The organism is Ralstonia sp. VS2407, assembly GCF_052950655.1.
Genome location: NZ_JBRFVG010000002.1, coordinates 516122 through 573691, shown reverse-complemented (window position 1 = coordinate 573691; position 57570 = coordinate 516122). Strand labels below are relative to the sequence as shown.

Below are 57570 nucleotides of genomic sequence, written 5' to 3'. Positions count from 1 at the left end.
AACAGGACCGTGAAACGACTCCGCGCCGATGATAGTGCGGATTCCCGTGTGAAAGTAGGTCATCGCCAGGCTCTCCCATCCAACACCCCAGCTCCCTTCAAAGAGCTGGGGTGTTTGTCTTTGCGCGAACGCCTTGCACCCGGCTTCCTGCATCGATCTGCCAACTACTTCCCGGCAACACCCCCCCTCCCCTCGCACAAAAACAAAAGGCCTGAAGTGGCTCATAGAACGCTTTTTGTCGGGCATCCCCAGCAGTTTGGGCGAAGCCTACTTCAAAGTCCCTCCAAGCGGGTGCTTTGAGGTTTGCTATCGCTGCCTTGCAACGCACAAGCAAAACTAGATCGAGTTGAAGGAAAGTTGTGATACTGTATATTTATACAGTATCCGTTGGTTTGCGTTGGCGTTTCCATGTTTGCGTTGTCCCCGTCTCTTGTCATTGCCACAGATGTGGCGGAATGCTCCGTCCCCGCTGGATGCGCGGGGTCTGGGGAGCGTTCGCTCATGCCGAAAGCCTCGACGGTGCCATTACCGGAGGCGCTACATCCGGCTCTGTGGAGCGCTGGCCGCCTGGCGCGAGGCGATGGGCGTGTTCTGGCCACTGGATATGACTCGCTGAATGCCGAGTTGCCCGGTGGTGGTTGGCCCCTCGGCGGGCTGACCGAACTGCTGTGTCCACAATCCGGTATTGGTGAATGCCGGTTGCTGCGCCCGGCGTTGTCTACGCTGTGCGCGAGCGCGGGGCGCATCGCGCTGATTGCTCCGCCGCATTTGCCGAACGCAGTGAGGCTGGCGGGCTGGGATTTCTCTCCTGAACAAATCGTTTGGGTGCGCGCTGACAAGCCGGCTGATCTTCTGTGGGCAACCGAGCAGGTTCTGCGCAGCAAGGCTTTCGGTGGTGTGCTGATCTGGTTGAACCGGGCACGCTCAGGAGAGTTGCGCAGGCTGCAGGTGCTGGCCCAAGCAGGGGAGAGCGCCATTTGGGTGTTTAGGCCAGCACAGGCGCAGCGTGAGTCGTCACCAGCGGTGCTGCGGCTGGGGTTGGAGCCGGCGGGCGCCGATGCGCTGTCCATTCTTTTCCATAAGCGGCGCGGGCCGTTGCGTGAATCACCGTTGCTGCTACCGTTGGCCGACCCGCTTCGGGCCGGTCGCGCTTCTGTGCGTCCGTTGCCTGTACCGCCCGTCGAGCCGTTCATCATGGATCCGGCCACGGCGAATTTGCTCGCCGCGCTTTCATCTCCTTCGTCTTCTGTGACGTTCGACGCTTTGTCGGACGTTTCCGATCCAAACACTCTCGATCATGCCGTTCTGGATCGCGGTGCATCTGCCCCGTCTCCCACTCGACGCGCTTCGACCCCGGTGGTCTGACCCAGCCGCGCTGCCTTTGCCGGTGGTGGTGCTGGAGCAGGAGCGCGTGGTGTCGGTCAACCGTTTGGCGATGCGCGAAGGCGTACACGCAGGCCTGCGCCGGGCAGGTGCGCAGGCGTTGGTACCGCACGCTGTACAGCTTGACCGTGACGCGGCCGCCGAGGCGCGGTTGCTGCAATCGCTGGCGCTGGCGCTGCTGGCATTCACTCCGCATGTCACGTTGGACGTGGTGGATGAGGCGACTGTTTTGCTAGAGGTCGAGGCCAGCTTGCGGCTGTTCGGCGGGCATCGCGCGCTGTGTCGGGCGGTGAGGTATTGCGCGGTTCGGTTGGGCGCCATGCCGCAGCTTGGCACCGGGCCGACGGCACGCGGTGCGGCATGGCTTGCCAGTGCGCAACCGGCGCCGATGCGTGGCCGTCGTCGCACGGCAGCACGTCAAGGGCGCGCGCGGAGGGCAGTGCGGCAGGAGCGGTTGTCGGCGTTGCTTGATCAATTGCCGGTCGATGCGGTGGCGCGACTCACGCGGCCCGATTGGCTTGAAGGCCTCGGCTGCCGAACGCTGGGCGATTTGCGCGAGTTGCCGCGTAGCGGCCTGCGGCGGCGCTGCGGGCCGGTGCTGGTGGATACGCTCGACGCCGCTTATGGCAACGGGCACGAGAGCTTTACGTGGTTTACCGCGCCGTTGCGCTTTGATGTGTCGTTGGAATTGCCAGGACGCATCGATAACGCGGAAGGGGTGCTGGCAGCCTCGGAGCAATTGTTGTTGCAGCTGGTCGGCTGGTTGTCGGCGCTTCAATTGGGCGCCAAAACGTATCGACTCACGCTGGAGCACGAACGCCGGCGTGGCCGGGGCAGTAATGAGGCGGCCTCATCCACTCCGGTAGAGATCGCGCTGGCACAGCCGGTTCGCACGCTGGCGCACTTGTCGCGGGTACTGCATGAACGTGTGCATCGGCTCACGCTGATCGCTCCGGTGGTCGAACTGCGTTTGACGGTGACCGACGCCACGCCGCTCGCGCCGCCTACGGAATCGCTGTTTCCAGAGCCCGGTGGTCGCGCTGAAGATGCCGCACGCCTGATCGACACGCTGATCGCCCGGCTGGGTGCCGAGAACGTGCGTCACCCGCAGCCGTGTGCCGACCATCGCCCTGAGCGCGCCAACCACTGGGTCGAGGTAAATGCCGCAACCACCGCGCAGAGCCGTGCGACCGCGCGTCAGGCATTGGCGCAGTGGCATGCGCAGCAGCCGGAGCGCCCGCTGTGGCTGCTGGAGAAGCCGATCCCGCTGCTGACACGTCAGCACTATCCGTATTACCGCGGGCTGTTGCGGCTGGTGTCGATGCCCGAGCGCATTGAATCCGGCTGGTGGGACGACGACCTCATCAAGCGTGATTACTTCATCGCCGCCGGAGAAAAAGGCGAGCGTTACTGGGTGTATCGCGAGCGCGTTTCCGCAAGCAAAACCAATGCGGCAGACGAGGACGTTCGCTGGTATCTGCACGGCTTGTTCGGCTAAGCACGTCATGACTTCGGCCACGCCACTCTCCGTTCTGCCCGACTATGCCGAGCTGCATTGCATCAGCAACTTCACGTTCCTGACCGGCGCGTCGCATCCGCACGAGCTGGTGGAGCGCGCCAAGCTGTATGGTTATCAAGCGCTGGCGCTGACCGACGAATGCTCTGTGGCGGGCACGGCGCGAGCGCTTGTGGCTTCCAAGGAACACGAACTGAAGCTCATCATCGGCAGCCGCTTTACGGTGCGCAATGCCGATGGCGAACCCTGGCTGCGGCTGGTGCTGCTGGCGCAGAACATCGAGGGGTACGGCAACCTGAGCGAGATCATCACGCACGCGCGGCTGGCAGCGCCCAAGGGCGAATACCGCTTGCTGGCTGACGATTTGGCCGCGCCCCAAGGTGAACTCGCTCACCTGCGCGGCGTGCCCGACTGCCTTGCGATTCTGCTGCCCGATTACGATCCCGACCCGCAGCAATTGCTGGCGCAGGCGTGGTGGTGCCAACGCGTGTTCGCTGATCGGCTATCGATTGCGCTGGAGTTGCCGCTACGGCACGCGGATGACCGACATCGCGGCACGGTCGCGGCGGTGTCGGAACAGATCGATGTGCCCATGGTGGCGACCGGCGGGGTGCAGATGCACACGCGCCAACGCAAGCCGCTGCATGACGTGCTGACGGCCATCCGCCTGTCGAAGCCGCTTTCGGAGTGCGGATTGGAACTTGCACCCAGCGCTGAACAGGCGATGCGCACGCGCATGCAGCTCGCGTTTCTTTATCCAGACAAGCGTGGCGAGAAGATCCTGCGTCGGACAGTGGAACTGGCGGCGTTGTGCAATTTTTCTCTCGACGAGATCGAATACGAATATCCGAGCGAAGTCGTACCGGAAGGCATGACGCCGACCGAATACCTGCGCGCCGAAACGCTCGCTGGTGCCGCGCGACGCTATCCAAAAGGCGTGTCGAAGAAGGTGCGCGAGCAGATTCAAGAGGAACTCGGACTGATTGCCGAACTGGGTTACGAACCGTTCTTCCTGACCGTCTATGACGTGGTGAAGTTTGCGCGCAGCCAAGGAATTCTCTGCCAGGGACGGGGCTCGGCGGCCAACTCGGCGGTGTGCTATTGCCTGCAGATTACCGAGGTGAACCCGGACAGCGGCAACACGCTGTTCGCACGCTTTCTTTCGCGTGCGCGCAATGAGCCGCCCGACATCGACGTCGATTTCGAACATCAGCGCCGCGAAGAGGTCATCCAGTACATCTACAACAAGTACGGCGTGACCCGTACCGCGCTGGCGGCGGCGCTCATCACCTACCGCACGCGTAGCGCACTGCGTGACGTCGGCCGCGCGCTCGGCATCGATCTGGGGATCATCGAGCAGGTGGCCAAGGGGCAGGCGTGGTGGGATAGCCGTAAGGAATTTGCGCAGCGCGCAGGCCAGCAGGGGCTGGACCCGGAATCGCCGCTGGTGCTGCGCTGGGCGCAACTGGTGGATCAGTTGCGTGGTTTTCCGCGCCATCTGTCGCAGCACGTGGGCGGGTTCGTGATTGCGCAGGGCAAGCTTTCGCGCCTGGTGCCGATCGAGAACGCAGCGATGGACAACCGCCGAGTCATCCAGTGGGATAAAGACGATCTCGAATCGCTGCGCCTGCTGAAGGTCGACGTGCTGGCATTGGGCATGCTGACTGCCATTCGCCGCACGCTCGATATGGTGGATGCGTTGCCCGGACGGCGCGAGCACTACGGCGCGACGGCCAAGCTCGCCATGCAGAACCTGCCCGATGACGACAAGAAAACCTACGACATGATCTGCCGCGCCGAGACCATCGGCGTGTTCCAGATCGAATCGCGTGCGCAGCAATCGATGCTGCCGCGTCTGCGTCCGCGCGAGTATTACGACCTGGTGATCCAGGTGGCCATCGTTCGTCCGGGACCAATCCAGGGCGGCATGGTGCATCCGTATCTGCAGCGGCGTGAGGCAAAGCGCAATGGCAACACCGATTGTGTGACATACCCCGGTCCCGAGGTGAAAGCCGTGCTCGAACGCACGCTGGGTGTGCCGATCTTCCAGGAGCAGGTGATGGAGATCGCCATGAAGGCCGGCGATTTCACTCCAGATGACGCAGACCGCCTGCGCCGCGACATGGCTGCCTGGAAGCGCAAGGGCAATCTCACGCAGCATCAGGAGCGCCTGGTGCATGCGATGGTCGTCAAGAGGCGCTACGACCCCGCTTTTGTCGAAGCGCTGTGCAAGCAGATGGAAGGCTTTGCCGAATACGGCTTCCCCGAAAGCCACGCGGCAGGTTTTGCCAAGCTGGCCTATGTCAGCAGCTTCCTGAAATGCCACGAGCCGGCAGCGTTCTTTGCTGCGTTGCTCAACAGTCAGCCGATGGGGTTCTATTCACCGTCGCAACTGGTGCAGGAGGCGCGGCGCAACCATGTGCGCGTGCTGCCAGCAGACGTGACGGCCAGCGTTTGGGACAGCTCGCTGCATCTCCGCGCCGATGGCGAGGCCGGTGAAGATGGCTTGGTGCAGCCCGATATCCGCCTCGGCTTGAATCGCATTCGAGGCATGCGCAAGCCGGCTGCCGAGCGCATCGAAGCGGCTCGCGCCCAGGCGCCATTCACTAGCGTGGAGGATCTCGCCCATCGCGCCGCGCTCGACCGCCATGACCTGAACGTGCTGGCCGCAGCCAATGCCCTCAAGCCGCTGGCTGGCCACCGTCGTCAGGCGCTATGGCAAACGCTCGCCCTGCAGGAGCCCGGCCACGATCACGCGCTGCTGCGCCAGGCGCGTCCGGTGGAGGCGCCGCTCGAGCTACCCGCGCCTCCCATTGGTGAAGAGGTGATGGCGGATTACGGCAGCCTGGGGTTGTCATTGCAAAGCCATCCGGTAGGGCTGCTGCGCGGGCGGCTCGAACGCATGCGTTTTGCCACCGCCGCCACGCTGGCCGGCTATCGCAACGGGCAACTGGCACGCGCTTGCGGCATTGTCACGGTGCGGCAGCGGCCGGGCACGGCCAACGGCACCATCTTCGTTTCCATTGAAGACGAGACGGGCGCCATCAACGTCATCCTCTGGCCGCACTTGATCGAGCGTCAGCGACGTGAAGTGCTAAACGCCCAGTTGCTGGGCGTTTACGGCAAATGGCAATGTGAGCGAGAGACCCGACACCTTGTCGCTCAGCATCTGGTGGATTTGACCCCGCTTCTGGGGCGCCTCGCCACTTTCAGCCGCGACTTCCATTAATTCCTGTTCGACTGCCAACTGACCGCCGCGTCACCTTCGGCACGGCAATTGCGTGACGAGAGGCACGCGCAGTCGCCCCATCGTGATGCAGAGGGCTCAGGCGGTTCTCTCCCGCCGTGCACCCTCCAATTGGCGGATAGGGCAAGCGCGGATCGACGAAACGTAGTGCGGGTGCAAGGATTTGCGCTTGAGGCATCACAAAAACCGCCTGCCAAGCGAAGAAAACGGCATCTGTAAGGGAACTGACCCTCAAGGCGCCTTGTCACCATAAGCAGGGTTGATGAGATGCGCTTTCATCACGCGTCAATATTGGGTGCAGTCGAAATTACGTCTACTCTGTAGAAAACACATCACGGAGGCCGCCCCAAAAAGTGTGCAACGGCGTGCATAGATGAGAACCGCCACCGTTGCCGTGCTGTGTATGACCGCGGACGAAGGTGCAGCCACCCGACCCGCATATTTTCAGCCCATCGATCGGGTCCAGACCCGGCGGTGTTTCCCATCTCAGGTGCAGGAGCGAACAGATGGAACAGCCTTTCAAGCAGTTACACAGTCTGCGCAAGTCGCGCAAGCTCAAACAGGAAGATGTCGCCAAGATGGCCGGTATCTCTCGCGAAGCGTATTTGCGCGCGGAATCCGGTCGTGCCGATCCCCGCCTGTCGACGCTGATGGCCGTGGCCGGCGCGCTGGGACTGGAGGTCGTTCTGGCGCCGCGAGAAGCCGTTGCCGAGATTGAACGCGTGATTGCCAATCATCCGGCCCAACCAACGCAAGCGGGCGGTGGAGCGGAAGCTGGCCACGAGCGTTCGGAGCATGGCTCGATGGGCGGCACGGGCGGCGGTCATGGCCTGGCGGGCCAGTATCGCGGGCCGGAGCGCCATCCGCAGTCCGCCTATCACCCGGGTGCCTCGCACAGCCAAGCTGGCCAGCAAGGTGCCCCGCATGCGGGCGGCGGCGCCGAGGATCGCTCGCGCATGACGTCTTCGGACAGGCCGGGCGCCGGCGGTTCGTCGAGCGGCTCAGATCGCCCGGGCGGCGGTTCGGGTTCACGCGAGTCGTAAGCGGATCATTCTGGTATAGGCCGGGCACGCAAGGGCCCGGCTTGCGATTGAGCGCAGGAAGCAGTCGCACTACAATCGGCCGGGCAAACCTCGCCCGGTTGGTTTGTGCGCGTTTGCGCTAACGTTTCCTTCTCCTTTCCTATGCTCGGCGATCCGCCACGCACGCACATGGCGCAAGCCGTACCGCAACATCCGCCGTTCTGGCATCACCTCAAACAAGACGTTTTCTTCTGGTCGCTGTTGGCCATCTGCGGCGCCCTGACGCTTGCGGCGCCCAAGCGCATCGTTGAATATCCGGCGCTGATTGACTGGCACACCATTGCCGCATTGGCCGGTTTGCTCATCCTGACCAAGGCGGTAGAGGCCAGCGGCATGCTGCAGTTGCTCGGCCGGCGCCTGGTCGAAGTCGTCAGCAGCGAGCGTGTACTGGCGCTCAGCCTGGTAGCGGCTTCGGCGGCGCTGTCGACCATACTGACCAACGATGTGGCGTTGTTCGTGATCGTGCCGCTCACCGTCGGTTTGCGGCAGGTCGCCAACCTGCCGGTGGCGCGGCTGGTGATATTCGAGGCGCTGGCGGTCAACGCGGGTTCAGCGCTCACGCCGATCGGCAATCCGCAGAACCTTTTCCTGTGGCATCAATCCGGGCTGTCGTTTGGCGCATTTGTCTGGCAGATGACGCCGATGGTCGTGCTCCTGATGGCTTTGCTTCTGCTGGTGACGTGGCTGGCGTTTGCCTCGCACGAAATCCATCTGCATGCTGAAGCCACCGACGTGGAATTGCACAAGCGCCTGCTGGTGCCGGCGCTTGTCTTGTACGTGCCTTTTCTCGTGCTGACCGATCTGGGCCATCCGCTGGTCGCGGCTGCGGGGTTAATCGGGCTGTACCTGATCGGCGCACGTTATGTGCTGGCCCGGGTGGACTGGGGCCTCCTGCTTGTGTTCATGCTGATGTTCATTGACCTGCGGCTGGTGGCGCAGCTTGGCGTCGTGCGGCAGGCGCTGGACGCGTTGGCGTTGAGCAATCCAATGCATCTGTACTGGGCTGGCATTGGCGTGTCGCAGATCATCAGTAACGTGCCGGCGGCGATCCTGCTGGCCGAGTATTCGCATGACTGGCCGATGATTGCCTTTGCGGTCAGCGTAGGCGGATTTGGCACGCTGATTGGCTCGTTGGCCAACTTGATCGCGTTGCGCATGTTGGGTGACCGGCGCGCCTGGTGGGTGTTTCATGCGTACTCGATGCCGTTTCTACTGGCTGCGGCGGGTATCGTGTACGCGTGGCTGATGTGGCTGCGCTAGGCTTGCATGGCATCCCAATCGGGCGCGAAAGCTAGCCTAATGATGGCGCTCGGTACGGAAGCACCGCTGTGGCGTAGCGGTCAGCTGGCCGACTTGTTTTCCGATTGGCCGGACGAGCGCTTTGCGTTGTACGCGCTGTATCCGTCGCGTCGTTCCCTGCCGGCGAAGGTGCATGCGTTCATCGATTACTGCGTCGAGAACCTGCCTGCGGGCTAGCGTACAAAGCACTGCGGCCGCACTAGGCAGCCGCAGTGGATGACGCAAGAAACGTCAGACCTTCTTGGCCGATATCACCGCTTCGGACACATTGCGCGGGGCTTCGGCATAGTGCTTGAACTCCATCGTGTATGTCGCACGGCCTTGCGTGGCGGAACGCAGCGCGGTCGAGTACCCGAACATCTCGGCCAACGGCACTTCGGCCTTGACGATCTTGCCCCCGCCGCCCGCAATGTCTTCCGTACCCTGCACCATGCCGCGCCGTGAAGACAGGTCACCCATCACATTGCCCATGTAATCTTCGGGCGTTTCCACTTCCACGGCCATCATCGGTTCGAGCAGGATGGGGCCGGCCTTGCGCATGGCCTCTTTGAAGGCCATCGAGCCAGCCATGCGGAACGCGTTTTCATTTGAATCCACGTCGTGGTACGAGCCGAAGGTCAGGCGCACCTTGACGTCGACCACCGGGTAGCCCGCCAGCACGCCCGTGTTGAGCGTGTCACGAATGCCCTTGTCCACCGCCGGGATGAACTCGCGCGGAATCACACCGCCCTTGATCTCGTCGACGAACTCGTAGCCCTTGCCGTCGTTCGGCTCCAGCGTGATGACTGCGTGGCCGTACTGGCCGCGGCCGCCCGATTGCTTGACGAACTTGCCTTCGACGTCTTCCGCGGCCTTCTTGATGGTTTCGCGGTAGGCCACCTGCGGCTTGCCGACGGTCGCTTCCACGCCAAACTCGCGCTTCATGCGGTCGACCAGGATTTCGAGGTGCAACTCGCCCATGCCCGAAATGATGGTCTGGCCGGATTCCTCATCCGTCTTCACGCGGAACGACGGATCTTCCTGTGCCAGGCGGTTCAGGGCGATCCCCATCTTTTCCTGGTCGGCCTTGGTCTTGGGCTCGACAGCCTGGCTGATCACGGGCTCAGGGAACTCCATGCGCTCCAGCACGATGATGTGCTCCGGATCGCACAGCGTTTCGCCGGTCGTCACATCTTTCAGGCCCACCGCAGCGGCGATGTCGCCAGCCAGCACTTCCTTGATCTCTTCGCGCTGGTTGGCATGCATCTGCAGGATGCGGCCCAGGCGTTCCTTCTTCTGCTTGACCGAGTTGTAGACCGTATCGCCCGAATTGATCTTGCCCGAGTACACGCGAAAGAACGCGAGCTGGCCGACGAACGGATCGGTCATGATCTTGAAGGCGAGGGCGGCGAAGGGCTCGCTGTCGCTGGGATGGCGCTCAAGCGGCTCGTCCTTCTCGCCATGGCCTTCAATGGCGGGGATGTCCACCGGCGAAGGCAGGTAGTCGACCACCGCGTCCAGCATGGCCTGCACGCCCTTGTTCTTGAAAGCGGAGCCGCACAGCATCGGCTGGATTTCGCCGGCAATGGTGCGTTTGCGCAAGGCGCGCTTGATCTCTTCCTCGGTCAGCTCTTCGCCGCCGAGGTACTTGTTGAGCAGTTCTTCATCCGCTTCCGCCGCGGCTTCCACCATCTTTTCGCGCCATTCCTGCGCGATGGGCAGCAGCGCCGGGTCAATGTCGGTGTATTCGAACTTCACGCCCTGCGAGGCATCGTCCCACAAGATCTCTTTCATCTTGACGAGGTCGACCACGCCGCGGAAACCGTCTTCCGCGCCAACGGGAATCTGGATCGGCACCGGGTTGCCCTTCAGGCGTTCACGCATCTGGCGCTCCACACGGAAAAAATCCGCACCGATGCGGTCCATCTTGTTGACGAACGCAATGCGCGGCACCTTGTACTTGTTGGCCTGGCGCCAGACGGTTTCGGACTGCGGCTGCACGCCGCCCACGGAGTCGTAGACCATGCAGGCGCCGTCGAGCACGCGCATGGAGCGTTCCACCTCGATGGTGAAATCGACGTGGCCCGGGGTGTCGATGATGTTGATGCGGTGTTCCGGGTAGTTACCGGCCATGCCGCGCCACATGCAGTGCGTGGCCGCCGACGTGATGGTGATGCCGCGCTCTTGCTCCTGCTCCATCCAGTCCATCGTGGCCGCGCCGTCATGCACCTCGCCTATCTTGTGATTGACCCCTGTGTAGAACAGGATGCGCTCGGTCGTGGTGGTTTTGCCGGCGTCGATGTGCGCCGAGATGCCGATGTTGCGATAGCGCTCGATGGGGGTCTGGCGGGGCATGATGTTTCTCTTCCGTTGAAGGACACTCGCATCGCCGACTCCGCACCATGCGAAGGGCGAATGTGCGAGTGGGAACACATTATAGGATCGGTCCTAACCCATCGCATGTAGGGGTATTGGATGAGATTTCACCCCCTTGCTCCCTCATATGCGAGTTGGTGCAGGCGTGCAAAGTCGAGCAGTTCGATTTCTCCGTACGCCAGCCTGAGGATGCCGCGCGCCTGGAAATCCTTCAAAACCTGGTTCACGGTTTGGCGCGACAGTGCCAGCAATTGCGCAAGCTGTTCTTGTGGCACGTGCAGCACACGCCGCGTGCCCAGACGCAGGTCGCCATAGCCGTCGGCCATCAGTAGCAGGCGCCGCGCGACGCGCACGGGGGCCGGCAGCAGGGCAGTCTCTTCGAGCACGATAAAGGTCAGACGCAGCTTGTGGGTCAGCAGCAAGGCAAACGCATGCAGCAGCGGGGGTGAGCTATCCAGCAGGGCGATGAGCGCCGCTTGCGGCATGTGCAGCAACGTCGTATTGCCGTCGGCGCGGGCATCGTGCGTGCGCGGTTGGCGATCGAACACCCCGATCTCACCAAACCAGTTAACCGGTTCCAGCACGGCCAGCAAGGCTTCGCGGCCGTCCGCACTCGTCGCACCGATGCGGATCGTGCCCTCCACCACGCAGTACAGGCCGTCGGGTGCGTCGCCACGCTGGAAGAGGATCTCGCCAGCGCCCAGGCGACGCACCCCCGCAATGTCGATCAATGCGTCCTGCAAGGTCGCGTCCAACGTCCCGAACCAGCTGCTGGCGTGCAGGCGTTCGCGGTACGAGGCGGCGTCCAGCGTGCCGGATGTGGCGACGGGGTGGTCCATGAGGGGCGACTGAGGAGCGCTTCGGAAACGTGGAATTTGTCGGCTACGCGACAGAGCAGGGTGCCATCCACTGACTACGATGAAACGATCATAACGAGCGTGCGGCTGGAGCGTCCATGCTGCAAACGCACAAAATCCGGAGGCCCTCATGCGGACATTGTCTGACCATCTTTCCAACTACGCCGCCTACCACCTGGACGGCCGCAATATTGCCACGCACTTTGTCGGCGTCCCGGCGATTGTGCTGGCGGTCGCGGTGTTGCTGTCGCGGCCCGTGCTGGCAGACCTGTTAGGTGTGCCCGTGACGCCCGCGCTGATCGTGCTAGCGCTGACGACACTGTTCTACCTGCGCTTGGATGCGGTGTTCGGCGTAGTGATGTTTGCGCTGATCGGCGTCTGCGTATGGACCGGCAACCATGTGGCCGCGCATTCGACGGCAGCGTGGTTGTCAGTGGGCATTGGCCTGTTCGTGATTGGCTGGATCATCCAGTTTGTCGGTCACTACTACGAAGGACGCAAGCCGGCGTTTGTTGATGACCTGGCGGGCCTGGTGATCGGCCCGCTGTTCCTCGTGGCCGAGACGGCGTTTGCTCTGGGTTTGCGCGCGAAGTTGCACGACGAGGTGGTCAGCCGTTCGCACGCCATGCGCGCCTCGATGGGCGGCAAGCACGCTGCCGCCTGAGCTGCTCGCCCCGGGCTATTACCCTGCAAGCTTTGCGGCCGGCTGAAAGACCGGTGCGCGATTCTGCATGCCCGCCAGCACCGCCTCACGCTGATTGGCCGCACCGATCAGCCGGTCTTGCTCGATCGACTCCGCCAGCAGAATGGCGGCGGTGTCGCCATCTTCCACAACACGCATCAAGCGCTTGCCGGCGCGGATGGCGTCGGGGCTCTTCTGAGCAATGTCGCGCGCTGCCGCCAGCGCTGCAGCGTGCGGATCGTCCACGACGTGCGTCGCCAGCCCCAGGTCGCAGGCTTCTTCGCCAGTGACGACGCGGCCGCTGTAGATCAGCTCGCGCAGTCGATCCGGGCGGACCAGGCCGCGCGTGAGCGCCATGCCGCCCATGTCGGGCACCAGGCCCCATTTGATTTCCATGACCGACAGGCGCGTGTCGGCGGCTACGTAGCGCACGTCCGCGCCCAGCGCGATCTGCAGGCCGCCGCCATAAGCGACACCATGCACCGCGGCCAGCACCGGCACCGGCAGGTCGCGCCATACCGTGCAGGCGTATTGCGGCAGATTGGCCGCCCCATGCGTGCGCTTCGCAAGACGGCCGGCGCTGATGTCTGAACCCGCATCGCTGCGGCCCAGGCTCGCCATGCTGGCCATGTCCAGTCCGGCGCAAAAGGCCCGCCCCTCGCCCGAAAGCACCACGGCTCGTAGATCTGCCTCGTTCATCAGGCGCTCGCCAATGGTGACGAGCGCTTCGAACATGGCAGGGTCGATGGCGTTCATCTTCTCGGGACGGTTGAGCCGGACTTCGGCCACGCCAGCGTCGATGTTGAGCAGGATGCGTTCAGTCATGAAAAAGTGTCCTGTGCGAGGTAGGGGTCGAATCAGTCGGGAGCGATGTCCAATACATCGCGCTTGTCCTTCACTTGCGCCCAATGCGCATGATCGGGCAGCGGCGGTTGCACCTTGGTCAGGCGGGGCCAGTCGGCGCGACGAGAGAGTTGTGCGTTCAAGGCGATGAAGTCCTGCTGGTCCGCAGGCACCTCAGCCACCGGATAGATCGCGCCCACCGGGCACTCCGGTACGCAGATCGAGCAATCGATGCATTCATCCGGATCGATCACCAGAAAATTCGGGCCGGCGTGGAAGCAGTCCATCGGGCAGACGGCGACGCAGTCGGTGTATTTGCATTGAATGCAGGACTCGGTAACTACATATGGCATAACTACGCGGGGTGTTCAAAACTTGTTCAAAATTCGTTCAGAATTATGCGGCATCAGGCCTCACCCCGTGAGGGGCTCACTGCGTGGGTTTGCATACACGGGAGGGAGCAGGCGCTCGACGGGGCCGGTGTTTGTGTCCAGCCCTGAATACGCCGTCACACCCTCCGGTTCGCGCACGCGAGCGGTTAATCCAGTGAGATTAATCGGGTGGAGGCGTGAAGCTCGTGCCGGGTTTATTGCGCCTGACGCCCCCGTCCGAGCGATAGCTTTTCCAACAACAATTCAACGTTGACCGGCTTGGGCAGGTGGTCGTCGAATCCGGCGGCAATCGCGGCGTCCCGATCCTGCAGGGAGGCCAGGCCGGTGAGCGCCAACGCGTAGATACGTCGTCGCCCGCCTTCTTGTTGCCGAATGCTCCGCAGCAGCGCGTGGCCATCCGTTCCTGGCATCGCGAGATCGCTCACAAGAATGTCGAACGAACCAGCCCCGATGCACGTCAGTGCCTCTTTGGCCCCGGAGGCTGTCTGTACCTGCGCACCCAGACTGCGAAGCAGGTAGGTCAGGGCTTCCTGAGACTGCGTGTCATCGTCGACCAGCAGCACCGATAAACCATCCAGCCGTTCGGCTCCGTTCGCCGCGCGCCCAGCGAACGCATGCTCGTCAACCTGGGCCTGAATGAGCGGTAGGCGAACCGTCAGCCTAGTGCCTCGACCTTCGCCCTCGCTGCTTGCTGTCACGGTGCCCCCGTGCGCCGCAACCAGATGCTTGACGATCGACAGACCCAACCCGAGCCCGCCGTATTCACGTGTCCGACTGGTATCGGACTGCATGAAGCGGTCGAACAGCTTCGGCAGCAGTTCGGGTTTCACGCCGATGCCGTTGTCCGTGACGGAGAGTTCGACCAGCGTTCCGAGGCGCGTTAAGGCGACTTCGACCCGGCCACCCTCCGGCGTGAACTTCAAAGCATTGCCGATCAGATTGGACGCCACCTGTTGCAGACGGCGCGCATCGCCACTGACGACGGCCTTGGTTTGCAAGCCGGAGGTGATTAGCGTGATTTCCTTCTTGGCCGCTGCGGGTCGATGGCCTTCCACCACGGTACGGACGGCGGCTGCAAAGTCGATGGGCTTCACATCAAGCGAGAATCGGCCGGAAGAGATCCGGGACACATCCAGCAGGTCGTCGATCAATTCGGCCTGCAACTGACAATGGCGCAGGATCGTCTTGATGGCATGTTGATCCTTGTTCTCGCTGGTCGCCGGATTGCGCTCGCTGGCAGCCATGAGCACTGCCGCCCAAGTTGAGATTACGTTGAGTGGCGCCCGCAGTTCGTGCGAAACGAGGCCGAGAAAGTTGTCCTTGGCAGTGTTAGCGCGTTCGGCTTCGCACCGAGCGGCTTGCGCCGTGCTGACTGCCCGCTTGAGCTCGTCGATGTCCTGGAAGGCGAGAACTGCGCCGTCGATGCGATCATCGGCGGTACGGTAGGCGCGCACGTTGACCAGCCACCAGCGGCCCTCGCTGTCCTGGTACTCCTGCTCCAAGCCGGCCAGGCCTTGGACGGCGGACTGCACTATGTGCTCGACATCAGCGGCCGAGAAGAGGCGGTTCAACTGTGCCAACGGCCGCCCGACGCTGTCTTCGGGCAAGCCAAACAGCGTCTGGGCCTGCGGCGAGAAATGGCGCAGGCACAATTGCCGATCAAGTAGCAGGACGGGCAGCGGGATGCCTTCGACAAGATTGCTCAAGTCGTCATTCGCCCTGTCGAGTTGATCGTTGCGCGATTTCAGTTCGACGTTCAGGGAGCCCAGCTCCTGGTTGGCCGACTCCAGCTCTTGCTTTGCCAGCAATAACTCTTCATTGGCGCTCTGGAGTTCTTCGTTGGTGCTGAGCATCTCCTCGTTGGCAGTCCTGAGCTCCTCGTTGGCCGACTCGAATTCCGCAATCACTGTCTTGAGCTGCGCCTGTGCAGCTTCGAGTTCATCTGACAACGTGGTGACGGTACGCTCGAGTTCCTGAACGCGGGTGTGGGGTGAGCCTGGGTTGGTGCTCTGTACGGCGAGCGCGTCGTCTGGCAGGCGCTCCAGCGTGACCAAGAAATGCGGTACCAGGTCTTCGGCAACTAGCGGCAGCACGTCCAGCGCGAAGCGGGTGTCTCCAAGCGCCACGCGCTCTCGACGCACTGGCTGGCTTGTTCGCTTGGCTTCGATCAGCGCGGTGCGCACCGTCACGTTGAGTTCCGGCTGTAACAGGCGCGGCAGCGCCAGCGACGCTTCGCCGCTCGCGGGCGCGACGAAGCCCGACACATCGCCGCAAAAGTGCACTACGTTACCGTTCTCATCAACGATGAAGCCGGGTGGCGCATACCGTTCGAGAGCGACCCGATTGGCGGCCTCAATAACCGGGTCGACGGGCTGCACACGGCGCACCGGAGGTGTGCCGCCTTGGCTCGCCCATGGCCGCAGTGCATCGATCGGGAAGGTCGCCTGCTGCCGCTTTGCTACGGGCACCTTACGGTAGAGGTGCGGTGCGCCGGCATGCTCGAAGCCATCGACTCCCGATGCTGCCTCGGCCCGGCCAAGCAGCACGAAACCATCTGGCCGGCAGGCGTAGTGCAGCATCTCGAGCACATGCTGCTGTGCTTCTTTGCGCAAGTAGATAAGAAGATTGCGGCAACTGATGAGCCCCATGCCGGAGAAGGGCGCGTGGGTCAGCACGTTGTGCCGTGCGAAGACACACATATCCCGGATCGACTTGCGCACGACGTAGCCTCCGGACGTCGCTGCGAAGGTGCGCTCGCGAAACGCCTCCGGCACGTCGTCCACCGCGGCAATGCCATACCTACCTGCGCGCGCAATCTCGATGGACGCCTCGTTGATGTCGGTGCCGAAAATTTGAACGCGGCGGTGTGGCGCTTCCCGGTCCAGCGCATCTTTCAGCAGCGTGGCGATGGTGTAGACCTCCTCGCCTGTCGAGCAGGCAGGCACCCATACGCGGATCGGATCGTGCTTCAGTTCCAGAAGGGCTGGTATCACCGTTTGCCTGAGCACGTTGACGAACTCGACATCGCGGAAGAACGCGGTTACGCCAATGAGAATGTCATCTCGCAGTGCTTCGGCTTCCCGCGCATCCCCGCGCAGCAACTGCAGGTAGCCGCCTACGTCGCGGTCCTTCTGTAGCAGCACACGGCGCAAGAATCGACGACGCAGGTTGACGTCCTTGACGTAGCTGAGGTTGATACCGGTCTTTTGCTGCACGACGGCGAGCGCAGTGCCGAGGGCGTCGGCGTCGCCTGCCTGGGCGTTGGCGGTCTCGGGTTGGGGCGCTTCACCAAAGCGCCGGACCAGGCACTGGGCTATGTCTTCCGGTGGCAACACCTCGTCGACCAGACCGGTGTCGATTGCCGCGGCCGGCATGCTTTGTTGGCTGGCCGACTGCGGCTGCTGGGCGATGACGAAGCCGCCGGAGGCTTTAAGGTCGACAAGGCCGCTGGCTCCATCTTGACCAATGCCGGAAAGGATGACCGCTGCGCCGTTGACGTCGGGATCCTGGGCGAGCGACGCCAAGCAGGCATCGATCGGCAGGTGAAGGCCAGCCTGCCGGCGCGTGAGCCGGAAATGACCGTCAAGTGCAATCACACCGGCGTTCTCGGGCAGCACATAGAACCGGTCGTGTTCGATTTTGCGCAGATGAACGAGTCTTTCAACCGGCATGCGCGAATCCGCTTGGAGGATGCCGGCCAGTTGGCTCTCTTGGTTCGGGTCGAGATGCGTAATGACGAGTACCGCGAACCCAGGGTTTTCTGGCAGCGCGGCCGCAATCGTACGCAACGCATCCAGGCTACCTGCCGATCCTCCCAGCACCACCACCCGCAACAGCTCCGAAGGCATCGACGCCACGTCTGCACTCCTACCTTGTTGTAAAACGTCGGCGCAGTCTATCCCGGCCATTTACGCGCATCAACCATACGGGACGCTCCTCACGCCTATGCATGGTGCAGGTATCTCGGCGGTGACGTTGCGAGTGTTCGAGAGTGACGCTGAAGCCGTGTTCGCTTGCCAGATCGCTCCCCATGCCGCGCCGACGCCCGTGCCCGCGCAGTTGAGGATCAGCCACCGCCCGTGCGTGGGCGATGGCGCCGCTGGCCGATGTGAGCCGCCGGGAGAGGATGCGGGAAACGTCCCGATCTCTTCGGCGGGGCGGAGCGGGATACAGAGAAACTGAGGTGGTTGCGGGAGCGGGAACGGGCCCTGTAGGTCACTGGTGCGTGCACCCAGCCGTAACGGCGCTGCCCCGGGGTGCCGATCGGCGAAACTACGCGGAAACCATTGACTGGCCCGGGATAAATCCATCAATGATGGCTTCCGCCATCTTCGTTGCCGCCCGTCTGGCGATACCAATGCTCTCCCAATGATCAGCCTGCAGCGCGAAAATACGAGAATGCTCGGTACTGGGTGGCATCCCTTCCTGGCAAATCAACACGGAAGCACTGTAAGACCGATCGGGACGCCGCTCATGCCATTCACGAGGCGGGTCAAAGAGGTAGATCAGGGGGTAAACATCGAACCCCTTATAACGGCAAGTCGGATAGGCATCCACAGCAATCTCCGTTGAAAAGGGGTGGCCTCACTGTACGCTCTTTCCGCTTGCTCCATTGAACTATCCGCGAACGAGCGAATGCGGATTGCGCGGCCATTCATGCGCCCCGTGATCCCGCTGGCTTGAGGTCTCCTTGCCAAGGCTGCACGTGCATATCGAGGGTATGGTCACCTTGTGCGGTTTTCGCGTGGAGGCTGTCTCGGATAACTTGCGCGATGGCCAGGCGACACAAGCTTTCAATGCCGCCCATGGCTGCCGAGACTAGATCCGGCGCGCTTGCCAACACCCTGAAGGACCGCCTTCCTTCCCCCACGAAACTGGTGAATTGGACGCAGTTCGGCTCTCCATCGCGGACAAAGCCCACAGTGATGGAGTACGCCATGCCTTTTGCCGCTCCGGGGAGTGTGCAGAGAAAGCTGGTCTTGTCGGTCGCATGATTCATCTTGCTTCCTGGTTTGTCATGCGAGCAACGCGCCTCGCCAACGCAATATCAATACAGCAAGGGCTATAGAAAAACGTTGCACCCCTTACAGCGACGCCACCGATTCGCCGGGTACCAGGCCATTGATGACGTCCTCGCCGAACTTCAGCGCCCCCCGCCTCGCGGTGCCGACATTCTCCCAAACGGTGGGTGTCATTCGAAAAACGCGCGAGTGCTCGGCTCCTGGTTGATGACCTGCTAGGCAGATCACCACAGATGCGTTGAAGGTACGATCGGCACGCTTGCGCGGCCAAGACTGGGCCATCTCGGTCCTGTATACCAATGGATACAGGTCGAAACCCTTGTACGTGGCTGACGGGCTTGCATTCATGAATGGCTCCAACCGATGGTGGACGTGATCGATACCCGGCTGGATATCGACATTGACTGGCCACAGCAATCTGCTGATTGGCCGGGGCAGTTAGTTATGAGTCCGCCCCCAAATGATCGACGGTGATCACGAGCATCCGATCTCCACGGTCCGCTCGGGCATGCACGCCCAACTGCGCCCGTAGAAAACGGTCAAGCATGCGCTGCAACTGACCGAGGTCTTGCCGGTCTGCGTGCATCAACTGATTCATGGCATCGTGCGCAAACGCGATCGTGAGCGTCCTCACGTGCCAGATACGGCTATCGAACTGAGGCACTTGCCAGTTTGCGCCGAGCACACTCGGTTCGAAGAGCCAGGTCCGCACATCCTGCCCGGTAATTTCATCGAGCACCGGCTTGGTAAACGCGACAAGGTCGAGCATCACGGATCTCCATGACTTACATCGCGAGTCGGAGCATCAACGGGCAAGCGTCCGTGTGCGGAGCATGAGAATGGTGGGGCTCACTGTACTCCCATATATGCACGGCTGCGTGTCGGGGCTAGCGCCAGATGAGTGAGCGACGAAAAAAAAACCCGCGTAGCGAGGTTTTTTTATTGCGCGCGATAGCGATCAGTTCGCCGTAATCTTGGTCGCGACCGGGCCTTTTTGGCCGACGCCCGATACAAAGCTGACTTTCTGCCCCTCTTGAAGCGACTTGAACCCATTGCCCTGAACTTCAGAGAAATGAGCAAACAGATCATTGCCGCCTGCGTCAGGGGTGATGAAGCCGAAGCCCTTGGAGTCGTTGAACCACTTTACGATACCGGTTTCCATGTTGGATTCCTTAAATGTTCTGGTCGAGCCCATGCTCACCAGGCATGACAATCAAGGAAGGAACAATGAGAAAAAGGTGTCGCCTAGCGTGACAACCCAGAACATCGGAGTAACTGCTTGAAAAGCCTGCGACGCAAGGTGTACCGGCATCGCAAGGTTCTGTCAATTGAAAAGGAGGTAAACCCGGAAATAAGTCGTGAATGTGGATGGGGCCGCTCTTTGCAACCATTCCATGTTGTCCATACGCCGCCGCGTTCGGTTGTGAAGGTCGAGCAGTGGCCTTCCATTGCTATCCGCAACGCGAGCCATTGAGGGGCCCAGAGAGCGGTGATTGCGAGAAGCTGTTACTATGCGCAACCTTTACCCGTTCTTCGAATCGATCGGGCTGGGTGCCTGGCAAGAAGACTCATCAAACGCTGGGCACCCGTCGGGCGTACACCCGAATCATCTTGGGCCGCACGGCTCATCACCTACCTGACCGGCGGTTTGTCCGCTCCGTACGCAGCGCGCATGTACTAGGCGTGCCAGCCTACGCAAGTACGGTCACCTCGTTGCCAATCGCTTGCTCCGTGCATTTGTATGCATGACCCAAAGGCGTTGGCCCTACCCATCGTGGCGTAGCTCATCAGCAGGAACTGGTTTGCTCAGGCGCTTCATGCCTGCATCAGCGCTCGCCCGAAATCTAGCAGTGTATTGAACAAAATCGACTCCCCGTACACGTTGTCCGTGTACCCAATTGAACAAGAACCAGGCGTCTGGTTTGCCACCTACCTCATCAATGAGTACAGGGATGGCACGGAACGCATCCTCGCCAACGTCTCGATGCGTCACAACGTACACGGCACGGAAGCGCTCGCAAGGAATGCTGCACGGCTTGCAGGAAGGGCAGCCATCGCACGCTTGGCGCCCCATCACAAGAACTGAACCGCCAAAGCCGCCCCGCGCGGCTTTTCCGCTTGCGGCAAGAGCAGGCGCAACCGAGCTGTCAACCGGAAGGAAATCACCATGTCTGTTAGCGAAGAGTGGGAAGAGCTGCATCTGACGCCCGAGGGCTGGAAAGATGGCAGCTATCGACACGTACCGGGTGATGCCGTCATCGTCGCGCCACCGGCCAATGATGTACTGACGGTGCGCAGGCATGTTGCTGCCGTCTATGGTGGGCCGTCACGCGTGACAGAAGACAGAACACCGCGCACCGATGACATGAGTCAGATCGAGCAATTGCTGTTGAAGTACGGTGCTCCTGTCTTTGGCGTCTAGACGAAAGACGAAGCGTACGAATGCTCTTCGCGCTACATCGCGCCCACGTTATTTAAGAGAGGAATTGGCATGACACTCTGCCGCGCTTGCCTTGCGATTGAAGTCCACCGACTTGGTGCGTCTGGTCATGCCTTCTTACGAATCACCGATACCCAGAGAATCAAGGCGTCCAAGACCGCGGCGGTCACGGTGAGCACGTTCACATGCCGCACGTGCGGGGCGAGCTGGACGTATCGCGAAGGGAAAAGCGTGCCCAACCCGGGTTGGTCGCTCGAGCCGTAAGCGCCTTCATAGGTTCGCTAGCCGCCGGCGTCCTGGCCGAGGCTCTGAGAAACGCCTGGCAGCAAGTCAGCCAAATGACTCCTGGAGTGCAACACCGTGCATCGCCCATCCCAATTCGCTCAGCGCGCGCTACCTGTTCTCTTGAGGCTGTTTTCCTCGCTGCCATTACGCATCATCCACGGCATCGGGCGCGCGGGCGGGCGGCTTCTCTATGCCGTACCCGGCGGATATCGCCGTCATGTCCAGCGCAATGCTGCGCAGGCCGGATTCAATGCGCCCCGCTTTGCGCGGCAGGCAGCAGCAGAAACCGGTGCAATGATGAGCGAACTGCCGAGGGTTTGGTTTCGTAGCGATGCGTGCATGGCCCAGGTGATCTGCGAGGACTGGAACGTCATCCAGGAGGCATTGGCCGAGCGCAATGGGCTCATCATGCTCACCCCCCACCTGGGTTGTTTTGAGTTGGCCGCACGCTATGCGGCACAACGCATTCCACTAACAATCATGTTTCGCCCGCATCGCAAAGCCTTGCTGCGCGGCTTGCTGGATGCCGTGCGCGAGACTTCGAACTTGAAGGCAGTGCCAGCAACATCTGAAGGCGTGCGATCGTTCGTACGCGCATTGCGCCAGGGTGATGCGGTCGGCCTTCTTCCCGATCAAGCCCCAAAGGGCGACGGTGTGTGGGTTCCGTTCTTTGGCCGGCCGGCGTACACCATGACGCTGCCGGGCAAGCTCGCCAAGCAGACGAACGCAGCCCTCATTATTGCCGCCGGCGAGCGCCTGCCCGGCGGGCGCGGCTGGCGGATGCACGTGAAGCGCCTGACTGGCCCGCTTCCCGATGGCGCCGAAGCGCAGGCCGCATGGATCAATGCAGAAATGGAAGAGATGGTCAGGCGTTTTCCTCAGCAATACCTGTGGGGCTACAACCGATACAAGGTGCCTGCCGGTGCGCCATCGGCTCCTACGGCCACTGTATAGGCGCATGTGTCCTCTGCGCGCCCGCTCTCATGAAGCGCTTGACCCTGTGCTTAGTTCCTTTGGATAGTCCAGAAAGTGCCAGCTCTGCCGTATGGCCGTAAAGCACGCTGGCGAGCAGCGCTGCCAACATCGCTCAGAAGGGCAGTGTCGTGGTTGGTAAGGTCGTGAGCACTATGGCCGAAATCAGTGATGGTTCAAGCAAGATCGCTGACATCACCGGCATCATCGAAGGTATTGCATTCCAGACGAACATTCTTGCGCTCAATGCCGCCGTGGAGGCCGCCCGCGCGGGGGATCAAGGCCGCGGCTTTGCAGTGGTGGCAGGCGAAGTTCGTGCACTTGCGCAACGTTCGGCCACGGCTGCGAAGGAAATCAAAGATTTGATTACTGCCTCTGTCAGCAAGGTTGAAGATGGTGCCCAATTGGCGTCTGAGGCCGGGGCGACAATGTCTGAAGTGACATCGGCTATCGCACGGGTGACAGGCATCATGAGCGAGATCGCCGAAGCTTCAGTTGAACAGAGCAGAGGTATCGAGCAGATCAACCTTGCGATTGCCCAGATGGATGAGATGACGCAGCAGAATGCCGCGCTTGTGGAGCAGGCCGCGTCAGCGTCTGCTTCGTTAGAGGATCATGGGCGCCAGCTTCGCGATGCAGTCGCATTCTTCCGCTTGGACAGCAGCGGGCAGATGATTGCGGCGCCGGTCAGAACGGCCTGAGACGGAGGTTGGCGCGGTGAGAATGGCAAGACCAAGCGCTCAATACCGCGCGTTTCTTAACTTGGCGCGACCGAATACACAGCCGTATCAGCCCTGATGCCGAGGTCACGACGGAACGTTTCTGGATCGAACCCCTGCTGAATCTGCTGCGCCTCGATTGCGGATTTCGCGGTCTCCATCGCGTGGAGGCTGGCCCATTCGACGATGGACACCACGTTGAACTCGGTGGCGCCGGCTGTGTGCGTCAGCACTGAGCTTTTCAGGCAACCTGGTTGGGCCGCGAGCAGGGCCCTCGCTTGCTGGATGCGCTCCATGAAAGCCGGCATCGCGGCGGGAGGCACGGCGAAGCGGCCGATGCGGAAAACCGCCATGTGTGAGTCGTCGGAAGCTTGTGCGGATGTCATGCTGAACCTCGTTATTAGGCGTGGATAAAAGATACCGCCGTACTCTAAAATCTCAAGTAAGGTTGAGGTCAAGAGGTTCGCGCATGAAAAAACTTCCTTTGGAAGAAATGGGTATTCCGCTCACGTTGAGCGTGGGAGAGGTATCCCGCCGCAGTGGCGTACCCGTGTCGACACTGCATTTCTACGAGACCAAAGGACTCATCGAAAGTCACCGCACGACGGGCAACCAGCGCCGATATGCGCGCGACGTCCTGCGCCGCGTAGCGTTTGTGCGTGTAGCGCAGCGTGTCGGAATTTCTTTGGGTGAGATAGCGGCTGCGCTGGACAAACTGCCCAAGGGCAGCATTCCGGACCGCGAAGCGTGGTCGCGATTGTCGACGACATGGCGCAGTGATCTTGATGAGCGCATCGCTCAACTCAAGAAGCTGCGCGACACATTGGACGATTGCATTGGCTGTGGCTGCTTGTCGATTGACCGGTGCCGCCTGCGCAATCCGCTGGACAAGCTAGCCCAGGAGGGGGCTGGTCCGCGACGACTGATGGTCAAACTTCCGAAATCGTAATGACGGTAAGTCGCGGCGGTGCTCTGCAGACCTGCGCTCTTGCAGCTATGCAGGCAATCCGGCCAAGTTCAACGCATGGCCCAGTTTCGAGGCGAGCGCGGGCGCGCAGTCGACTCCGCTGAACTGTCGCTCGAAGCGGAAAGTCGGGTGCAATTCAAGCACGCGTGCCGCGGCGGTTCGAGCTTCGTCCAGCCGATTGAGGCCAACCAATGGCCCGATCAGGATGACGTAGTTGATGCTGTGCCCCGGGTTTGATTGCACCGCCAGATAGGCCGCCTTCGCTGCTGCTGGCAACTCGTCCTGAAGAAAGTGCCCTAATGCCTGCGAACCGAATGCAGCAAATGCCCAGGAGTCGAATGGGCTGAGGCGCAAGGCGCGCTCGCCCCATTCGATTGATCGATCTGCCACGGCTGCCCAGCTGTAGAGGACGCTGCCGAAGATGTGGGCCAGTGCGGTCGAAGGGCTGAGCGATAGCGCAGCCTCCAGCGCCGCAAAAGCCGCAGCGCGATCGTGCGCATCCATGCCGAGCGAGAAACCGGCGAAAGTCAGCGACAACGCATCGTCGCGGCCGTGCTCCAGCGCAAGGCGTGCGTGGTGTATTGATGCGGCGCGGTCCGCTTCCTGCAGGCCAGCTCGAAGAAAGCGGTTGTGATAGCACATTGCTGCAAGCGCGTAAGCAAGCGCGTACGTGGGGTCCAGCGCCATTGCGCGGTGCAGCAGCGGCAGGGCGTTTGCCGCGCGGTCGGGCATACCGGAATCAACGTCGGGTTGGGCGCGTAACACGAGCTCGTAGGCATCAAGGCTATCCGGCCGTTTGCGGCGGATCCGCTCCACCTCGGCACGACGCAAGCTCGGCTCGATCGCACCGACCACCGCCAACGCGATCTCGTCCTGCAAGGCGAACACATCACCGAGCTTGCGATCGTATCGATCTGCCCAGACATGCACACCGCTTTCCGCATCGACAAGCTGTGCGTGAATCCGCACGTGGTCTTCGCTTCTGCGCACGCTGCCTTCGAGCACGTAACGCACGCCAAGATCGCGGCGAACCTGCTTCACGTCGATGGAGCGATCTCGGTAGATGAAGCTGGAGCTGCGTGCGATCACGAACAGCCACTTGATGCGCGATAGGCCAGTGATGATGTCGTCGACCACCCCATCGGCAAACCATTCGGCATCACCTGTGTTCTCGAATGGCAGTACCGCGATCGATGGCTTTTCCAGCATCCGTCCTGCGGGCCACTGCGCCGTATAGCCCGCCCCTTGCTGAGCACGCGTGGCAGGCGGCCCAACATAGCGATAGCCATGGCGGGGCAACGTCTCGATCCAGCCTGCGCCGTTGTCTTGAGCGAGCACGCGGCGCAGCGCTGCGATCTGCACCGTGAGGTTGCTCTCCTCGACCACCAGCTTTGGCCACGCCGCTTCAATCAGCGCATCCTTGCTCACAGGCGCAGGGGCATGCTCAAGCAACAGGTGCAGCAAGGCAACCGCGCGCCGGCCGAGAAGCGTTGGCTCGCCACCGCGAAACAGGATCCCTGCCTCGGCATCGAGCGCGAACTGCTCAAACTTGTAAGTGCCTGACATGGTGACGGTGTCCGTAGCTTCGGCAAAATTTTGCAATAAATTCGGATGAGATTCACGACCTTTCGGCGGCACAGATGCAGAGTCAAGACACTCTTCCATACCCTGAACTCGTGGAGGTTCATCATGACTGCAGAAGCGATTATCCGAATGCCCGGAGAGGGCAGGCAGGTGCGGCTTGCCGGGCAACCCATGGCCTTCCTCGTCACCGCAGAGAGTACCCGCTACACGTCGATGTTCGAATGGACGATCCCGGTCGGCTTTTCCACCGGGATGCACGTGCATCGCGTCCAGGAGGAAACCTACTATGTGTTGGAGGGCGAGTGCGACTGGCAAGTTGGCGACCAGCGTGTGCGCGCGACGCCGGGTGCCTACCTCTTCCTGCCGCCCGGCGTCCCGCACAACATCGGCAATACTTCCGGCAAGCCGGTGCGTGTTCTGCTCACCGTGTCGCCGCCCGGGCACGAGCGCTATTTCGAGGAGATTGCCGACATCGTGGCGGGGGGTAATGGAGCGGACTCTGCAAGGATTGCCGAGCTTCGCGCCCGGTACGACACGGACCAGTTATCGTCGCTCGGTACGTAGATGTCGTCGTGAGTATCGACAGGCGCGGGAACGCCGGGAGGCAGATGCTTACAGCGTCTGCTTGCCCTGGCGTGAGGAGCGCAGCGTACCGCTTATGGCAGTTCCTCCGGCGGGCCGAGGGAGCGTGAAAAGGGCCGGCTCGCGGTCGTCTTTTCCGGCTTGCGGCCTATATTGGGTGTTACGGTCGGCATTGCTCGAGCGGAGGGCCCAATGAAACGCTTGTACACCTTCATCACGGTTTCAACGTTCGTGCTTACGGGACTAGTGCTCCAATCCTGCGTCGCATTGGGTGAAAAGCCGCTTGATGAGCAACTGGCCGGCGCCTGGACGTATGTCTCGGTCGATACTGTTCGCCCAGATGGCAGTCGCGCGCCCATGTATGGGCCGCATCCGCAGGGCCTCGTCATCTTTGACGGCCACGGTCACTACGCGCTGGTGAATTCACGCGCCGACCTGCCAAAGTACGTCGCCAACGACCGCATGAAGGGCAGTGCGGACGAGTATCGCGCGGTAGCGCAAGGTTCGATTGCGCACATTGGCAGGTACGTCGTAAATCAAGCGGACAGAACCATCACCTTCCGCATTGAGACGAGCACATTTCCGAACTGGAACGGGGTAGAGCAGCGCAGGCCGTTCGTTCTCTCGGGAGATGAATTGCGATGGACCACGCCTGCCGCCTCGGGAGGGGGCTCTGGAGAAATTGTGTTGAAGCGAGCCAGATGACGCTGGCGCGTAGCGCTTGAGTGCTTACCCGGGCTTCAAGGAATGCGCGCGGCGCAAATGGTCTGTTGACTTGCGCAGCTTGATCGCCCAAGCCACAACCGGCTCATTGGCATCGTCGACCTTCAGGACGATGAGCATGCCGGTGTAGCGGGCTTTCCGGTTTGGCCAGAACGGACGTCCCAAGCCCCGTCGAGCTCAAGACGGTATGATCGCCAGCAGTCTCGAGAATCGCTCGGGGACGACGCCAATGATGGCAAGGAGAACCGCATGATCAAGGTCACCGTGATGTACCCGTACACCGAAGGCGCGCGCTTCGACCACGACTACTATCGCGACCGGCACATGCCGATGGTGAAGGCGAGGTTGGGCAGTGCCTGCGCCTACTACACCGTCGAAAAAGGCTTGGCCGGTGGAGCGCCCGGTACACCGCCTGCCTTCGTGGCGATGTGCGCGTTGATCTGCGATTCGGCCGAAGGCTTCCAGGCTGCCATGCAAGAGCACGGCGCCGAGATCATGGGTGACATTGCCAACTACACCGACATCGCACCGGTGGTTCAGGTCAGCGAGGTCGTGGTCGAGCGGTCGGATCGTTGAGCGCATCCTCTGGCATCGTGCGGCAAGCACGTGGAAAGCCGTTTTCTCCAAAGCAGTCCATCCCATTACCAGCGGACAGTCCTGCCGCGATAGTCGAGATATTCGAGGCCCGGCCGCCCCAGTTTGTTCAGAATCACGTTCACGACGCCCGGAACGCTTTCCTCGATTGACAATCGGCCCTCGGGGCCGCCGAGGTCGGTGCGTACCCAACCGGGGGCGATCAGCAGCATGGCCAAGGGCGTGTGCGCCTGGCGCGCTGCGAAGCTGCGCATGAACTGGTTCAGCGCCGCCTTGCTGCCGCGATAGAGTTCGCGCTGGCCGGATTCGTTGCCGGCAATACTGCCTTGCCCCGACGACATGATCCCGATCAGGCCGGCCGGCGGAACAAGATCGGCCATGCGTTCGACCACGCGCATCGGGCTGAGCGCATTGGTGATCATCAGCGCCACGAAATCCTCCGTGGAGACCTCGCCGATGGTCTGCGTCGGATCCGGGTTGGTTGTCCCCGCGTTGACGAACAGAACGTCGAACATCCGGCCGGACAGGCGCTCACGCAAGGCCTGGATCTGCTCGGGCTGCGTGATATCCAGCGTTTCGATCGCGACCCGGTCCGGATGCGCAGTGGCGAGATCATGCAAGAGCGTTCGGCTGCTGCCGGCGCGGACCGTGCCCACGACATTCCATCCGTTTTTCAGGAATTCGGCGGCCATGGCGTAGCCAAGACCCCGTGAGGCGCCGATCAGCAAAACGGTAGGCGTGTGGATGGGAGCGTCGGGCAAGGCGTTCTCCGTTGTGCACAGGTGATGCAATGCATTGTCGACAGAACTCGCGTCTTGCACCAGACGCCTGGCTGGCAATCCACGATTGCACCGGACGCCATGGTTCGATGCGTTTTCGATTATTCTGGCCGCATGTCACGCGTTGATCTCAACCTCCTGCCCGCACTGGATGCATTGCTCAGCGAGCGTAGTGTTACCGGTGCGGCTCGGCGTCTGAATCTCAGCGTCTCGGCCATGAGCCGCACGCTTTCGCGCTTGCGCGTCGCGACGGGCGATCCCTTGCTGTTGCAGGCTGGCCGCGCGCTGGTGCTGACACCTTATGCCGAGCAACTGAGCCAGCGTATTCCTGCACTGGCCCGTGAAGCAGAGGCGGCGCTCAGTCGTGCTGAACATCGGTTCGACGTGGCCACCCTTGAGCAATGCTTCACCGTGCGCGCGGGTGAGGGCTTCGTCGATCTGCTTGGCGCGGCGTTGATGGATCGCCTCCAACGCGCCGCGCCCGGCGTGCAGGTCCGCTTCACGCCCAAGCCGGACTGGAACGCGCAGCCGCTGCGGGACGGAGCGATTGATCTGGAGATCGGTATTGTCCGGACGGCTGCTCCTGAGGTCCGTACCCGGCCGCTTTTCCACGATCGCTATGTGGGCGTGTGTCGCGCGGGCCATCCTCAGCTCGGCGCTGCGCCCATCAGCCTGGAACAATGGGCAGCATGTGGCCACGTCATGGTTTCGCGGACAGGCCAAACGGAAAATGCGATCGACGTGCCATTGGAGCCGCCAAACCTTCGGCGGAAGGTGGCAATCGTGGTGCCGTCTTATATGAGCGCGATGCAACTGGTGCGCCATTCGGACTTGTTCGCCGCCGTTCCACGTTCCTGCCTGGGGAATGCCTTTGTAACGGATTTCACGGCGGCCAATGGGTTGCAGTATTTCGAACTGCCGCTGGCCATACCCGCTTTCACCATTTCAGAGATTTGGCATCCGCGCCTTGATCACGATCCGGCGCATCAATGGTTTCGCACTGAAGTTCTAGAGCTGTGCCGTGCGGCATATCCGCAGAATCCGCTCAAGATACGCGCCGAAGGCAGGTAGGCCGTTATCGCTGGACAGAGAGCGTGGGAGCGCTCGGTGGCCGGTACCCAAGATAGGCGGACGTCCCGCCATGCATCGCCGAAACTTCGCGCCACGGGGGGATTGGGGGCAGGGCGCGTCGCTGGCGCTAGAGGTGTATTGCCGCCTTCTCAGGCAGTCGTGGAGAACAGGCTTCCCGAACGCTTGCCTTCCGCTTGCTGCGCCTGGGCAAGTTGGCCGATCGCAGTTTCAAGTGCCGCAGAGACCGAGCTTGCCTCCGTCGACAGCGCCTGAAGCCGGGCAGCCGCTTCCTTGTCGACAGTGGCTTGTTTCGATTCGGCTTCCATCTGGCGTTGCAATGCTGATAGCCGCTGCCGCAGCGCATTGATCTGTGCTTTCAACTGTTTGACCACAGGGCTGTCGCTGGACGTGCCCGCGTCGCTCGATGATGATGGATTCAGGCCAGTCGATGATTGCGCTTGGTCCGTGTTCGAAAGGATGTCGTTGCCTTTCAAGGTGGAAGGAGCCGCAGCTTCATTCGCTGCTGAGGCGCTGGATGGGCGGCTCGCCGCAGGCGGCACGGCGTTGGGCGTGAGTGAGGGATCGACTCGCATGGCTGATTCTTCTTGTTTGAATGTCGGCAAGCAGGTGATGTGCTTGCCGCTATACATCGGAATCTTTCTTCGGCATGTTCGCCTGGAACTTGAGGAAGACCGAAGAGGCTTCAGTGGGCGGAAGGCCGCGGATCATTTGCTTGACTCTTATATAAGATATAAGACATTTGACCGGGTGGGGTATTGCGATTAGAATCGCGCCCAAGCGGCGCCCGGACCAGCCTCGGGGTGCCCGAAAAGATTCCCCTGTAACGTCATCTCAGCAGGTCTCCCATGCTTGAAAACTTTCGCGCTCACGTGGCCGCCCGCGCCGCGCTCGGTATTCCTCCCCTGCCGCTGACGGCTCAGCAGACCGCCGAACTGGTCGAGCTGCTGACCAACCCGCCCGCCGGTGAAGAGCAGACGCTGCTCGACCTGATTACCCATCGCGTGCCCGCCGGCGTGGACGAAGCCGCCCGTGTGAAGGCCGGCTTCCTGGCCGCCGTGGCGAAGGGTGAAACCGCTTGCCCGCTGATTTCGCGTGCCCGCGCGACCGAACTGCTCGGCACGATGCTGGGCGGCTACAACATCCAGCCGCTGATCGAGCTGCTGTCCGACGACGCCGTCGCCGCCGTCGCTGCCGACGCACTGAAGAAAACCCTGCTGATGTTCGACCAGTTCCATGACGTGAAGGAACTCGCCGACAAGGGCAACGCGCATGCGAAGGCCGTGCTGCAGAGCTGGGCCGACGCCGAATGGTTCACGAGCCGTCCGGAAGTGCCGGAAAGCCTGACCATCACCGTGTTCAAGGTCACGGGCGAAACCAACACCGACGACCTGTCGCCGGCACCGGACGCCACCACCCGCCCGGACATCCCGATGCACGCGCTGGCGATGCTGAAGAACGCACGCCCTGGCATCACGCCGGAAGAAGACGGCAAGCGCGGTCCGGTCAAGTTCATCGAATCGCTGAAGGAAAAGGGTCACCTGGTCGCCTACGTCGGCGACGTGGTCGGCACCGGCTCCTCGCGCAAGTCGGCCACCAACTCGGTGCTGTGGTTCACGGGCGAAGACATCCCGTTCGTCCCCAACAAGCGCTTCGGCGGCGTGTGCCTCGGCGGCAAGATCGCCCCGATCTTCTACAACACGATGGAAGACGCCGGCGCGCTGCCGATCGAACTCGACGTGTCGCAAATGAATATGGGCGACGTGGTCGAACTGCGCCCGTACGAAGGCAAGGCGCTGAAGGACGGCAAGGTCATCGCCGAATTCCAGGTCAAGTCGGACGTGCTGTTCGACGAAGTGCGCGCCGGCGGCCGCATTCCGCTGATCATCGGCCGCGGCCTGACCGCCAAGGCGCGTGAAGCGCTGGGCCTCGCACCGTCGACGCTGTTCCGCCTGCCGCATCAGCCGGCCGACAGCGGCAAGGGCTTCTCGCTCGCGCAGAAGATGGTCGGTCGCGCGTGCGGCCTGCCGGAAGGCCAGGGCATCCGTCCGGGCACGTATTGCGAACCGAAGATGACCTCGGTCGGCTCGCAGGACACCACCGGCCCGATGACCCGCGACGAACTGAAGGACCTGGCGTGCCTGGGCTTCTCGGCCGACCTCGTGATGCAGTCGTTCTGCCACACCGCTGCGTATCCGAAGCCGGTGGACGTGAAGACGCATCAGACGCTGCCCAACTTCATCAGCACGCGTGGCGGTATCGCGCTGCGCCCGGGCGATGGCGTGATCCACTCGTGGCTGAACCGCATGCTGCTGCCCGACACCGTCGGCACCGGCGGCGACTCGCACACGCGCTTCCCCATCGGCATCAGCTTCCCGGCAGGCTCGGGCCTGGTCGCCTTCGCGGCTGCCACCGGCACGATGCCGCTGGACATGCCGGAATCGGTGCTGGTCCGCTTCAAGGGCAAGATGCAGCCGGGCGTCACGCTGCGTGACCTCGTCAACGCGATTCCGCTGTACGCGATCAAGCAAGGCATGTTGACGGTCGCCAAGCAAGGCAAGAAGAACATCTTCTCGGGCCGCATCCTCGAAATCGAAGGCCTGCCCGACCTGAAGGTCGAGCAAGCGTTCGAGCTGTCGGACGCCTCTGCCGAGCGTTCGGCCGCCGGTTGCACGGTGCACCTGAACAAGGAACCGATCATCGAGTACCTGAACAGCAACATCACGCTGCTCAAGTGGATGATCGCGCAGGGCTACCAAGACCCGCGCAGCCTGCAACGCCGCATCAAGGCGATGGAAGCATGGCTGGCCGATCCGCAACTGCTGCAGCCGGATGCTGACGCCGAGTACGCCGCTGTCATCGAGATCGACCTGGCTGACATCCACGAGCCGATCGTGGCCTGCCCGAACGATCCGGACGACGTGAAGACGCTGTCCGACGTGGCCGGCGCGACCATCGACGAAGTGTTCATTGGTTCGTGCATGACCAACATCGGCCACTTCCGTGCGGCGTCGAAGCTGCTGGAAGGCAAGCGCGACATCCCGGTCAAGCTGTGGGTTGCGCCGCCGACCAAGATGGACCAGAAGCAACTGACCGAAGAAGGCCACTACGGCGTGTTCGGCACGGCCGGTGCCCGCACCGAAATGCCGGGCTGCTCGCTGTGCATGGGTAACCAGGCACAGGTGCGCGAAGGTGCGACGGTCATGTCGACGTCGACCCGCAACTTCCCGAACCGTCTGGGCAAGAACACGAATGTGTATCTGGGTTCGGCGGAACTGGCGGCAATCTGCTCGCGTCTGGGCAAGATTCCGACCAAGGAAGAGTACATGGCCGACATGGGTGTGCTTAACGCGAACGGCGACAAGATCTACAAGTACATGAACTTCGACCAGATCGAAGACTTCAAGGAAGTGGCCGACACCGTGCAGATGTAATGCGTAGTCGCAGCCGCGTCGGGTCGTTCCTGACGCGGTGACGTGAAAAAGGCGCCGAGGGTTGAATGCCCACGGCGCCATTTTTTTTGACGCTTCACTGGATTGCGCAGCTGGCCGAAACTCAAAGGGAGCCCGCTTCCTTAGCCGCGCGCTGTCAGTGGATGATGATCGACACCGTTGAATACGCCGGCACCGTGATCGTCTCGCTGTACGTGCCGGCCTTTGTGCCGCGCGCGACCGGGAACTGGCCGAAGCCTTGCAGCGTGGCCGGTACGGACGTCGGCATGGTGCGCTGGCTGCTGTAGTTCGGGCCGTTCAGCGCCGGGATCGAAAAGCCGCTGTCCGAGCGAGCCGGATACGCGAAGCCCGACGGGCTGCCCGGCACCGGCAGCAGCGCGACCGCCGTGCCCCAGCGGCCCGTTGCATCGCCCAGGCCTGCACCGCCGCCGGCCTGGATGGCGCTGTTCAGTACCGCAGCCGAATCCGTCGACGAGAAGTTCTGCAGCAGATTCGTGTAGTACGCAATGCCGTACTGGCGCAGCAGGAAGCCGCCCAGGCTGCCAGAAATCGGATACCCCGGGCACGACGAAGACAGCGACGGATCAAACGCCGTCAGCGAGCAGTCGTACGCGCTTTGCAGCCAGGCCGGGAAGCGGCTGTCGCGCACGTTGTTGAAGGTGGGGTCGATCTGGCTGGAGAGCACGTCTTCCATCGTCATCGCCGTCATTTCTTCCAGCCACGTGCCGTACATGTACTGCGAGCCGTGCAGCACGCCGCGCTGATAGAAGTTGGCCATGTGGGTGAACTCATGGCCGAGTGTCGAGATGACGGTGTTCAGCCCGTCTGTGCCGCCCAGGTAGATGGTTTCCGAATCCACATACAGCGACAGCGACTGGTTCGACAGCGGCTGCGAGCTGGTGGTGAAGTTGTTGCGCGCCCAGAAGTAGCCGACGCGGCCATAGGGCTGGCTATCGGGCTGGATGTTCAGCACCACGATGTCGAGCGCCTGGTTCGGATCGATCAGGCTGGCCGAGCTGGAATAGCTGCCCCACGGCTGGCCGACCAGCGAAGTGGCCAGCGTATAGACCGACTGCATGCCCGAAGCAAACTTGGTGATGAGCGTGTTGATGATGCCGTCGCTGATCTTGCTCGTGCCGTACTCGGTGTTTTCCACCCACAGGTTGATGACGCGACCATCCGTGGCCGTGGTTTGCTGGCGCAGCGTGGCCGTGCGCACGGTGGCGGTGCCGTCCGGCTGCTGGTGGTTCCACGTGCGCTGTGTGCCGACGCTGGCCACCGACTGCGGACGCAGGACCGTATCGTTGGAGGCGCCTTGCGTCTTGAGGGGGCCGCCACCGGTGGCGTATCCGTCCAGCGCATGCATGTTGAAATCGGAAAGCTGGCGGTCGAACGCGGCGTTGGCGTCATTGCCCGCCACGTCGGCGGCAGTCTTCGGGACTGGCGTGCCCGTGGCGTTCAGCAGCCCCAGGCCTGTCAGCGAGACGGACGGCATCGGCTGAGCCGCCGCGCTCTGATTAGTGTAGACAAGCGTCACGCTCTGACCGGTCAGCCCGGCGATCGACACTGGCACCGAGCCGGCTGCTCCGCCCGTATTGGTCGCTTGCCACACACCCACGCCAGAGCCGGCGTAGGTATTGCCCAGTGCACCGCAGTTCGACCCGCTACACGCCGCCGCCACGGTGATATTGGCGGACGAGCCTTGCGTGGCCGCTGGGGTGGCCCCCGAACTTCCGCCGCCACCGCCCCCACCACAGGCGGCCAGAGTACCTGCCGCGGCCACCATCATCGCGATGGTCCATTGCTTCGTGCCGCGCACGTTGTTGCTGCTGCGTTCCATCCACTTCTCTCCAATTCCGCACATAACAAATGCCTGCACAGGGGCGGCTCGTGACTGCCTCAAGCGCAACATGCGGACGGATTCTCAAGGTGAAGTGGCGGATTCGATCCGTGGAAATGACGCCCTCACAGGCGCCAATTCCCCCCGATGTGGGGGTGCGCAAAGTTTGCGTTGTCGAAAAGGTTGAAAAAGTCGTAGCCGCGGGATGTAGATGCAGAAAACGGAGGAGGGAGCTCGGCGCCACTTTGGCGACGGTGCCGTCCGCTAGAATGGGCCGCCCGCTCATTCACAGCGCCGCAAACGCGCTCAATACGTCACCCATCGATGCTCGTTGCGCAGCTCAAATCGTTCTTCATGGTTGCCCGCCTGGGCAGCATCACGCTGGCAGCCAAGCAGCTTGGCCTGTCGCAGCCGACCGTGACTTCGCAGATCCGCGCCCTGGAAGAGGCCTACGGCGTCGAGCTGTTCTACCGGGGCGGTCGCCGGCTGAGTCTGTCCGATGCCGGCGTACGGCTGATGCCATTGGTGGACCAGCTCGTGCGCCAGGAAACCGAGATCGACTTCTTCCTGCGCAACTCCGGCGACATGGGATCGGGCCACCTGCGCATCGGCGCAACGGCGCCGTATTACGTGCTCGACATCGTGGACCGCTTCTGCAAGAGCCACCTTGGCATCGATGTCAGCATCGAAGCCGGCAATTCGGTGCAGATGCTCGAGGCGCTGCAGGAGTACCGGGTGGACGTGGCCTCGTCGTCGCAGCGGGTGGACGACGCGCGCTTTCTGCGCATTGAACTGGCCCGCGATCCGCTCGTGCTGGTGGTGCATCGCAGCCACGCGCTCGCCGACCGGACGAGCGTGCCTGTGAGCGTGCTGTCGCAATGCCGGCTGCTGGTGCGCGAAGTCGGGTCGACCACGCGCGCCATGACCGAAACGATGATGGCCCAGGCAGGTGTGACGCCGGCCTCTACGGTGGAGATCGGCAGCCGGGAATCCATCCGGGAGGCCATCACGCGCAACCTGGGCGTGAGCGTCATCGCCCGCCAGGAAGTACCGAGCCATGCCGATCTGCGCGTGCTGCCGTTCGAAGGCGGGGCGCCGGAACTGAGCGAATACCTGTATTGCCTGCAGGATCGGCGCGATGCGCGATTGATTGCCGCCTTCCTGAGCGAAGTCCGGCCCGTCGCGTCATAGACCGAACCAAAATCCGGAAATGCGCGCATTGGCGTTTTTGGGGTAACTGCCACAAGGGGTACATGTCGGCTGGCTACAGTGGCGACCGTTTTTGCCACTGTCTGCGCCCCCGTGCCCCTACCTCAGCCTGTTATCAACCCGACGTCGGGTTCCGCCGCGCCGTTCCTGTCCGTGCGACGCGTCTCGCGCCGCTTTGGCGCATTCACGGCGCTCGATGGAGTGTCGCTGGATGTCGCGCAGGGCGAATTCGTCTGCCTGCTGGGCCCGTCGGGCTGCGGCAAGACGACCCTGCTGCGCATCATTGCCGGCCTGGAGGCGTACGACGGCGGCCAGATCGTCGCCGGTGGCCGCGATATTTCCAATCTGCCCCCGCGCGAGCGTGACTACGGCATCGTCTTCCAGTCGTACGCGCTGTTTCCCAACCTGACGGTTGCGCAGAACGTCGGTTACGGGCTGGACAGCAGCAACGGCAACCGTGCGCGCATGCAGGGGCGTGTCTCGGAGATGCTCGCCCTGGTCGGCCTGGCCGGCAGCGAGGCGAAATACCCGTCGCAGCTGTCGGGCGGCCAGCAGCAGCGTGTGGCTCTGGCTCGTGCGCTGGCGCCCGCGCCGTCGCTGTTGCTGCTGGATGAGCCGATGTCGGCGTTGGACGCCCAGGTGCGCGAACACCTGCGCATCGAGCTGCGCCGCCTGCAGCGCAAGCTGAACGTCACCACGCTGATGGTTACGCACGACCAGGACGAGGCCATGGCAATGGCCGATCGCATCGCGGTGATGTCCAACGGCCGCATCGAGCAGACGGGCTCGCCGGCGGAGATTTATTCGCGGCCGGCCACGGGGTTTGTCGCCGGGTTTGTCGGTCAGGCCAACTGGCTGCCGCTCGAACGCGCGGAGGACGGCACGCCCACGCTGGCCGGCCAACCGTTGCTGCTCGATCCGGCTTTCGCCGATGGCGGGTCGATGCAGGGCCGCCTGTTCTGCCGCCCCGAGGCCGTCACGCTGCACCCCGATGACGACGCTCCCAACCGCCATCTCGCCCGCGTGGTCGACCAGATCTACCTGGGCAGCCGCACGCGCGTGACGCTGTCGATCGATGGCCTGGCCGATGCACCGCTGGTGGCCGAAGTGGCATCGAACGCCCTGCAAGCGGGCCGCAATGACCTGGCTGACAGCAAGCTTTGGATCGCGCTGGAGCGCGACGGCCTGCGCGTGTATGCCTGAGGCCGCCATGTCGATGCTGCCCCCCGAGGCCAACGTGGTTGCAGTCACGCAATCCGACCCGGTTCGCTCTGCGAGCCGTCCTTTCTGGCGTACCGATACGCCCGTGCTGACCGGCATGAAGCTTGGCTGGCTGCTGTTGCTCACCATCGGCTTGCTGTTGCCGACAGCGATGATGTTGTTGCAGGCCACGGGGCTGGTCGCCAGTGTGCGCAGCACAGACGAGCACGGCCTGGCGCTGGTTGCCCACGTGGTGCGGGCGCCGAATTTTCTCGACATGGTTGGCCGTACGCTGGCCGTGTCCGGCGCCGTGGCCGCCATTGTGGTGCCGCTGGCGTTTGCCCTGGCTTACGCGGTGCAACGCACCCGCATGCCGTTGCGCGGCACGATGCGTACGCTGGCGATGCTGCCGCTGTTTGCGCCGTCGCTGCTGCCGGGCATTGCGCTGGTCTACCTGTTCGGCAACCAGGGCCTGTTCAAGGCATGGATGAACGGCAGCAACATCTATGGCTTCTGGGGCATCGTGCTGGGCGAGGTGTTCTACACGTTTCCGTATGCACTGATGTTGCTGCTGGCAACGCTCACGCTGGCGGATGGCCGCCTGTATGACGCCGCACGTGCCATGGGCGCAAGCCCGTGGCGCACGTTCCGCACGGTCACGCTGCCCGGCGCACGCTACGGCTTGTTTGGCGCCTTCGCGCTGGTTTTCACGCTGGTCGCGACCGACTTTGGCGTGCCGACCGTGGTGGGCGGCAGCTACCAAGTGCTGGCCGTGGAGGCCTACAAGGCGGTGGTCGGCCAGCAGCAGTTTGCGCGCGGCGCCGTCATCGGCTTGATGCTGCTGCTGCCAGCGCTGCTGACCTTTGCGGTCGAGCGCATCGTGCAGCGTCGCCAGCACGCCGCGCTGGCCAGCCGTGCACAGCCATATCACCCGCAGCCGGATCGCTTGCGCGACGGCCTCTTCCTGTTGCTGAGTGCGTTGGTGGTCGGCGGGATTCTGCTGATGCTGGCCACCGCCATTGGCGCGTCGCTGGTCAAGCTCTGGCCGTACAACCTCGAGCTGTCGCTGCGCAACTACGACTTCGACAACATGGATGGCGGCGGCTGGCTGGCGTATCGCAACAGCCTGAAGCTGGCTGCGCTGACCACGGTGTTCGGTACCGCACTGATCTTCACCGGTGCATGGCTGGTCGAAAAGACGCGCGCTGCAGGATGGTTGCAATCGGGGCTGCATGCGGCCATCCGCTTTGCCGTGCTGCTGCCGATGGCGGTGCCCGGCCTCGTGCTCGGTCTGGGCTATGTCTTCTTCTTCAACCATCCGGCCAATCCCCTCAACGGCCTGTATGGCGGCATGGCGCTGATGGTGCTCTGCACGATCATGCATTGCGCCACGGCGGCGCACCTGACATCCGTAGCGTCGCTGGGGCAGCTCGATCCGGTGTTCGAGGCGGTGTCGGCCTCGCTCAAAGTGTCGGCGCTGCGCACGTACTGGCGCGTGACGCTGCCGATGTGTCTGCCTGCCGTCCTGTCGTGCGCGCGCTACTTGTTCGTGTCGGCCATGACGACCGTGTCGGCCGTGATCTTCCTCTACAGCCCGGACACCGTGCTCGCGTCCGTGGCCGTGTTGAACATGGACGACGCCGGCGACATCGGCCCCGCCGCGGCCATGTCCACGCTCATTCTTGTCACGTCGATCGTCGTATCGCTGCTGCTGGAACTGGCCACGCGCGGCATCGTGCGCCGCACGCAGGCCTGGCGCACGGCGGCGCATTGAATTCGTAGTCCGTCATAGCAGAACAGCAACAAGCAGAAAGGAAGCAAGAACATGGGTGACTCTTCCCCGATCTCGGCGCGCCAGGCGGGCGCAGACCGCCTCAACCCTGGCAACACGCCGTTGCGGCTCGAGGCCGCGGTCCTGGACTGGGCTGGCACCGTGGTCGATTTCGGCTCGTTTGCCCCGACGCAGATCTTCGTCGAAGCGTTTGCCGAGTTTGGCGTGGCCATCACGCTGGACGAAGCACGTGGCCCCATGGGCCTGGGCAAGTGGGACCACATCCGCACGCTGTGCAACGACGGCGCGATTGCCGCGCGCTTCTCGCTCGCACACGGCCGCATGCCCACCGATGACGATGTCACCGCCATCTACAACCGCTTCATGCCGCTGCAGATCGAAAAGGTCGGCGCGCATTCCGCACTGATTCCGGGCGCCCTGGACACCATCGCCGCGCTGCGCGAAGCGGGGTTGAAGATCGGCACGTGCTCGGGGTACCCGCGCGTGGTGATGGACCGTGTAGTCGACTTGGCTGCCAGTGCCGGCTACATGCCCGACTGCGTGGTCGCTTGCGATGAGGTGCCCCGCGCGCGGCCGTGGCCTGCGCAGGCCCTGCGTTGCGTGGTCGATCTTGCGATTGGTGACGTGGCCGCCTGCGTGAAGGTCGACGACACCGTGCCCGGCATCGAAGAGGGCCGCCGGGCCGGCATGTGGACCGTTGCGCTGCTGATGTCGGGCAACGCGCTCGGCCTGCCGTACGAACAGTACGCCGCGCTGTCTGCGGACGAGCGTGCGCGCCATCGGGTCGCCATCTCGGCCGGTTTTTCCGCCTGCCGTCCGCATTACGAGATCGACACGATTGCCGATCTGCCTGAAGTCGTGGCCGACATCAACCGCCGCCTCGCGCGCGGTGATCGCCCGCAGTGCATTTGAGTTTGTAGTCCTGTTCGTTGTCTTTTCCGCTGCATCACACCATACCGAGGAAACCATGACCGCACGTCTTTCCCTGCTGGCTGTCGCAATCACGTCGGCAACGATGGCGTTTGCCACGTCGGCATTCGCCAAGACCACGTTGACCGTGTACACGGCACTGGAAGCTGACCAAGTGAAGGCGTACCAGGAGGCTTTCGAGAAGGCCAATCCGGACATCGAGATCAAGTGGGTGCGCGACTCCACTGGCGTTGTCACCGCCAAGCTGCTGGCCGAGAAGAACAACCCGCGCGCTGACGTGGTTTGGGGCCTTGCCGCATCGAGCCTGGCCATCCTGGACAAGGAAGGCATGCTGACGCCGTACGCGCCGGCCGATCTGGCGAAGATCGGTGCGACGTACCGCGACAAGGCTAATCCGCCGGCATGGGTTGGCATGGACGCCTGGGGCGCCGCCATCTGCTTCAACACCGTCGAAGCAGAAAAGCAGCACCTGCCGAAGCCGACTTCGTGGGCCGACCTGACCAAGCCGGTCTATGCTGGCAAGATCGTCATGCCGAATCCGGCCTCGTCCGGCACGGGTTACCTCGACGTCAGCGCATGGCTGCAGATGCTGGGTGAGCAGAAGGGCTGGGCCTACATGGACGCGCTGCATCAGAACATCGGCCAATACACGCACTCGGGCTCCAAGCCTTGCAAGATGGCGGCCTCGGGTGAATTCCCGATCGGTATCGCGTTTGAATACCGTGCCGTGAAATCGAAGAAGGAAGGTGCACCCATCGACATCGTGCTGCCGTCCGAAGGCCTGGGCTGGGACGTGGAAGCCACCGGCATCATGAAGGGCACCAAGAACCTGGACGCCGCCAAGAAGCTGGCTGACTTTTCGGCAAGCCCGGCTGCAATGGCGCTGTACGAGAAGAACTTTGCCGTGGTTGCCACGCCGGGCTTCTCCAAGCCGGATCCGCTGCTGCCGGCTGACTACGAAAAGCGTCTGATCAAAAACGACTTTACGTGGGCGAGCGCCAACCGCGACCGCATCCTCGCCGAGTGGACGAAGCGCTACGACGGCAAGTCGGAGAAGAAGTAAGCGATGCAAGCTCCCGTGACTCTTGGGGGCCTGGATGCCAGCACCGACGTCGCCATTGTCGGGGCTGGCATTTTGGGCTTGGCGCATGCAGCCGCTGCCGTCAAACGCGGCCTGCGCGTGACGGTGTTCGAGCGCAGTGATATTGCCGTTGGCGCGTCCACTCGCAATTTCGGTCAGATGCTGGTGACTGGCCAGCCGCCCGGCATCATGCTGGACCTTGCGCGTGAAAGCCGCGCGCTGTATCTCGACTGGGCCGACAAGGCAGGCATCTTTGCGCGCGCCAACGGTGCGCTGCTGTTTGCCCGCAATGCTGCAGAAGAGGCCGTGCTGGACGAGTTCATGGCGACGCGCGCACCGGCCTTCGGCTACAACGTCAAGCTGTTGCGCAGCGCAGACTTGGCGAATCTTTACGATGGCCGCTTCCTGCGTCACCGCGCGGCGCTTCAGGGCTTCGATGACCTGCAGCTCTATTCGCGCGAAGCCATTCCCGCGCTGGCGTCTTGGCTTGCCACGCAAGGCGTGCGCTTCCATTTCGGTACGCTGGTGCGCCATGTGGAAGGCGGCCGGCTTGAGACCACCGCTGGCGTGTGCAATGCCGAGCGTGTGATTGTCTGCAGCGGCCATGATTACCAGACGTTGTGCGCCGACCACCTTCGCGCGCTGCAACCGCAGGTGTGCCGCTTGCAGATGCTGCGCGTCACGCCCGAAGACGGCTTCCGCCTGGAGCACGCCGTGCTAACCGGGCTGTCATGCACGCACTACGGGGCATTTGCTGATTTACCAACCGCCCGTGCGCTGGCAATGCAGATCGAACATCAGCGCCCCGAGCTGGCGCGTCACGGCATTCACCTGCTGGTCAGCCCGACGCCTTATGGCGACTGGATCATTGGTGATTCGCACGACTACGGCCAGGACGCGCGCCCGTTCAATGCCGAGTCGGTCGACAACATCATGCTCGACCTCGCGCGTGACACGTTTGGCAGCAAGCTGCGCGTGGTGGAGCGTTGGCAGGGCGTATATGGCGCCAAGTGCCATGTACCCGGCAGCGGCGCGTTCTCCATCACCCGCGTCGACGATCGCACCACCGTCGCGCTGATGCACAGCGGCATCGGCATGAGCGTCGGGCCGGCGCTGGCGCATCGGCATATGGATGCACTCGTCGACGGCACCGAACTGCCGCAATGGACGCCGCCGGCAAGCACGCCTGCAGCAATGGCTGCCTGACGGACGGAGCGTTGTTTAGCGACAAGACGCCCGCACGGTTCACGCCGCGCGGGCGTTCTTGTTTTCAGGCGGCAAAGAGTTCAACGATGGGCCAGCCGCGCGATTCGGCCACGGCTCGCAAGGTAGTGTCGGGGCTCACGGCCACCGGGTGCGAAACGGCTTCGAGCAGCGGCAGGTCGTTGCGTGAATCGCTGTAGAACACGGTGCGCGAAAAGTCCGTCATGCGCTGGCCGCGCTGTGCGAGCCACTCCGTGACGCGCACGATCTTGCCCGCGCCAAACGTGGCTGTGCCGAGCGGGTTGCCCGTGAATGCGCCATCGCTGCGGCCGTTGACCGTCTCGCCCTCCACCGCCAGCAGGTGGGGCACGTTGAACGCCGCGGCAATCGGCTCGGTCAGGTAGCGGTGCGTGGCGGTGACGATGCAGCAAAGGTCGCCGGCGCGCAGGTGCGAGTCGACCAGTTGCCGCGCACGCGGCAGCATGGCCGGCGCGATGATGTCGCGCAGGAACGTGGCACGCCAAGCGTCGAGCCGCGTGCGCGGGTGCTGGGCCAGCAGGCCGAGCGAGAAGCGCGCGTGTCGCGCAAAGTCGAGGGTGCCGTCACGGTATTCCCGCATCCAGCATTCGTTGGCTTGCTCGAAGACGCTTCGATCCACGGCACCCTGGGCGACCAGGAAGCGGCCCCATTCGTATTCGCTGTCAATGGGCAGCAGGGTGTGGTCCAGGTCGAACAGGGCAAGCGATTGCATACAGCAGGCGGGCGGGGGCGGTTGAAAAACCGCGAGGTTACGGCCCTAGCGCGTCGCGGCTGTGTCCATCGCCATAACTTTGGCGATGAACGCATCGGCCTTTTTATTGGGTGCCTGTGCAAGCCGCGGGTCCACGCAGTCAAGGAACGCGCGCACCAGCCGCGCGTCCTTGCGCTCCTTCAGGAAGTACAGGTATTCGTGGATGACCGGCGCGTTGCCGGCAAACGGCAGCACGCGCACGTCGGGCCGGCGCGGCGCTTCACGCGCGGGCACGATGCTGCAGCCCAGCCCCAGGCTGATCGCCTCGTAAATGGCTTCGCGACTGCCGATGATGCTCGTGCTGGCGGGCTCGATGCCAGCCTTGGCGAACGCGTCTTCGGTGACGCGGCGGGTGACGGAGCCGGGCTCGCGCATCAGCAGCTGGCAGCCGGCAATGTCATCCAACGTAATGTTCGGGCGCCGTGCAAGCGCGTGGTCCAGCGGCACCACCAGCACCATCGTGTCTTCGGCCAGCGTGATGCGATGCAGGCGTTCGTCATCCACCGCGTGAGACGAAACCGCCAGGTCGATACGCACCTCCGACAGCGCTTCGAGCATCTGCTGCGAGTTGCCGAATTCGATGGTGATCTCAATGGTCGGATGCCGCGCGCGAAACGCCGCCACGCTGGGCAGGATGTAGTACGGGCCCGTAGCGCCCACGCGCAGGTTGCCGGTGCGCAGATCGCCGGCATTGCGCAGGAGAAAATCGACGTCACCTTCCTGCTGCGCCAGGCGCTCGACGATGGGCATAAGGCTCACACCAAGGTCGGACAGGTCCAGCCGGCTGCCGCGGCGGTGGAACAACTCCACGCCATACATCTCTTCCAGCTGGCGGATGCGTCCGGTCACGGTCGGCTGCGACAGGCGCAGGTGCTTGGCAGCGGAGGTAACGCTGCCCTGGCGCGCCACCTCGAAGAACGACATCAGTAGATCGCCCAGCATGGTTGTGTTTCCCTGATATGTCTTTTTGATCGTCAGGTGCACAGTCTAGGCAGCGTTTGTGACGCTACATACTGTGAAACCTTACGGTCAGCCAAGGCCGCAGACGCTGGCGGCCGGCAACTGCCATGCGCGTGTCAACGTGGTGTGCGTCGATTGCAAAGTGGCAGGGCATTGCGAAGAGGGCGCCGGGCGCACATCGTGCTACCGTATGAACCTATGCGCGCAACAGAGGAGACACCATGCCGGTGCTGAAGGTCGATGTCGTCACGGCAGAAGAGCGGCTGTACGAAGGCAACGCCAAGTTTGTGGTCATCCCCGGCACCGAGGGTGAATTGGGCATCCTGCCCGGCCATGAACGTCTGCTGACGCGCATGCGCCCGGGCAGTCTCCGCGTTACACAGGAGAACGATGAAGAGGTGATTCTGTTTGTGGCCGGCGGCTTTGTCGACGTCCAGCCCGAGCAGGTCATCGTGCTGGCAGACACCGCCGTGCGCGCACACGATCTGGATGAGGCAAAGGCGCAGCAGGCCCGCAAGGCGGCTGAGGAGCTGATGCAGAACAGCAAGAGCAAGTTCGACTACGCGCGCGCGCAGGCTGAGTTGGCTGAAGCCGTGGCGCAACTGGCCGCCATCGAACGTTTGCGCAAGCGCCGCCGCTGAGCCTCTTCCGTCACAAATGGCCCCCGCTGGCCTCACACCATAACGGCGGCAATGTGTCGCCCCAGCAGGGGAGGGGTAAAGAACCGCGCCGGTTCTCCGTTTTAAAGCAGAACTATCGAATTCCCGCTGAACGTCGCCCCACAGACGTGATCGGTTCTGCCGGTTCTGCTGATGTCGCCCCTTGTTGTAATGGCCCGTGCGTTTGCGCTTGGTTGCCGCAAACACCCGAGTGCTGAGCATTCATTCGCGTTGCCCATGCGCTTGCCGCGCGCGCCCTCCAAGCCGAAGCGGTGCGCGCAAATGTTTGCGGTGGCCGCTGCGCTGCTTTGCCGCACGGCGCTGGCGCAAACAGACGTCACCGATCTGACCGCACTGCCCATCGAGCAACTCATGCAGGTGCAGGTCGTCACCGGGGCGTCCAAGTACGCGCAAGCCGCGAATGAGGCACCGGCCAATGTTTCCTTCATCACGGCGGCGGATATCAAAGCCTATGGCTGGCGCACGCTGGCCGACATCCTGGGCAGTCTCCCGGGGCTGTACACCAACTACGATCGCAACTACACCACGCTGGGCGCACGCGGCTTCTTGCGCGCGGGCGACTACGACACGCGCTTCCTGTTGCTCATTGACGGCCATCGCACCAACGATCCCATCTTCGACCAGGCGGCCGTCGGCTCCGAAGCCATTCTCAACGTCGACCTGATCGAGCGGGTGGAGTACGTGCCCGGAGCCGGGTCGGCGGTGTACGGATCGAACGCGCTGTTCGGTGTGATCAACATCATCACCAAGCGAGGCCGTGACATTGACGGCGTGCAGGCCAGCGGATCAACGGGCAGCGCCAATGCGCGGGATGCCCGAGTGACGTGGGGCAGGCGGGCCGAGAACGGCGCCGAATGGCTGCTGTCGGCCAGCGTGAACGATGCCCCGGGGCGCGACCTCTACTTTCCCGAGTTCAACCAGCCGGGCGTGAGCGATGGCGTGGCCCGCGGCATGGATTACGACCGCGCCAAGCGCCTGTTTGCCAAGGGCAGTTTTGGCGAGTTCGGGCTGACCTTCGGCTACGTCGATCGTACGAAGGGCGTGCCGACCGCGCCGTACGACCAAAGCTTCAACGACCCGCGCTCGCGCACCGTCGACACGCGGCAGATGTTCAACGGCACGTGGCAGCACGCGCTGGACGACACGACCGACGTGACGGCGCGGCTGTTCTGGGGCCGCTATGTCTCGCAGGGGGACTACGCGTACAACCCACCACCGGTCGGCATCAACCGCGATCTATTCGACACGGCGTGGTACGGCACGGAACTCAAGTTCGTGACGCGCCGCATCGAACGCCACACGCTGGTCATCGGCACGGAGCTGCAGCGCGACTACCGTGATGCGATGCGCAATTTCGATACAGCGCCATACGCCAGCTACCTGGACGACCATCGCGACAACAACCGCGTGGGCGTGTATGTGCAGGATCAATTCCTGCTCCATCGGGACTGGGTGCTGGACACGGGCCTGCGCTACGACCACACGAGTTTTGCGCCGGGCATCTTCAGCCCGCGCGTGGGCCTGATCTGGCATGCCGCCCCAACGACCACCGTCAAGGCGATCTACGGCATGGCCTATCGCGCGCCGAACGATTACGAGCTGAACTACCAGACCAGTGCGCCCGGCGGCCAACAAGTCACCAATGGGCTGTCGGCCGAACGCATACGCACGTATGAAACGGTAGTCGAGCAACAAGTTGCGGCAGGCGGCAAGGCGACCTTGTCGGTGTTTCAGAACAACGTTTCCAACCTGATCAGCCAAAGCCAAGACCCGAACACTGGGCTGCTCTTTTTCAGCAACGTAGCGCGCGTGCGCACGCGCGGCGCAGAACTCGGCTACGAGCAGAACTGGCCGGGCGGCACGCGCCTGCGCACGAGCTACAGCTTCCAGCGTTCCGAAGATGTCGATACCGGCCAGACGTTGAGCAACTCGCCGCGTCACATGCTCAAGGTCAACGCCACCGCTCCTGTATGGCGCAGCGACTGGCGTGCCGGGATCGAGGCGAAGTACATCAGCAACCGGCTGACGACAGCCGGCCAGGTGGGCGGTTACTGGATCGCCAACCTGACCTTGCTGGCGGCACGGTTGGCGCCCAACCTGGAGATGTCGACCAGTATCTACAACCTGTTCGATCGGCGCTATGCGGATCCAGCGGGGCCGGAGTTGCCGCAGCCGTCCGTCGAGCAGGATGGCCGTGCCTTTCGCGTGAAATTCACCTACACCTTCCGATGAAAGCCCCGCACGGCATCGTCCGACGCGCCCAATGGCGACGACCGCGCAGGTTATGCGCGGTGCTGGGCGCTGTGCTGGCAGGTGTGGCATGGATGGGTGCCACGCACGCACAGATGCAGGCCAGCGAGGTGCAGGTCAAGGCGGCGTTCATCTATAACTTTGCGCTGTTCACCAACTGGCCGGCTGATGTCATGCAGGCCGACGCGCCAATGGTGGTGTGCGTGACCGCCCAACATCCGTTGCAGGCGGCCTTGGAAAAACTGACAGGAAAACCCGTGCGCGGACACCGCCTGGAAATCCGAAAGATCAACGATGGCACCGTTGCCGGCTGCCATGTCCTGGTGTTTGACGCGCGCGCCCAGAACGGCGTGCGCCTCGACCCGGGCACGCCGGTGCTGACGGTGTCCGACAGCCCAAAGAGCGAGCGCGTGGCCGGCAACCCCGAACCGATGATCGCGTTGACGCTGCATGACGATCGCGTGGTTTTCGACATCGATGCAGTGGCCGCGCGGCAGGCCCGTCTGCAGCTCAGCTCGCAACTGCTGCGCCTGGCTAGGACCGTGCAATGAGCCTGTCGATTACGACTCCTCGGCCCCGCCTGGGGCACTCCATGGTGCGGGCCAACATGGCCGGTGCCGGCGCGGCGCTGACCATCGCCGGCTTCCTGCTCATCGTGTTCCAGTTCATCGCGCTGCATGCGGCGCTGGTGCGCGACGTGCATGTGCAGGCGCGCATCGTGGGCGCCAACAGCGTGGCCGCGCTGCTCTTCAATGACCGTCGTGCCGCAGAAGAAACCCTGGCCGCGCTGGAGGCCTCGCCGCCGTTGCGTGCGGCCGGTATTTTCAGTGCGCTGCGCAAGCCGTTGGCGCTGTATCAGCACCACGATGCCGCGCCGGTGCGCGCGCCCGATGCCGCCATGCTGCGCGAGTCGGATGTGTCCACGCTCACCACGCTGGAGGTGGTGGAGCCGGTGGAGTCCGAACGCCGCGTGATCGGCTATGTGGTGGTGCGCTCCAGCCTGACCGAGCTGTACATGCAACTGCTCGGCTATGCCGTGCTGACGGTGTCGGTGGGCATCGGCGCGATGGGTCTGGCGTATCTCGTGATTGCCCGCATGCGCCGTGCGGTGCTGCAGGCAGAGGCGCATCTGGACTACCTCGCCCACATCGATTCCGTCACGGAACTGCCGAACCGGCATGCCTTCAACGAGCGCCTGCAGGTGTCGCTCAAGCGCGCGGGTCAGGCGGGTGCAGTGGGGCTGCTTCTGCTGGATCTGGACAATTTCAAGGTCGTCAACGACACGCTGGGCCACAACAACGGCGACCGCCTGCTGCGCCAGGTTGCGCGGCGGCTGAACGACGTGATCGACCAAGCCAACCTGCGTGCCGTGCTGTGCCGCATCGGCGGGGACGAATTTGCGGTGATCGCCGAGCTGTCTGGCCGTGCGCAGATTGCCGACACGGAAGCGGCAACGCTGGCCGATGGCTTGGCCAAACGCATTCTTGCCGCGTTGGCGGCGCCGTTCGCGCTCGACCTGCATCAGATCTACGTGACGGCGAGCGTGGGCGTGAGCCTGTATCCGCATGACGCACGCGACGTGCAGGTACTCACGCGCAACGCCGACACGGCGATGTACCACGCCAAAAACCACGGCAAGAACGCAGCCGCGAGCTTCACGTCGGAGATGGACCAGCAGGCGCGCCGCCGCCTGCGCGTGGAAGCCGATCTGCGCCGCGCGCTCGATCGCGAGGAACTGCTGCTGGCCTACCAGCCACAGGTGCGCCTGCGGACCGAAGACGCGCACGACGCGGTGCTCTCCAAGGCAAACGTCTATGGCGTGGAAGCACTGGTGCGCTGGCGCCATCCGGAGATCGGCCTGATCGGGCCCGGCGAGTTCATCGCCGTGGCGGAAGAAACCGGCCTGATCGTGCCGCTCGGCCTATGGGTGCTGCGCACCGCGTGCCAGCAGGCTGTGCGCTGGATGCGCGAAGACGGCGTCACGCTGCGGGTGGCCGTCAACCTGTCGGCGCGGCAGACGCGCGACCCGGCCCTCGTGGAAAACGTCATGGACGTGCTGCGCGAAACCGGCATGCCGCCGAATCAGCTCGAACTCGAAATTACGGAGAGCGTGCTGATGGAAGACATCGAGGCCAACATCGCGCTGCTCGAATCCCTGCACGCGGCCGGCATCAGCCTGTCGATTGACGATTTCGGCACCGGGTATTCGTCGCTGGCGTATCTGCAGCGTTTCCCGATCCAGAAGCTCAAGATCGACCGCAGCTTCGTGCAGCGCATGCCCGGCGACGGTGAAGCCATTGCCGGCGCGGTGATCGCCATGGCGCATAGCCTGCGCATGCAAGTGGTGGCCGAAGGCGTGGAAGACCCCGAGCAGCTCGCATTGCTGCGCAACGCCGGATGCGACCTGGGGCAGGGCTATCTGTTCTCGCGCCCGCAGCACGCCGACGCGCTGATGGCGTGGCTCAACCGGCTGGACAACGTTTCGGACAGCGACATCGCTGCGGACGCCGAGGACGATGCAGTGCCGAGCGGGTCGTTGCCGTCGTCGTTGGCGGGGTAACCGTCATGCACGTTCAAGCAGCCGCCCGCCGCGCCGCGCGTGTCGCCCCGGCCGTCAGCACCACCACCGCCGCCAGGATGATGCCCGTGGCGCCCAGCGTTTGCGGCGCGACGACTTCATCTGCAAGCCATGCGCCCATCAACAGGGCGATGGGCGGGTTCACATACACATAGCTTGTCGCCATGACGGTGGACACGCGCTCCACCAGCGCCATGTAGGCGGTGAATGCGATGGCCGAGCCGAATACCACGAGGTAGCCCCATGCGAGCGCGGCATGCATGCCGATGTGCTTCGGCCACACTTCGCCCGTGATCAGGCTGAGCAGTACGAGCGCCACGCCGCCAAAAGCCATCTCCAATACGAACGCCGTCATGCCCTTGGGCATGTCGATGCGCTTGGAGAGTTGCGAGCCGAACGACCATGACGCAATGGCGGTGGTCAGCGCCAGCACGCCGACTGTGCTGGCCTGGAACTCCGCCCCGCGAAACAGCACCGCAATCCCGATGCTGCCCAGCGCGATGGCGCCAATCTCATAGGCACGCAGGCGGCCGCCGGCCAGCAGCGTCCACAGCGTGGAGAACAGCGGCATCGACGCGATCATCACCGTGGTCGCACCCGACGAGATGGTCTGCTCGGCCACCGCCGTCATGCCCATGCCGCCCACCAGCATGAAGGCGCCGATCAATGCGCAGTTGCGGACCTGGCGCACGGTCGGTCGATCTTCGGGCTGCTTGCGCTGGCGCAGGATGACCAGCGGAGCGAGCAGCAACGCTGCAGCCAGAAAGCGCGAGCCCATCATCAGGAAGGGCGGTAGATCGGTCAGCGCAAAGCGGATGGCGAGATACGTTGTGCCCCACACCACGTAGGTGATGAGCAGGCACAGGGCGATGAAGGGGGACATGACGGGACCTCTGCGAGGAAGTCCCGATGCTACTCAACGCCGGCTCATGCGCAAAACGAGTTTTGTTATCGCTCGTTGTGAGCGGTGTTAGCAAGCAAGTGAGCTGAGGCGTATGCGAGGTTTGAGACCTCAATCGCCGTGTTCCGAACCTCGCAATCGGGGTTACGAACCCGGCGTGCCGAGTGTTGAACCCCATGCATGGCGTTCAGAACCTCAATGTCGGCGTTCGAACTACGAGATATCGAGGTTCCGAACGCCACCCGTCACGTTCCGAACGCCAACGGTGGAGTTCGGAACCTCAAGCGCGGCGTCCGGAACCTCAAGCGTGGAGTGTTGGAACCCCAAGTGTCGAGTTCAGAACGCCAAGCCTGACGTTCCGAACCTTGGTGGCCCTTCAGATGACCCGGAACCCGTGCGTGCCATCGCGCCGCAACTGCTCCACCAGACCGAACTCCCAGTCGAGATACCCCTGCATCGCCGTGCGGGGTGCGCTCGTGCCCTCATACGGGCGGCGGTAGCGGTCGATGCGGGGGGAGGCCAGGCGGGTCTCGCCGGTTTCAACGGGCAGGCCGGCGGCCACCCACGCTGCGGTGCCTCCGTCCAGCACCCACACCTCGGCCTGCGTCAGATTGGCAAGGTCGGCGGCGGCAAAGCGGGCGAGCTGGCTGGAGCCGCACGTCAGCACGTAGCGGCGTGCTGCGGGGATGCGCGCAAGCGCCGCGGGCAAATCCGAGCGCACGGCAAACCACGCGCCCGGAATATGCCGCGCAACGTAATTGGCGCTGCGTGTGACGTCGATGACGGCGGTGTCGCCCGCTTCCAGCCAGCCGGCCAGGGCGCGGGCGTCGACCGTGCGCGCGGCGGGAGGCTGGGGAGCGGGTGTCTGCCATGTACCGGTGACGCTGCGCTCGCTCGCGTCGACCGGATCGACGACATAGACCTCCCAGCCCATTTGCGCGAGCCACGAGGCGGACATGTCGGCGCGCACGCCGTCGTCATCGGCCAGGACGATGCGGGCGCCGCGCACGGCGGCGGTGTGGTCGGTTTCCTGCACGAGCTGGCCCCCGGGCGCGCTCGCAAAGCCGGGCAGATGGCCGGCGGCATATTCCTCGGGCGTGCGGACGTCGAGCTTGTAGACCGTGCGGTCCGGCGCCTCCAATTTGGCAACGTCAGCCAACGCAATGCGCGGCACATTGGCACGCTCGGCCACGGCGCGTGCATCGGCCTGGGCTTGCGCGCGTGTTTCGGCGGACACGTCCAGCGGGTGACGGCGGCTGGCGCCATGGTCCAGCACCTGATCGGCCAGCAGCCAGCCGATGGTGCCGTTGCGCAGAGCCGCCACCGGGTTGGGAATACCGGCATTCACGAGCGATTGCGTGCCGATGATGCTGCGCGTGCGACCCGCGCAATTGACGATGACCTGCGTGCTCGGGTCGGGCGCCAGCTCGCGGATGCGCAGCACCAGCTCTGCACCCGGCACGCTCGTCGCCGTGGGGATGCTCATGGTCTGAAATTCTTCATAGCGACGCGCATCGACGATGACCACGTCGCGCTTGGCGTCGAGCAGCGCTTTGACCTCCTGCGCGCTGAACGACGGCGTATGGCGGTGCGCCTCCACGTATTCGCCGAAGGCCTTGCTCGGGACATTCACGTCTTGGAACACCTCGCCGCCGGCGGCGCGCCAGCCATCGAGGCCGCCTTCGAGCAGGTACACGCGCGTATAGCCGAGTTCGGCCAGCTTGGCGGCCGCTTGCGGGGCGAGGTCCACGCCATCGTGCACGCCGTACAGCACGATCAAGGTATCGCGGCGCGGAATGCGCGACCACGCTTCCAGCTCCAGCCGGGAGAGCGGAAGGTTGGCTGCCCACAGCGGATGCGCCTGGGCGTACGGGTCCTCTTCCCGCACGTCGAGCAGCGCGATCTCCTTGCGGGCCAGCAGGGCGGCGCGCACGTCGGCATACGCGAGCGTCGGGACATGGGTTTCGGCCAGCGGTGCGGCGACCAGCGATTCGATGGCGTCGATAGGGCTGCTCATGGTGCGGGCGTGTCCTTGGAGCGGTCCCAGAGATTGGGCAGGTGGGTATTCGAATAACCGGAGACGAAAGGCTTGCGCTCGCCGTCTTCCGTATAGACGGAGCGGTGGATGCCGCCGATGTTGCCGCCGTACACGTGGATGCTGATCGAGGTGCGATCGTCAAAGGCGTTGTGCACGCGGTGGATGTCGCCAATGCGCGGGGAAACGCGCTCCACAGCGCCGGGCTCCAGGCGGATGGCGGGTCCGTCCGGTTGGGGTTTGCCTTGTGCGTCGAGTTTGAACGGTTGCGAGTATTCAGCGCCGCGCAGCATGCCGATCAGGCCCCACGTGGTGTGGTCGTGAATGGGTGTGCGCTGGCCCGGGCCCCAGACAAAGCTGACGATGGAAAAGCGCTCGCCCGAATCGGCATGCAGCAGGAACTGCTGGAAGTGCTCGGGGTGCGGCTGCGCGTATTCAGCGGGTAGCCAGTCGTCGTGGGATACAAGCGCACCGAGCAGGGCACCGGCGCCCGAGAGGATTTCGGCTTCGGTCGGCTGCTGATCCAGCAGGCGCGACAGCGCGGTCACGAAATCACGCAGCGGCGCGATGGACCGGGTTTGTGTGGCTGCCGCAGCGGACACGGCAGCGCGGGCAGGCGTGCTCATCGGCAAGTTCCTGATGTGGGGTTCTGCGCATCTTGCTGGACTTGGGCGGAGGCGTCTACAGAAACCCCAAGTGCCGTGCGGCCGACTGAGGCCAGCGCGGAGTTGTCGTGCAGAGCGTGGATTCGACTGCACAGCACGTCGCAATCGTGTCGATGCTGATCAACGGGGCGATTGATGCATGGTCAAAGGGGCAGGCCGTATTGCCGCCCGCGGCGGCTTCCACCTTTGACGCGCGGGCTTCCGCTTGGGGCCTAGCGGGCGTTGCCCGAATGGGATTCCGCGCTCGGTCGCGAGCCGCCATGCGGGCCGGCAGTACCCGGCGCTTCCGCGACGTTCTTAGGCAGGTTGGTGGCTGGAGTTGTGGCGCCCGGGGCGTTGTTGCCGCCCTTGCCAAAGCGTGCCGCCAAGCGGTCCTGCACTTCGGTCAACTGGGCTTGCTCTTGCGCTTTTTGTGCGCGTTCCGTCTCGGCCTGCTTGGCTGCGGCGGCTTGTTCGGCCGGCGTAGGCGGCGGAAGTTTGCCGTGGGCGGGGTGCGGTAGCGCCACCACGGTCAAGCTGATGGCCATCGCGGCGGGCCACATGGCGGAATGTCGGATGTTTTGGCGTGTTTGCGGCATGGCACTCTCCTGGTCGGGACCGCCATGGTTCAGCAAGTGCGGTGCCGCGCCAGTTCAGCGCCCCTCGGCAAGCGAGTTGTGCAACACCGTCTTGAGCAGGTTGAACACCGGGTTGTCGTTGTCTTTCCGATAGGCCATCCAGAGTTCGACCGGCTTGGCCGGCGTGGTGCGCACCGGGCGGTAGACGACGCCCTCGAAGTGCAGCATGGCCGCCGCCGCCGGGATGAGCGCCACGCCAATGCCTGCACGCACCAGCGCCAGCATCGAGTGGATCTGGCTGACGTATTCAACGATGTCGGGCAACACCTCGGCACGCTCGAACAGGCTGCTCACCATCTGGTGGAAATAGCGCGCCTCGTATGGCGAATACATGAGCAGCGGTTGGCCCTCGCAATCGCGCAGGCTGGGGCGTTGCGGCCAGCTGTCGGCTACCGCTTCCGGCAGGGCGATCACGAGCGCTTCCTGCGAGCACGGCACGGCAATCAGTTCGCCGTGCTCCACCGGCGGGCGCAGCAGGCCGACGTCGATTTCGCGCGCATCCAGCGCAGAGAGTTGCGCACCGCTCACCATCTCCTTGAGCGTCAATCGCACGCCCGGTGAAGCCGCCCGCACGGCGCTCACCAGCGAAGGCAACTTCCCGTAGCCGACCGACGCGGTAAAGCCGATCGCCAACTGCCCGGCAGCGCCTGTGGCCACGCGCCGCGCCGTGGCCGCTGCTTCATCGGCCAGGCGCAGGATGCGCGACGCATCGGGCAGAAAACTGCGGCCCGCGGCCGTCAGCTTGACCGAGCGGCTGTTGCGCTCCAGCAGCTCTGTGCCGACCTGGTGTTCGAGCAGGCGCACCTGGCGCGACAGCGGCGGCTGCGTCATGTGCAGGCGTTCTGCCGCCCGCCCGAAATGCAGTTCTTCGGCCACGGCGACAAAGCAGCGGAGTTGGCTGAGTTCAAACATCGATTCAAAACCTGTATGGATTGAGTCAGTGCTTATCTTGGATGGGAAAGATCGCCGGTGCAAGAATCGGCTCGCCCCTTCGGCTTGAAGGGCCAATAACAACCATCAGGAGACAAGCATGTCCATGAAAAGCGCGGAAGTTGGCCGTCGCAGGTTTCTTAAGAACGCGGCAGGCGCAGGCCTTGCAGCGGCCAGCGGCTTGGCCGGCGCGCAGAAGATCGAAGGTTTCAAGCCGAACGCGCGCTACCCCGACGTTGCGGTGGAAGTGCTGGACCCGAGCTTTCTGAAATACCGGCTCTACAGCAGCTCGGTAGAGCAGCTTGCCACGGGCATGCGCTGGGCCGAAGGGCCCGTCTACTTTCCCGCCGGACGTTACCTGCTGGTGAGCGACATTCCGAACAACCGCATCATGAAATACGACGAGACGAACGGTGCGTTCAGCGTGTTCCGTGAGCCGTCGAACTACGCCAACGGCAATACGCGCGACCGGCAAGGGCGCCTCGTCACGTGCGAGCACTCGGTTACGCGGCGCATCACGCGCACCGAATTCAACGGCAGCATCACCGTGCTGGCCGATCAATACCAGGGCAAGCGGCTGAACGCGCCCAACGACATCGTCGTCAAGTCCGACGACAGCATCTGGTTCACGGACCCGACGTTCGGCATCAACGGCAACTGGGAGGGCTTCAAGGCGCAGCCGGAACAGGCCACCACCAACGTCTACCGGATCGATCCGAACGGCAGCATCCGCGCAATCATCACCGACCTCGTCAACCCGAACGGCCTGGCGTTTTCGCCCGACGAGAAGAAGCTCTACGTGGTCGAGTGGAAGGGCACGCCGTCGCGCAGCATCTGGAGCTACGACATTGCGCCCGACGGCACGGCGTCCAACAAGACCAAGCTGATCGACGCCAACGGCGCGGGCGCGCTGGATGGCTTTCGCGTCGACAAGGATGGCAACCTCTGGTGCGGCTGGGGCTCGGACGGGCGCCTGGGAGTCAATTCCGCCGACTACGACGGCGTGAAAATCTTCAATGCGCACGGCAAGCCGATCGGGTTCATCCACCTGCCGGAACGCTGCCCCAACCTGACCTTCGGCGGCCCGAAGAACAACCGCCTGTACATGGCGAGTTCCCACTCCCTGTATGCCCTTTACGTGGAGGCGGAGGGCGCGGTGTGACGCGGCACTGACCAAACGCGGCCGTGCCGTCACGTGCGGCCGCAGCAAGGGAATTGCTCACCTAGGGAAGACCCTGTATCAATACAAGTTTTGTATTAATCGAGTCAGCAGTTGGCTTGGACTTGAATCGATGCGGGTGCAAAAATTCGCTCATCAACAACACGCATTCATCGCGAGCGAGACATGTCCCGATACAGCCCCAAAGAATTCGCCCAACAGATCGGCTCCGGCCTGCTGTCCTTCCCGGTCACGCACTTCAAGGCGTCGGACCTGTCGTTCGACGAGGCAGCGTATCGCGCCAACCTGAACTGGCTGTTCAGCCACGATGCCGCCGGCCTGTTTGCCGCGGGTGGCACGGGTGAATTCTTCTCGCTCACCGCGGCTGAAACCGACCGCGTGGTGCGCGCTGCCGTGGCGGAAACCGGCGGCAAGATTCCGGTGATCGCCCCGGCAGGCCGCGGCACGGCCGAGTCGATCGAATACTGCAAGGCCGCTGAAGCGGCCGGCGCCGACGGCATCCTGCTGCTGCCGCCGTACCTGACCGAAGCCTCTGCCGATGGCGTGGCAGCGCACGTGGAGCAGGTCTGCAACTCGACGAAGCTGGGCGTGATCGTCTACAACCGCGCCAACCAGATCCTGGACGAAAACCACCTCGAACGCCTGGCCGACCGTTGCCCGAACCTGGTTGGTTTCAAGGACGGCGTGGGCGACCTGGAACTGATGACCCGCATCTACGCCCGCCTGGGCGACCGCTTTACCTACGTTGGTGGCCTGCCGACCGCTGAAACCTTTGCTCTGCCGTACCTGACGATGGGTGTGTCGACGTATTCGTCGGCCATCTTCAACTTCGTGCCGGAGTTCGCGCTAGAGTTCTACGCCGCCGTGCGAGCGTTCGACAATGCCAAGGTCTACAAGATGCTCAACGAATTCGTGCTGCCGTACATCCAGCTGCGCAATCGCAAGCGCGGCTATGCGGTGTCGATCGTCAAGGCCGGTATGAAGGTCATTGGCCGTGATGCAGGTCCGGTCCGTGCCCCTTTGACCGACCTGACCGATGCCGAGACGGCAGAACTGTCTGCGTTGGTGTCGCGCATTGCCGAAGTCGAAAAGCTGGCGGCCTGAGCGCAACCGAAAACACAAGGAATCGAAATGCAATTGAGCGGCGAACTGTTGTTGGGTGCCACCCGCGTCGCGGGTGGTGCCGGCAAGGTTCGCGCCATGAACCCCGCCACCGGGGAATGGCTCGAACCTGAATTCACCCTGGCCTCCAAGGCCGATGCCGCGCGTGCTGCTGAACTGGCCGCCGCGGCTTTTGACGTTTACCGCGAGACCGCGCCGGAAACCCGCGCCGCCTTCCTGGAAGCCATCGCCAGCCAGATCGAAGCGCTGGGCGATGCGCTGATCGAACGCGCGATGGCCGAATCGGCACTGCCGCGTCCGCGCCTGGAAGGCGAGCGTGGCCGCACGTGCAACCAACTGCGCCTGTTCGCAAGCGTGGTGCGTGCCGGCGATGCGGTGGGCGCGCGCCTTGATTCGGCCCTGCCGGAGCGCAAGCCGCTGCCGCGCTCGGACCTGCGCATGCGCCGCATTGCGCTGGGCCCGGTGGCGGTGTTTGGTGCGAGCAACTTCCCGCTGGCGTTCTCCGTGGCGGGTGGTGATACCGCGTCGGCGCTGGCTGCGGGTTGCCCGGTGGTCGTGAAGGCGCATCCGGCGCACCCGGGTACGTCCGAACTGGTGGGTCGCGCCATTCAGGCTGCGGTTGCCCAGTGCGGGCTGCCGGAGGGCGTGTTCTCGCTCATCCTGGCGGATAACGATGCGGCTGGCGCACTGGTGGCAGATCCGCGTATCCAGGCAGTTGGCTTTACGGGCTCGCGCGCCGGCGGC

General features: G+C 63.4%; 51 protein-coding genes and 2 pseudogenes (1 of these 53 running past the window's edge). 31 read left to right on the top strand and 22 right to left on the bottom strand.

Translation table 11 applies throughout. The features are described from left to right. Window positions 1-408: 408 nt before the first annotated feature. The 6 genes from imuA (at window position 409) to ACU8YE_RS05655 (ending at window position 8704) form a co-directional block, all read left to right on the top strand. On the top strand, window positions 409-1365 hold the full coding sequence (imuA, locus tag ACU8YE_RS05680) for a translesion DNA synthesis-associated protein ImuA (RefSeq protein ID WP_446928280.1): 957 nt from the start codon (window positions 409-411) through the stop codon (window positions 1363-1365). Further along, window positions 1298-2881 carry a Y-family DNA polymerase gene (locus ACU8YE_RS05675; RefSeq protein ID WP_446928279.1) on the top strand — a complete coding sequence of 528 codons (1584 nt, stop codon included), beginning with the start codon at window positions 1298-1300 and terminating at the stop codon, window positions 2879-2881. Before imuA ends, ACU8YE_RS05675 begins: the two co-directional genes overlap by 68 nt. A gap of 7 nt (window positions 2882-2888) precedes the next feature. Next, entirely contained in the window at window positions 2889-6128 is a 3240-nt protein-coding gene (locus ACU8YE_RS05670) for an error-prone DNA polymerase (protein WP_446928278.1), read from the top strand. A gap of 524 nt (window positions 6129-6652) precedes the next feature. After that, window positions 6653-7189, top strand: a complete 537-nt coding sequence (locus ACU8YE_RS05665) for a helix-turn-helix domain-containing protein (RefSeq protein WP_414562393.1) — start codon at window positions 6653-6655, stop codon at window positions 7187-7189. Between the two features lie 141 nt (window positions 7190-7330). Beyond that, the gene (locus ACU8YE_RS05660; RefSeq protein ID WP_232039335.1) at window positions 7331-8488 is read left to right on the top strand and encodes an SLC13 family permease; all 1158 of its coding nucleotides are present in this window, start codon (window positions 7331-7333) and stop codon (window positions 8486-8488) included. A 6-nt stretch (window positions 8489-8494) separates the two neighbouring features. After that, window positions 8495-8704, top strand: coding sequence for a hypothetical protein (locus ACU8YE_RS05655; protein ID WP_440077133.1), 210 nt, complete (start codon window positions 8495-8497; stop codon window positions 8702-8704). A 54-nt stretch (window positions 8705-8758) separates the two neighbouring features. Here the strand turns inward: ACU8YE_RS05655 and fusA are convergent, their stop codons facing one another. Continuing rightward, window positions 8759-10861, bottom strand: coding sequence for an elongation factor G (gene fusA, locus ACU8YE_RS05650; RefSeq protein WP_440077134.1), 2103 nt, complete (start codon window positions 10859-10861; stop codon window positions 8759-8761). Between the two features lie 128 nt (window positions 10862-10989). Beyond that, window positions 10990-11721 carry a Crp/Fnr family transcriptional regulator gene (locus ACU8YE_RS05645; protein WP_446928277.1) on the bottom strand — a complete coding sequence of 244 codons (732 nt, stop codon included), beginning with the start codon at window positions 11719-11721 and terminating at the stop codon, window positions 10990-10992. Between the two features lie 148 nt (window positions 11722-11869). Here ACU8YE_RS05645 and ACU8YE_RS05640 point away from each other — a divergent pair, with 148 nt between their 5' ends. Then, window positions 11870-12403, top strand: a complete 534-nt coding sequence (locus tag ACU8YE_RS05640) for an Mpo1 family 2-hydroxy fatty acid dioxygenase (protein WP_446928276.1) — start codon at window positions 11870-11872, stop codon at window positions 12401-12403. An 18-nt stretch (window positions 12404-12421) separates the two neighbouring features. Here ACU8YE_RS05640 and ACU8YE_RS05635 read toward each other — a convergent pair whose 3' ends face one another. The 8 genes and pseudogenes from ACU8YE_RS05635 to ACU8YE_RS05600 form a co-directional block, all read right to left on the bottom strand. After that, a complete protein-coding gene (locus ACU8YE_RS05635) occupies window positions 12422-13246 on the bottom strand; it encodes a crotonase/enoyl-CoA hydratase family protein (protein ID WP_446928275.1) in 825 nt (274 codons plus the stop codon). Window positions 13247-13278: 32 nt separating this feature from the next. After that, a complete protein-coding gene (fdxA, locus tag ACU8YE_RS05630) occupies window positions 13279-13617 on the bottom strand; it encodes a ferredoxin FdxA (protein WP_316871132.1) in 339 nt (112 codons plus the stop codon). 233 nt (window positions 13618-13850) lie between these two features. Beyond that, window positions 13851-17513, bottom strand: a complete 3663-nt coding sequence (locus tag ACU8YE_RS05625) for a CheR family methyltransferase (protein WP_446928274.1) — start codon at window positions 17511-17513, stop codon at window positions 13851-13853. A 415-nt stretch (window positions 17514-17928) separates the two neighbouring features. Next, on the bottom strand, window positions 17929-18213 hold the full coding sequence (locus ACU8YE_RS05620) for a hypothetical protein (RefSeq protein ID WP_316871129.1): 285 nt from the start codon (window positions 18211-18213) through the stop codon (window positions 17929-17931). Window positions 18214-18273: 60 nt separating this feature from the next. Further along, window positions 18274-18655: pseudogene (locus ACU8YE_RS05615) on the bottom strand (hypothetical protein). Between the two features lie 85 nt (window positions 18656-18740). Further along, window positions 18741-19025: a hypothetical protein gene (locus ACU8YE_RS05610; RefSeq protein WP_232039345.1), complete on the bottom strand. Its 285-nt coding sequence runs from the start codon at window positions 19023-19025 to the stop codon at window positions 18741-18743. Window positions 19026-19119: 94 nt separating this feature from the next. Beyond that, the gene (locus ACU8YE_RS05605) at window positions 19120-19446 is read right to left on the bottom strand and encodes a hypothetical protein (RefSeq protein WP_446928273.1); all 327 of its coding nucleotides are present in this window, start codon (window positions 19444-19446) and stop codon (window positions 19120-19122) included. A gap of 189 nt (window positions 19447-19635) precedes the next feature. Continuing rightward, window positions 19636-19839, bottom strand: coding sequence for a cold-shock protein (locus ACU8YE_RS05600; protein ID WP_045204014.1), 204 nt, complete (start codon window positions 19837-19839; stop codon window positions 19636-19638). A gap of 693 nt (window positions 19840-20532) precedes the next feature. Here ACU8YE_RS05600 and ACU8YE_RS05595 point away from each other — a divergent pair. The 5 genes and pseudogenes from ACU8YE_RS05595 to ACU8YE_RS05575 form a co-directional block, all read left to right on the top strand. Beyond that, the gene (locus tag ACU8YE_RS05595) at window positions 20533-20763 is read left to right on the top strand and encodes an isochorismatase (RefSeq protein ID WP_446928272.1); all 231 of its coding nucleotides are present in this window, start codon (window positions 20533-20535) and stop codon (window positions 20761-20763) included. Window positions 20764-20844: 81 nt separating this feature from the next. Then, window positions 20845-21099, top strand: coding sequence for a translation initiation factor 1 (locus tag ACU8YE_RS05590; protein ID WP_092972118.1), 255 nt, complete (start codon window positions 20845-20847; stop codon window positions 21097-21099). Window positions 21100-21168: 69 nt separating this feature from the next. Continuing rightward, window positions 21169-21381: a hypothetical protein gene (locus ACU8YE_RS05585; protein WP_232039349.1), complete on the top strand. Its 213-nt coding sequence runs from the start codon at window positions 21169-21171 to the stop codon at window positions 21379-21381. Between the two features lie 96 nt (window positions 21382-21477). Beyond that, a complete protein-coding gene (locus ACU8YE_RS05580; protein ID WP_316871125.1) occupies window positions 21478-22356 on the top strand; it encodes a lysophospholipid acyltransferase family protein in 879 nt (292 codons plus the stop codon). A gap of 101 nt (window positions 22357-22457) precedes the next feature. Next, window positions 22458-23075 (top strand): annotated as a pseudogene (locus ACU8YE_RS05575) (methyl-accepting chemotaxis protein); the annotation flags it as partial. A gap of 56 nt (window positions 23076-23131) precedes the next feature. On the opposite strand, the gene ACU8YE_RS05570 reads toward ACU8YE_RS05575, so the two are convergent. Next, on the bottom strand, window positions 23132-23479 hold the full coding sequence (locus tag ACU8YE_RS05570; protein ID WP_446928271.1) for an antibiotic biosynthesis monooxygenase family protein: 348 nt from the start codon (window positions 23477-23479) through the stop codon (window positions 23132-23134). A gap of 83 nt (window positions 23480-23562) precedes the next feature. Between ACU8YE_RS05570 and soxR the strand changes: the two genes are divergently transcribed. Beyond that, window positions 23563-24042, top strand: a complete 480-nt coding sequence (gene soxR, locus ACU8YE_RS05565; RefSeq protein WP_446928270.1) for a redox-sensitive transcriptional activator SoxR — start codon at window positions 23563-23565, stop codon at window positions 24040-24042. Between the two features lie 45 nt (window positions 24043-24087). Here soxR and ACU8YE_RS05560 read toward each other — a convergent pair whose 3' ends face one another. Further along, entirely contained in the window at window positions 24088-25812 is a 1725-nt protein-coding gene (locus ACU8YE_RS05560; protein ID WP_446928269.1) for a winged helix-turn-helix domain-containing protein, read from the bottom strand. A 3-nt stretch (window positions 25813-25815) separates the two neighbouring features. On the opposite strand from ACU8YE_RS05560, the gene ACU8YE_RS05555 reads away from it, so the two are divergent. The 3 genes from ACU8YE_RS05555 (at window position 25816) to ACU8YE_RS05545 (ending at window position 27525) form a co-directional block, all read left to right on the top strand. Next, a complete protein-coding gene (locus ACU8YE_RS05555) occupies window positions 25816-26208 on the top strand; it encodes a cupin domain-containing protein (protein ID WP_260804311.1) in 393 nt (130 codons plus the stop codon). A 210-nt stretch (window positions 26209-26418) separates the two neighbouring features. Beyond that, window positions 26419-26931, top strand: coding sequence for a lipocalin-like domain-containing protein (locus ACU8YE_RS05550; RefSeq protein WP_446928268.1), 513 nt, complete (start codon window positions 26419-26421; stop codon window positions 26929-26931). A 267-nt stretch (window positions 26932-27198) separates the two neighbouring features. Beyond that, window positions 27199-27525, top strand: a complete 327-nt coding sequence (locus tag ACU8YE_RS05545) for an EthD family reductase (RefSeq protein WP_232039357.1) — start codon at window positions 27199-27201, stop codon at window positions 27523-27525. Between the two features lie 65 nt (window positions 27526-27590). On the opposite strand, the gene ACU8YE_RS05540 is transcribed toward ACU8YE_RS05545, so the two are convergent. Next, on the bottom strand, window positions 27591-28304 hold the full coding sequence (locus tag ACU8YE_RS05540; RefSeq protein ID WP_322018272.1) for an SDR family NAD(P)-dependent oxidoreductase: 714 nt from the start codon (window positions 28302-28304) through the stop codon (window positions 27591-27593). A 132-nt stretch (window positions 28305-28436) separates the two neighbouring features. Between ACU8YE_RS05540 and ACU8YE_RS05535 the strand changes: the two genes are divergently transcribed. Further along, window positions 28437-29393 (top strand): LysR family transcriptional regulator, encoded by a 957-nt coding sequence (locus ACU8YE_RS05535; RefSeq protein WP_322018392.1) that lies wholly within the window; start codon window positions 28437-28439, stop codon window positions 29391-29393. Window positions 29394-29542: 149 nt separating this feature from the next. On the opposite strand, the gene ACU8YE_RS05530 is transcribed toward ACU8YE_RS05535, so the two are convergent. Then, a complete protein-coding gene (locus ACU8YE_RS05530; protein ID WP_322018274.1) occupies window positions 29543-30043 on the bottom strand; it encodes a hypothetical protein in 501 nt (166 codons plus the stop codon). 216 nt (window positions 30044-30259) lie between these two features. On the opposite strand from ACU8YE_RS05530, the gene acnB reads away from it, so the two are divergent. Further along, on the top strand, window positions 30260-32845 hold the full coding sequence (gene acnB / locus ACU8YE_RS05525) for a bifunctional aconitate hydratase 2/2-methylisocitrate dehydratase (protein ID WP_260804306.1): 2586 nt from the start codon (window positions 30260-30262) through the stop codon (window positions 32843-32845). A gap of 154 nt (window positions 32846-32999) precedes the next feature. On the opposite strand, the gene ACU8YE_RS05520 is transcribed toward acnB, so the two are convergent. After that, window positions 33000-34703 (bottom strand): M30 family zinc metallopeptidase, encoded by a 1704-nt coding sequence (locus ACU8YE_RS05520; protein ID WP_232039361.1) that lies wholly within the window; start codon window positions 34701-34703, stop codon window positions 33000-33002. A gap of 324 nt (window positions 34704-35027) precedes the next feature. Here ACU8YE_RS05520 and ACU8YE_RS05515 point away from each other — a divergent pair, with 324 nt between their 5' ends. The 6 genes from ACU8YE_RS05515 to ACU8YE_RS05490 all read left to right on the top strand — a co-directional run bounded on the left by ACU8YE_RS05515 (window position 35028) and on the right by ACU8YE_RS05490 (window position 42121). Further along, a complete protein-coding gene (locus tag ACU8YE_RS05515; RefSeq protein ID WP_433868068.1) occupies window positions 35028-35894 on the top strand; it encodes a LysR family transcriptional regulator in 867 nt (288 codons plus the stop codon). Between the two features lie 78 nt (window positions 35895-35972). Continuing rightward, the gene (locus tag ACU8YE_RS05510; RefSeq protein WP_260804302.1) at window positions 35973-37115 is read left to right on the top strand and encodes a putative 2-aminoethylphosphonate ABC transporter ATP-binding protein; all 1143 of its coding nucleotides are present in this window, start codon (window positions 35973-35975) and stop codon (window positions 37113-37115) included. 7 nt (window positions 37116-37122) lie between these two features. Continuing rightward, entirely contained in the window at window positions 37123-38886 is a 1764-nt protein-coding gene (locus ACU8YE_RS05505) for a putative 2-aminoethylphosphonate ABC transporter permease subunit (RefSeq protein ID WP_446928267.1), read from the top strand. A 51-nt stretch (window positions 38887-38937) separates the two neighbouring features. Further along, on the top strand, window positions 38938-39816 hold the full coding sequence (gene phnX, locus ACU8YE_RS05500; protein WP_316871112.1) for a phosphonoacetaldehyde hydrolase: 879 nt from the start codon (window positions 38938-38940) through the stop codon (window positions 39814-39816). Between the two features lie 55 nt (window positions 39817-39871). Further along, a complete protein-coding gene (locus ACU8YE_RS05495) occupies window positions 39872-40897 on the top strand; it encodes a putative 2-aminoethylphosphonate ABC transporter substrate-binding protein (protein WP_232039366.1) in 1026 nt (341 codons plus the stop codon). A 3-nt stretch (window positions 40898-40900) separates the two neighbouring features. Next, a complete protein-coding gene (locus ACU8YE_RS05490) occupies window positions 40901-42121 on the top strand; it encodes a TIGR03364 family FAD-dependent oxidoreductase (protein WP_446928266.1) in 1221 nt (406 codons plus the stop codon). 64 nt (window positions 42122-42185) lie between these two features. On the opposite strand, the gene ACU8YE_RS05485 is transcribed toward ACU8YE_RS05490, so the two are convergent. Next, entirely contained in the window at window positions 42186-42869 is a 684-nt protein-coding gene (locus ACU8YE_RS05485) for an HAD family hydrolase (protein ID WP_322018282.1), read from the bottom strand. Window positions 42870-42914: 45 nt separating this feature from the next. Further along, window positions 42915-43850, bottom strand: coding sequence for a LysR substrate-binding domain-containing protein (locus ACU8YE_RS05480; protein WP_232039369.1), 936 nt, complete (start codon window positions 43848-43850; stop codon window positions 42915-42917). Window positions 43851-44089: 239 nt separating this feature from the next. Between ACU8YE_RS05480 and ACU8YE_RS05475 the strand changes: the two genes are divergently transcribed. The 4 genes from ACU8YE_RS05475 (at window position 44090) to ACU8YE_RS05460 (ending at window position 49358) form a co-directional block, all read left to right on the top strand. Further along, window positions 44090-44509, top strand: a complete 420-nt coding sequence (locus ACU8YE_RS05475; RefSeq protein WP_414562354.1) for a F0F1 ATP synthase subunit epsilon — start codon at window positions 44090-44092, stop codon at window positions 44507-44509. A 255-nt stretch (window positions 44510-44764) separates the two neighbouring features. Further along, window positions 44765-46780, top strand: coding sequence for a TonB-dependent receptor plug domain-containing protein (locus tag ACU8YE_RS05470; RefSeq protein ID WP_446928265.1), 2016 nt, complete (start codon window positions 44765-44767; stop codon window positions 46778-46780). After that, the gene (locus ACU8YE_RS05465) at window positions 46777-47349 is read left to right on the top strand and encodes a YfiR family protein (RefSeq protein WP_232039371.1); all 573 of its coding nucleotides are present in this window, start codon (window positions 46777-46779) and stop codon (window positions 47347-47349) included. Before ACU8YE_RS05470 ends, ACU8YE_RS05465 begins: the two co-directional genes overlap by 4 nt. Continuing rightward, window positions 47346-49358: a putative bifunctional diguanylate cyclase/phosphodiesterase gene (locus ACU8YE_RS05460; RefSeq protein ID WP_232039372.1), complete on the top strand. Its 2013-nt coding sequence runs from the start codon at window positions 47346-47348 to the stop codon at window positions 49356-49358. Before ACU8YE_RS05465 ends, ACU8YE_RS05460 begins: the two co-directional genes overlap by 4 nt. 13 nt (window positions 49359-49371) lie before the next feature. Here ACU8YE_RS05460 and ACU8YE_RS05455 read toward each other — a convergent pair whose 3' ends face one another. The 5 genes from ACU8YE_RS05455 to ACU8YE_RS05435 form a co-directional block, all read right to left on the bottom strand. Beyond that, entirely contained in the window at window positions 49372-50259 is an 888-nt protein-coding gene (locus ACU8YE_RS05455; RefSeq protein ID WP_322018285.1) for an EamA family transporter, read from the bottom strand. A 394-nt stretch (window positions 50260-50653) separates the two neighbouring features. Next, on the bottom strand, window positions 50654-52294 hold the full coding sequence (locus ACU8YE_RS05450; protein WP_446928264.1) for a rhodanese-related sulfurtransferase: 1641 nt from the start codon (window positions 52292-52294) through the stop codon (window positions 50654-50656). Next, window positions 52291-52938: a cysteine dioxygenase gene (locus ACU8YE_RS05445; protein ID WP_446928263.1), complete on the bottom strand. Its 648-nt coding sequence runs from the start codon at window positions 52936-52938 to the stop codon at window positions 52291-52293. The genes ACU8YE_RS05450 and ACU8YE_RS05445 overlap by 4 nt, the downstream gene beginning before the upstream one ends. 251 nt (window positions 52939-53189) lie before the next feature. Beyond that, window positions 53190-53555 carry a hypothetical protein gene (locus tag ACU8YE_RS05440; protein ID WP_232039378.1) on the bottom strand — a complete coding sequence of 122 codons (366 nt, stop codon included), beginning with the start codon at window positions 53553-53555 and terminating at the stop codon, window positions 53190-53192. 54 nt (window positions 53556-53609) lie between these two features. Next, window positions 53610-54506, bottom strand: coding sequence for a LysR substrate-binding domain-containing protein (locus tag ACU8YE_RS05435; RefSeq protein WP_260804290.1), 897 nt, complete (start codon window positions 54504-54506; stop codon window positions 53610-53612). A gap of 118 nt (window positions 54507-54624) precedes the next feature. On the opposite strand from ACU8YE_RS05435, the gene ACU8YE_RS05430 reads away from it, so the two are divergent. From ACU8YE_RS05430 to ACU8YE_RS05420, 3 genes are all read left to right on the top strand, one after another. Further along, complete coding sequence (locus tag ACU8YE_RS05430; RefSeq protein ID WP_316871104.1) at window positions 54625-55686, top strand: SMP-30/gluconolactonase/LRE family protein; 1062 nt, start codon at window positions 54625-54627, stop codon at window positions 55684-55686. Between the two features lie 183 nt (window positions 55687-55869). Beyond that, entirely contained in the window at window positions 55870-56808 is a 939-nt protein-coding gene (gene kdgD, locus ACU8YE_RS05425; RefSeq protein ID WP_232039381.1) for a 5-dehydro-4-deoxyglucarate dehydratase, read from the top strand. Between the two features lie 27 nt (window positions 56809-56835). Continuing rightward, window positions 56836-57570 carry the start of an aldehyde dehydrogenase (NADP(+)) gene (locus ACU8YE_RS05420; RefSeq protein ID WP_232039382.1) on the top strand. It continues 837 nt past the right edge of the window, so 735 of the gene's 1572 nt are visible here — the first part of the coding sequence; it begins with the start codon at window positions 56836-56838; its stop codon lies beyond the right edge, outside the window.

Coding starts and splice junctions, on each gene's coding strand:
- imuA (WP_446928280.1), top strand. CDS start 409: ATGTTTGCGTTGTCCCCGTCTCTTGTCATTGCCACAGATGTGGCGGAA.
- ACU8YE_RS05675 (WP_446928279.1), top strand. CDS start 1,298: ATGCCGTTCTGGATCGCGGTGCATCTGCCCCGTCTCCCACTCGACGCG.
- ACU8YE_RS05670 (WP_446928278.1), top strand. CDS start 2,889: ATGACTTCGGCCACGCCACTCTCCGTTCTGCCCGACTATGCCGAGCTG.
- ACU8YE_RS05665 (WP_414562393.1), top strand. CDS start 6,653: ATGGAACAGCCTTTCAAGCAGTTACACAGTCTGCGCAAGTCGCGCAAG.
- ACU8YE_RS05660 (WP_232039335.1), top strand. CDS start 7,331: ATGCTCGGCGATCCGCCACGCACGCACATGGCGCAAGCCGTACCGCAA.
- ACU8YE_RS05655 (WP_440077133.1), top strand. CDS start 8,495: ATGGCATCCCAATCGGGCGCGAAAGCTAGCCTAATGATGGCGCTCGGT.
- fusA (WP_440077134.1), bottom strand. CDS start 10,861: ATGCCCCGCCAGACCCCCATCGAGCGCTATCGCAACATCGGCATCTCG.
- ACU8YE_RS05645 (WP_446928277.1), bottom strand. CDS start 11,721: ATGGACCACCCCGTCGCCACATCCGGCACGCTGGACGCCGCCTCGTAC.
- ACU8YE_RS05640 (WP_446928276.1), top strand. CDS start 11,870: ATGCGGACATTGTCTGACCATCTTTCCAACTACGCCGCCTACCACCTG.
- ACU8YE_RS05635 (WP_446928275.1), bottom strand. CDS start 13,246: ATGACTGAACGCATCCTGCTCAACATCGACGCTGGCGTGGCCGAAGTC.
- fdxA (WP_316871132.1), bottom strand. CDS start 13,617: ATGCCATATGTAGTTACCGAGTCCTGCATTCAATGCAAATACACCGAC.
- ACU8YE_RS05610 (WP_232039345.1), bottom strand. CDS start 19,025: ATGAATGCAAGCCCGTCAGCCACGTACAAGGGTTTCGACCTGTATCCA.
- ACU8YE_RS05605 (WP_446928273.1), bottom strand. CDS start 19,446: ATGCTCGACCTTGTCGCGTTTACCAAGCCGGTGCTCGATGAAATTACC.
- ACU8YE_RS05600 (WP_045204014.1), bottom strand. CDS start 19,839: ATGGAAACCGGTATCGTAAAGTGGTTCAACGACTCCAAGGGCTTCGGC.
- ACU8YE_RS05590 (WP_092972118.1), top strand. CDS start 20,845: ATGTCTGTTAGCGAAGAGTGGGAAGAGCTGCATCTGACGCCCGAGGGC.
- ACU8YE_RS05585 (WP_232039349.1), top strand. CDS start 21,169: ATGACACTCTGCCGCGCTTGCCTTGCGATTGAAGTCCACCGACTTGGT.
- ACU8YE_RS05570 (WP_446928271.1), bottom strand. CDS start 23,479: ATGACATCCGCACAAGCTTCCGACGACTCACACATGGCGGTTTTCCGC.
- soxR (WP_446928270.1), top strand. CDS start 23,563: ATGAAAAAACTTCCTTTGGAAGAAATGGGTATTCCGCTCACGTTGAGC.
- ACU8YE_RS05555 (WP_260804311.1), top strand. CDS start 25,816: ATGGCCTTCCTCGTCACCGCAGAGAGTACCCGCTACACGTCGATGTTC.
- ACU8YE_RS05550 (WP_446928268.1), top strand. CDS start 26,419: ATGAAACGCTTGTACACCTTCATCACGGTTTCAACGTTCGTGCTTACG.
- ACU8YE_RS05545 (WP_232039357.1), top strand. CDS start 27,199: ATGATCAAGGTCACCGTGATGTACCCGTACACCGAAGGCGCGCGCTTC.
- ACU8YE_RS05535 (WP_322018392.1), top strand. CDS start 28,437: ATGTCACGCGTTGATCTCAACCTCCTGCCCGCACTGGATGCATTGCTC.
- ACU8YE_RS05530 (WP_322018274.1), bottom strand. CDS start 30,043: ATGTATAGCGGCAAGCACATCACCTGCTTGCCGACATTCAAACAAGAA.
- acnB (WP_260804306.1), top strand. CDS start 30,260: ATGCTTGAAAACTTTCGCGCTCACGTGGCCGCCCGCGCCGCGCTCGGT.
- ACU8YE_RS05520 (WP_232039361.1), bottom strand. CDS start 34,703: ATGGAACGCAGCAGCAACAACGTGCGCGGCACGAAGCAATGGACCATC.
- ACU8YE_RS05515 (WP_433868068.1), top strand. CDS start 35,028: ATGCTCGTTGCGCAGCTCAAATCGTTCTTCATGGTTGCCCGCCTGGGC.
- ACU8YE_RS05505 (WP_446928267.1), top strand. CDS start 37,123: ATGTCGATGCTGCCCCCCGAGGCCAACGTGGTTGCAGTCACGCAATCC.
- phnX (WP_316871112.1), top strand. CDS start 38,938: ATGGGTGACTCTTCCCCGATCTCGGCGCGCCAGGCGGGCGCAGACCGC.
- ACU8YE_RS05495 (WP_232039366.1), top strand. CDS start 39,872: ATGACCGCACGTCTTTCCCTGCTGGCTGTCGCAATCACGTCGGCAACG.
- ACU8YE_RS05490 (WP_446928266.1), top strand. CDS start 40,901: ATGCAAGCTCCCGTGACTCTTGGGGGCCTGGATGCCAGCACCGACGTC.
- ACU8YE_RS05485 (WP_322018282.1), bottom strand. CDS start 42,869: ATGCAATCGCTTGCCCTGTTCGACCTGGACCACACCCTGCTGCCCATT.
- ACU8YE_RS05480 (WP_232039369.1), bottom strand. CDS start 43,850: ATGCTGGGCGATCTACTGATGTCGTTCTTCGAGGTGGCGCGCCAGGGC.
- ACU8YE_RS05475 (WP_414562354.1), top strand. CDS start 44,090: ATGCCGGTGCTGAAGGTCGATGTCGTCACGGCAGAAGAGCGGCTGTAC.
- ACU8YE_RS05470 (WP_446928265.1), top strand. CDS start 44,765: ATGCGCTTGCCGCGCGCGCCCTCCAAGCCGAAGCGGTGCGCGCAAATG.
- ACU8YE_RS05465 (WP_232039371.1), top strand. CDS start 46,777: ATGAAAGCCCCGCACGGCATCGTCCGACGCGCCCAATGGCGACGACCG.
- ACU8YE_RS05460 (WP_232039372.1), top strand. CDS start 47,346: ATGAGCCTGTCGATTACGACTCCTCGGCCCCGCCTGGGGCACTCCATG.
- ACU8YE_RS05455 (WP_322018285.1), bottom strand. CDS start 50,259: ATGTCCCCCTTCATCGCCCTGTGCCTGCTCATCACCTACGTGGTGTGG.
- ACU8YE_RS05450 (WP_446928264.1), bottom strand. CDS start 52,294: ATGAGCAGCCCTATCGACGCCATCGAATCGCTGGTCGCCGCACCGCTG.
- ACU8YE_RS05445 (WP_446928263.1), bottom strand. CDS start 52,938: ATGAGCACGCCTGCCCGCGCTGCCGTGTCCGCTGCGGCAGCCACACAA.
- ACU8YE_RS05440 (WP_232039378.1), bottom strand. CDS start 53,555: ATGCCGCAAACACGCCAAAACATCCGACATTCCGCCATGTGGCCCGCC.
- ACU8YE_RS05435 (WP_260804290.1), bottom strand. CDS start 54,506: ATGTTTGAACTCAGCCAACTCCGCTGCTTTGTCGCCGTGGCCGAAGAA.
- ACU8YE_RS05430 (WP_316871104.1), top strand. CDS start 54,625: ATGTCCATGAAAAGCGCGGAAGTTGGCCGTCGCAGGTTTCTTAAGAAC.
- kdgD (WP_232039381.1), top strand. CDS start 55,870: ATGTCCCGATACAGCCCCAAAGAATTCGCCCAACAGATCGGCTCCGGC.